The organism is uncultured Jatrophihabitans sp., from assembly GCF_964244045.1.
Lineage (GTDB): Bacteria > Actinomycetota > Actinomycetes > Mycobacteriales > Jatrophihabitantaceae > Jatrophihabitans.
In genome coordinates, this window is sequence record NZ_CAXTHK010000011.1 from 1 (window position 1) to 55,855 (window position 55,855).

Consider the following 55,855-nt stretch of genomic DNA (forward strand, 5'->3'; position numbering starts at 1 on the left):
CATTCGCGCCGCCGCCGCAGCCGGCGGCCCCCGCCCCCGCACCGCCGCCGGAGGCACGAGCTCCAGCGCCGGGCCGCGGTGCGCACGCCGCTGCCGACCACGACGCCCCGGCTCCGGTCGGCTACGGCGCACAGGCGCCCGCCCCGGCTCGAGCGCCCGCGCCGAGTCCTGCGCCGGCTCCGGCGCCGACGCCGGACCTCCCGCCGCCCCCACCACACTCGCTGCTGCCCCAACCGGCGGACGCGGGGATCGCGGCACCGCCGCCGCCGGACCTGGAGCCCGACCCGCCCGCGTTCGTGCCCGCCCCCGCGGCCGACGCGCCGCCGCCGGTCGCCGTGCCCGTCGAAGCGCCGGCCGTCGAACCGGCCCAGCAGGCCCCGCCGCCGCCGGCACCAGCAGCGCAGGCCCCCGCACCGCCGCCGGCACCGCAGCCGGACGGGTCGGCACCGACCGGGCCGCCGCAGATGGCGAGTGTGGCCGTGCCTGATGTCGCCGTCGACCGCTCGCAGCCGTTCGCGTCGATCGCGTTGTTCTCGTCCGAGGCCCTGCCACCCGACGAGACACGCACACCGTTGCCGGTGGTGACGCGGCCGACGGAACCGCCGATCGCCGACGCGCCGATCCCGACGAACCCGGTGGCCGACGACGCGGTCGAGATCGTGGGCGTCTACTGCAAGAACGGCCACTTCGACGACCCCAGCGCGCGATACTGCGCGATCTGCGGCATCTCCATGGCCCAGCAGACGTTGATCCCGCGCCGCGGACCGCGTCCGCCGCTAGGGGTGCTGGTGCTCGACGACGGCAGCATCTTCACGCTCGATTCGGACTATGTCATCGGCCGCGACCCGTCGCGTGACCCGGACGTGGTGTCCGGCACGGCGCGACCGCTGCGCATCGACGACCCGGAGGGACTGCTGTCGCGCGTGCACGCGCGCATCCACCTGGACGGCTGGGCGGTGCAGGTCATCGACCTCGGGTCGGCCAACGGCACCGGCATCTGGGGGCCGAACGACACCATCTGGCAGCGGGCGCCCGTCAACAGCCCGCAGACGATGAAGCCCGGCACCCAGGTAGGCATCGGCCGGCGCCAGATGCGCTACGAATCCCACCGAAATACGTGACCGGGGAGTTGTCATGCTGCATTTGAATATGGACCTAACGGCCACCCAGCAATTCTTCCTGGCCATCGCCGTCATCCTCATCGTCGCGCGCCTGTTCGGCCTCATCGCCCGCCTGGTGGGGCAGCCGCCGGTCGTCGGCGAGATCATCGGTGGCATCCTGCTCGGCCCGACGCTGTTCTCCGGCAAGCTGACCGCATGGCTGTTCAACGGCCATCCTGTCTGCACGATCGCGGGCAAGACCGGCCCGTGCCCCTCGCCGCTGCCTGCGGGGGTGAAACCGTCGAACGCCTTCGACGCGGTGGCGAACCCCGTCGGGATCGCGAGCAACCTAGGGCCGCTGACCGCGATCGCGAACGTCGGCCTGATCCTCTTCATGTTCATCGTCGGGTATGAGGTCGACCGGACGCTGTTCAAGGGACGCGAGCGCGTGGCGATCAGCGTGTCGCTCGGTTCGATCGCCCTGCCGATGGTCGGCGGCACGTTGCTCGGGGTGTGGCTGTACAACCAGCACCCGTTGATCCACTCGGTGTCCGGGATCGGCAAGCTGCCGACGGCGCTGTTCGTCGGTGCCGCCATGTCGGTGACGGCGTTCCCGGTCCTTGCGCGCATCCTGACCGACCGCAGGATGCACCGAACGCGGCTCGGCGGTCTCTCGATCGCCAGCGCGGCCGTCGACGACATCGCGGCCTGGACCCTGCTCGCGGTCGTCGTCGGAATCGCCGGCTCGGAGACGGCATCGACCAACAAGTCCGCGCATCCCGACGACGCGTGGCACATCTACCTCTCGCCGGTCTACCTGCTGTTCATGTTCTTCGTCATCCGTCCGCTGCTGAAGAAGGTGAACGATCGCTACCTCGAAGGCGGCCGGTTGACCCCTGATCTGATGGCGGTCGTCATGCTCGTTCTGGTGCTCTCGTCGTTCGCGACGGAGTGGCTGAACGTGCACTTCATCTTCGGCGCGTTCATCGCCGGTGCTTGCATGCCGCGGGCGGCCGGGGAGGCACTGCGCGTCACGATCCTGGAGCGCGTAGAGCAGCTGTCGGTGCTCGTGTTGCTTCCCGTGTTCTTCGTCATTTCGGGCGTACGGGTCGACCTGTCGACCTTTAGTTTCAAGGACTTCAAGGAGCTGCTGGCCATCCTGGCTGTAGCGATCGGTGGCAAGTTCATCGGGGCGTACCTGGGAGCCAGGGCCGTCGGCGTGGGCAATCGACAGGCCGGCGCGCTGGCAACGTTGATGAACACCCGCGGGCTCACCGAGTTGATCATCCTCAACGTCGGCAAGAGCCTGGGCGTGCTCGACACGGGGCTCTTCTCGCTCATGGTGGTAATGGCCATCGTCACCACGGCGATGACGGGCCCGCTGTTGGCGCTGATCTATCCCAAGCGGCTGATCGAGCGCGACATCGTCGACGCCGAGCGCGAGTCCCTGGGGTCTGCGGCGTACCGCGTGCTGGTGGTCGCGAACTCCTTGGACGACACCGATCTGATCGACACCGCCGTTGACCTCGCGGCACCGCACGCGCGGGCCGAGGTGTTGATCGCCCGGCTGGTGCCGCAGGGCGCGGTCCCACGGGTGGAGGTCGGCACCGGACTCGGGTCCGAGCTGCTGGCGATGACGACGACGTTGTCGAATCTGCATGAGCTCGCCGCGCGGGGCACCGGACGCGGCGTCGAGGTGCGGGTGCACGCCAAGTTCAGCGAGGGCGAACAGGCCGACGACCTCACAGCAATGATCATCGAGGTGCAGCCGGACGTCGTGCTCGTGGATGCCGAAACCCGGTTGACCCCGCACAACTTCATGCCCCGCATCATTCGGCAACGAAGCGGTCCGCCGGCCGTTGTGTCGGCCGTGGCGGTCCTGCCGGGTGGTCGCGCTGCGGACGAGGCGGCGGCGTTGCGTGCGGCGGCAGAGATCGCCTCGGCGCGCAGCGTCGACCTGGTGCTGGTCGGTCGGCGTGAACGCAGTCTGGGCGGCCTCACCAAGCACGGCATCAAGGCGGTGAGCGGCGAGGTAGCCACCACGTCGCTTGTCGTCGGCGCCCTGGACGAACCGGGTACGCACCTCATCGCCCAGGCCCGTCCGGACGACGAGGCAACCACCATCGACGACTGGGCAGGTTCGCTGTCCCCCCGCGCTACCGCAGTGCCTACCCCGGAGGTTGTGCAGTGAACGGCATCGCCGACTACGAGTTCATCCGCTCGCTGGGCAAGGGCAATCACGGCGAGTTCTTCGTCGCCCCCACCCCGGACCGGTTGCCCGTCGACACCGAGTACGTCGCGGTGAAGGTGCTGTCGGGCGCGACGTCGGAGGACGTCTTCCGCCGGGCCACCCGGGAACTGTCGGCCTTCGCCAAGGTGCAGTCGCCCCACCTGGTTGCGCTGTACGACGCCGGCCAGCAGGGGAGCGCCTTCTACTACGCAATGGAGTACATGGCCGACGGTTCACTGACCGGCGACGTCGACCGCACGACGGCCATCACCGCCGTGGCCGACGCGGCCCGCGCCGCGCACGCGCTGCACGAGGCGGGGATCGTGCACCGCGACATCAAACCCGAGAACGTGCTCCTCTCGGGCGGGCACGCCAAGCTCGCCGACCTCGGGCTCAGCCAGGTGCTCGCCCCCGGTGTCACCGTGACCGGCATGGGCTCGGTCGGGGCGATCGAGTACAACGATCCGGCGCTGATCCAGGGTGCTGCGCCATCGCGGGCCACCGACATCTTTTCCCTGGGCGCCACGCTGCACCGGGCACTGTCGGGCACCGGGCTCTACGGCGAGCTGCCGGCGGGAGACGCGATGCTCGCGCTGCGCAAGATCTTCTCGCAGCAGCCGACGGTGTCCAGCGACATCGACGAGGCAGCCGCCAGGGCGATCTCGTGGGCCATTGCGCCCAGCGCCTTCGACCGGCCGGCCACCGCGTTGGTCTTCGCCGAGCATCTCGACACGCTCGTTTGACCGTCGGCAACCCGTGTTGTTAATTCGGTGTTAGATTAGTTATCAACGTGGGAATGGTGAGATCGGCGGCCCACTCGGGCTGCATCTGATGAGGATGCCACCGCGGGGGGCGAACCCGAGTGGGCCGTCGCCTGCGCCACGAGGCCGGCGGCGCCGGCCGACTGCCGGCTAGGACGCGTCGATGGTCTGCCGCTCACTGTCGGTGGAGTTGACCGCAATCTTGCGCGACTTGGCCCGCTCGGCCACCGGGATGCGCAGAGTCAGCACGCCGCTGCCGTAGCCGGCCTCGATCCGCTCGGTGTCCAGGTTGTCGCCGAGGATGAGCTGCCGGCTAAACACGCCACGCGGACGCTCGGCGGCAATCAGTTCGGCGTCGCTGGCCCGGGCGGACCGCTCGGCCCTGACGGTGACCACGTTGCGCTCGACGTCGAGGTCGATCGAATCCGGGTCGACGCCGGGCAGGTCGAATTCGGCCACGAACGTGTCGCCCTCACGCCAGGCGTCCATCGGCATCACCGACGGGCGGGCCAGGGTGCCGTTGGTGCCGAACACCTGCTGGGTCAACCGGTCGAGCTCACGGAACGGGTCGGTGCGCATCAGCATCGGTACCACCTCCACTGGGTCTGAGACTGTTCTGATGCACTAGCAACGATCTATTACCGTCGCTATAGATTTTTTGTACCACTTGCGGGAGCATGGGGCAACAGGCAGTGCCGAAAATTTTTACGGAGGTGATGGCGATGCCCGAGCCGGACGTCACTCGCGGGGTGTACGGCATCTCCGTCGCCGCCGAACTGGTCGGGATGGGCGTGCAGACCCTGCGTCTCTACGAGGCCCGCGGGTTGCTCGAGCCGTCCCGAACCGACGGTGGCACCCGCCGCTACAGCAGCGACGACCTCGACCGGTTGCGCCATATCGGTGAGCTGATCGAGGCAGGACTTAACCTGGCCGGCATCGCGATGGTGCTCGACCTGGAGGCGCAGAACCACCGGTTGCGCGCCGAGGGCAAGCGCCGTAGGTAAGGATCGACCCCGGGTCGATTGACACCACTCCCGCCCCTGAAGGAGATGCCCATGACGGGCAAGATCGCGCTCGGGTTGTCGCTCGGCTACTGGGGCCGCGAGCAGCCGGCTGGTCAGGCCGCGGCCGTTGCGCTGGCCGAGGAGCTCGGCTTCGACTCCGTCTGGACGGCCGAGGCCTACGGCTCCGACGCGCTGACGCCGCTGGCCTGGCTGGGGGCGGGCACCACCTCGGTCCGGCTGGGCACCTCGATCGTGCAGATGTCCGCGCGGACTCCGGCGGCCACCGCGATGGCGGCGATGACGCTCGACCACCTGAGCGGTGGCCGGTTCGTGCTCGGCATCGGGGCGTCCGGGCCGCAGGTCGTCGAGGGCTGGTACGGCGAACCGTATCCGAAGCCGCTCGCCCGTACCCGAGAGTATGTTGCGATCCTGCGGCAGGCGTTCCGGCGGGAGAAGGTCGACATCGACGGGCAGCACTATCAGGTGCCGCTGCAGGGTGGCGCCGGCCTGGGCAAGTCGTTGCGCTCGACGCTGCACCCGGTGCGTCCCGACATCCCGATCATGCTGGCCGCCGAGGGGCCGAAGAACGTGGCGTTGGCAGCTGAGATCGCCGACGGTTGGCTGCCGCTGTTCTACTCACCGCACGACGACGCGCACTACCGCGCCGCGCTCGCCGAGGGCCGCGCCCGTCCGGAGGTGCACACGCGCGCCGAGGACTTCGAGGTCGTCTGCCCCGTCACCGTCCAGGTCGACGACGACGTCGAGGCCGCCGCGGACCGGGTCCGGCCGCAGCTCGCGCTCTACATCGGCGGCATGGGCGCTCAGGGCGCCAACTTCCACTACGAGGTCTTCGCGCGCATGGGTTACGAGGCCGAGTGCGCCCGCATCCAGGAGCTGTACCTCGCCGGACAGAAAGACGCGGCGATCGCCGCCGTACCGCTGTCGCTCGTCGAGAAGGTGGCGTTGATCGGGCCGCAGGCCAAGATCGCCGACGACCTGGCCGCGTGGCGCGAGTCGCTGGTTACCACCATGGCAATCGGCGCCGATCCGACCACGATGCGGGTGATGGCCGAGCTGGTCGGCGATTAGGCACGTCGACCCTGGCGGTCAGTGGAAGCTTCCCTACCGGAACAATAGGCAGTGCGGCTCCGTTGGCTCTGACAACAGAGCGCTGCCAGCGAAGAGGAGAGCCATGCCCGCCGAACCATTGCACCTCGGCGTCGCGCTCGACGGCGCCGGCTGGCACCCGGCCGCCTGGCGTGAGCCGGACGCCCGTCCCGCGGACCTCTTCGACGCCCGGTACTGGGTCGACCTGGTGCGCGAGGCCGAGGCCGGGCTGCTGGACCTGGTGACCATCGAGGACTCACTCGGGCTGCAGTCCGGCCACTGGTCCGGCCCCGAGCCGCGCACCGATCGCGTCCGCGGCCGCCTGGACGCCGTGCTCATCGCAGCACGGGTCGCGCCGCTGACGTCGCACATCGGCATCGTGCCGACCGCGGTCGTGACGCACACCGAGCCGTTCCACCTGTCGAAGGCCATCGCGACGCTCGACTACGTCAGCTCCGGCCGGGCCGGCGTGCGGGTGCAGGTGTCGGCCCGTGCGCACGAGGCGGCCCTGTTCGGACGTCGGACGCTGCCACGCTTCGGTTACGCCGAACGCGAGCAGCCCGAGATCCGCGCTATCACGTCCGACCTGTTCGACGAGGCACGCGACGCGGTCGAGGTCTTCCGCCGGCTCTGGGACAGCTGGGAGGACGACGCCGAGATCCGCGACGTCGACACCGGCCGCTTCGTCGACATCGACAAGCTGCACTACATCGACTTCGAGGGTCCGCACTTCAGCGTGCGCGGGCCGTCGATCACGCCTCGGCCGCCGCAGGGTCAGCCGCTTGTCAGCGCGTTGGCGCACATCGACGTCGCCTACCGGCTCGCTGCCCGCTCCGCCGACCTGGTGTACGTCACCCCGCACTCCACCGACGACGCGCTGGGCATCGTCGCCGAGGTACGCGCCGAGCAGGCGGCTGCCGGCCGCGCCGACGAACCACTGCACATCTGGGGCGATCTCGTCGTCCTGCTCGACGACACCGCCGCGGCCGCCGCGGCCCGGCTCGAACGCCTGGACGACATTGCAGGTGAGCGGTACCGCAGCGACGCGCAGATCTTCACCGGCACCGCCACCGAGCTCGCCGACCTGCTGCTGGACCGGCAGGCGAGTGGCCTGTCGGGCTTCCGGCTGCGTCCCGCGGCCGTACCGCACGACCTCGTCCGCATCACCCGCGACCTCGTGCCCGAACTGCAGCGGCGCGGCGCGTTCCGCACCCGTTACGCCGCCGACACCCTGCGCGGTTTGCTGGGACTCGGCCGTCCCGCCAATCGCTACGCCTCGACCGGAGGAGCGCCATGAGCAAGCCCCGCAAGCAGATCCACCTGGCCGCGCACTTCCCGGGCGTCAACAACACGACGGTGTGGAGCGACCCGGCCGGCGGCAGCCACATCGACTTCCGCTCGTTCGTGCACCTCGCGCAGACTGCCGAACGGGCCAAGTTCGACTTCCTGTTCCTTGCCGAGGGCCTGCGCCTGCGCGAGCAGAACGGGCGCATCTACGACCTCGACGTCGTCGGCCGGCCGGACACCTTCACGGTGCTGGCGGCGCTGGCTGCGGTCACCGACCGGCTCGGCCTGGCCGGCACGATCAACTCGACGTTCAACGAGCCGTTCGAGGTGGCCCGCCAGTTCGCCTCGCTCGACCACCTGTCCGCCGGCCGCGCGGCGTGGAACGTCGTCACCTCGTGGGACGCCTTCACCGGTGAGAACTTCCGGCGTGGGGGTTTCCTTGCGCAGGAGGACCGCTACGACCGGGCGAAGACGTTCCTGCAGACCGCGTTCGAGCTGTTCGACTCGTGGCACGGCGACGAGGTGCTGGCCGACGTCGAGAGCGGGCAGTTCCTGAGCGACCCGGACGCCGGCACCTTCGCCCACCACGACCGGCACTTCGACATCAGCGGGCAGTTCCCGGTGCCGCGCAGCCCGCAGGGCCGTCCGGTGATCCTGCAGGCCGGCGACTCCGACGAGGGCCGCGAGTTCGCCGCGTCCAGTGCCGACGCGATCTTCACTCGGCACGCAACGCTCGACGCGGGCCAGGCGTTCTACCGCGACGTCAAGGGGCGGCTGGCGAAGTACGGGCGCAGCCCCGACGAGCTGAAGATCCTGCCCGCGGCGACGTTCATCCTCGGCGACACCGAAGCTGAGGCGGCCGAGCGGGCCCACGAGGTCCGGCTGCAGCAGGTCAGCCCTGCAACGGCGATCAAGTTCCTCGAGCAGCTCTGGAACCGGGACCTGTCCGACCACGACCCCGACGGTCCGCTGCCAACGGTCGACCCGGTGCCCGGCGAGAACACCGTCGCGCGCGGGCGGGCCAGCGTGCGCATGCACCGCGACCCCATTGCCACCGCGAACGAATGGCGGGCGAAGGCCGAGGCGGAAAAGCTCACCACCCGCGAGCTGATCGTCGAGGTCACGGGGCGGCAGTCGTTCATCGGCACGGCGGCCACCGTTGCCGAGACGATCGACAGCTTCGTGCAGCAGGACGCCAGCGACGGCTTCGTCCTCGCCCCGCACATCACGCCCGGCGGTCTGGACGAGTTCGCCGACACCGTCGTCCCGCTCCTGCAGGAACGCGGATCGTTCCGCACCGAGTACGAGGGCACGACACTGCGCGACCACCTGGGCCTGACGTCACTCGCCAGCTCCCGCGAGAAGGCGCGGGCATCGTGAAGTTCCTGGCGATCACCCTCATCATCCACGGGCCGGACCCGATCACCGGTGTGCGGAAGTCGACCTACGACCGCTTCCGCGAAGTCGTCGACAACGCCGTGTTGGCGGAGGACCTCGGCTTCGACGGGTTCGGCGTCGGCGAGCGGCACGAGCGGCCGTTCATCTCCTCCGCCCCGCCCGTCGTGCTGTCGCACCTCGCCGCCCGTACGCAGCGCATCCGGCTGTTCACCGCGGTGACGACTTTGTCGCTGCTCGATCCGGTGCGCGCGGCCGAGGACTACGCGACGCTCGACAACCTGTCCGACGGCCGGCTCGAGCTGATCATCGGCAAGGGCAACGGTGCCGCGCAGCGCGAGCTGTTCTCCGTCACTCCTGAGGACCAGTGGGAGCGCAACGCCGAGAGCTTCGAGCTGTTCCGGCGCATCTGGCGCGACGGGCGGGTGACTGCCTCACCCCGGTTCCGGCCGGCGCTGCGCGACGCCGAGGTGTGGCCCCGTCCGCTGCAGCCCGATATCCGCATCTGGCACGGCAGCGCTACCAGCCGGGAGTCCGTCGAGATCGCCGCGGCCGCCGGGGATCCGCTGTTCTCGGCGAATGTCACGAACCCGATCGAGCCCTACGCCGAGCTGATCGACTACTACCGCGAACGCTGGGCCGCGCACGGGCACGATCCGGCAGCGGCCGTGGTCGGTGCGGGCTCTGCCGGGTACTACGCGACGCCCCGCTCGCAGGACGCGCTCGCCGCCTACCGGCCGATCTATGAATTCCAACGCGTCGCGGCGCAGCGGGCCGGCCTGCCGCACCCGTGGGCCGACTTCGAGGACTACGTCGAACGCTCGTCCGCGCTCATCGGCAGCCCCGAGCAGGTGATCGAGAAGGTGCACCGCTACCACGAGGCGTTCGGGCACTCCGTCATGCATCTGCACGCCGACGCCGCCGGGCTCACCGATGCGCAGCACCGCGACTCGCTCGTCCTGTTCCAGGAGTCGATCGCGCCGGTACTGAACCGGTCGATTCCCGATCCGCCCTGGCCGTTGCCCGTCCCCGAATTGACCGGAGCCCGCCGATGACCGACCTCCGCTTCGCTACGGCCGCCAAAGGCCATACCCACTCGTCCTGCTCCGACTGCGTCGTCGCATGACAACGACCCCGCTCGGCATCCTCGACCTGGTGCCGATCCCGTCGGGCTCTACGGCGGCCGACGCGCTGCGTAACAGCATCGACCTTGCCCAGCAGGGCGAGCGGCTCGGGTACGCCCGGTACTGGGTCGCCGAGCACCACCTCAATCCCGGAGTGGCAGGTACGTCGCCGGCCGTGACGCTCGCGCTGACCGCGGCGGCGACGTCCTCGATCCGCCTGGGCGCGGGCGCGGTTCAGCTCGGGCACCGCACGGCGCTGTCGACGGTCGAGGAGTTCGGCCTGATCGACGCTCTGCACCCCGGCCGGCTCGACCTCGGTCTCGGCCGCTCGGGCGGCCGGCCGGCGGCGGTGAAGCAGCCCGCCCTCGTGGGCGGCGGCACTCAAGTCGTCGACGGCTGGACCGAGAACGGGGTGCGCATCCCGAAGAAGTTCTCGCCCGCTGCGCTGCTGGCCTCGCCGCGCTTCGTCTTGCAGAAGACCCTGCTTATCCAGCCCGAGGCCCGGCCGCAGAACTACACCGAGCAGGTGGGCGACATCCTCGACCTGCTCGCCGGCAGCTACGTCAAGGACGGGCAGGAGGCGCACGTCGTTCCGGGCGAGGGCGCGCGACTGCAGGTGTGGGTCCTGGGCAGCAGCGGCGGCGAGAGTGCGACCGTCGCCGGCGAGCGAGGCCTGCGCTTCGGCGCCAACTACCACGTCGCGCCGGCGTCGGTACTCGAGGCGGTCGAGGGTTATCGCGCGGCGTTCCGGCCGTCGGCCGAACTCGACCGGCCGTACGTCATGGTCTCGGCCGACGTCGTCGTGGGGCCGGACGAGGCGACCGCTCGCGAGCTCTCGGCCGGCTACGCGCTGTGGGTGCGCAGCATCCGCAGCGGCGAGGGCGCGATCCAGTTCCCGTCGCCCGAGCAGGCGCGCCGGCACGCGTGGACCGATGCCGATCGCGACCTCGTCGAGGACCGCGTGCAGACGCAGTTCGTCGGTTCGCCCGCCCAGGTTGCCGATCAGCTCCAGCGGCTGCGCGACGCCACCGGCGCCGACGAGCTGCTCGTCACGACTATCACCCATCAGCACGCCGATCGCGTCCGCTCTTACGAGCTGCTCGCCGAGGAGTGGCGCCGACGCTGAGGTTCTGACCTGGTCCACACTCACCCGGTAAACGCGAATTCGATGTCGGGTAGGTGGTGGGCGGTGTTACGTCCATTCGGGCACGCCGTCGATCATGGCTACCGACCATTCTGCTTTCTCGAACGTGCGGTGGTGGTGCGCGCGGAGCAGACACAGATTGTCGAGGTTGGTGTCGCCGCCGCGGATCCAGGCGCGGATGTGGTGCGCCTCGGTCCACGCCGCGGCGCGGGTGCAGGTGAGGCTCCTCGCGGGGTTCGGCACCGTCGGTATCCAGCCGGGCCAACAGCAGCTCCCCGGAACGGCGCAACGCGGCCGGGTCCTCGTGTCGCGCCGCGTGCACCAGGAACGCCTCCGCCGCGCCGAACACCTCGTGCGTGATCCCGGCGGGGATCTTGCCGAGGTAGCGGGTGATCACGTCCACGTGCGCACCCGAGATCTCCCCCGCGGTCAACGCATCCGCGGTGCGGGGGTGGATCGCCTCCAGCGGTTCCCCGGCCAGGGCGCGCCGCCCAGCGAGATCCAGCGAGCGCTGCGCCCGCGCGCGGGCCTCGACCCTGCTCACCCGGGTCAGCCCGCCGATCAGATCCACCACCGACGTCGCCCCGAACTGCGCTGCACCTCCAACCCGGTGAGCACCCCGGCCAACTTCAGCGCCGGCACCGTGTCGCAATCCAGCGCGAGCACCCGGTCCACCCCAGCACGCAACGCGTTCATCGCGTCGTCGACCACCGCCCCGTCCATACCGAAAACGATATGGAGGGGGTCCGACAGGAAGGCCCCTCCGGAGCGCTGCCGACGAATGAGTTGAACAATTTCGCGGCTAGTAATCTCGATAGGGTTGGTCGAGAACACCGGGAAGCGATGGACGGAGCACCGCAGTGGGCACAGTGGTCGTGGTCGGCAACCCCAAGCCGAAGTCGCGCACGCTCGACGCCGCGGTGGCGGTCGTTGAGCAGGTCACGGGCAGCCCGCCGGACACCGTCATCGACCTTGCCGACCTCGGCGCAGGCTTGCTCGACTGGGCCGACGCCAGCGTCGCGGAGGCGGTGGCACAGGTGCGTGATGCGCGGTTCGTTGTGGTGGCCAGCCCGACGTACAAGGCGAGCTACACCGGCCTGCTCAAGCTGTTCCTGGACCGGTTCTCGGCCGGCGCGCTGGCCGGCGTCACGGTGGTGCCGCTCATGCTCGGCGGTGGCCTGCAGCACGCGCTGGCGCCCGAGGCATTCCTCAGGCCGGTGCTCTCCGAGATCGGCGCGTCGATGCCCACCCGCGCCCTGTACCTGCTCGACTCCGACGCCGAGGCCGGCTTCGCACAGTCACCGACGCTTGCCGAGTGGCTGCAGACCGCCCGGCCACAGCTCGCTGGCCGGGTGTGACGGGAAACAGCTAAGAACCCTCGGACGGGAACACGCAGAACTCGTTGCCGGCCGGGTCGGCGAGCACGTGCCAGTAGGCCGCGCCACGCGGCTCGCGCAGCACTTTCGCACCGGCCGCGAGCAGCTCCTCGATGCCGTCGGCACGCACGTCGAGATGCATGCGATTCTTGCCCGTCTTCGGCTCCGGCACCGCGCTGAAGTCGACCACCACGCGGCGAGTGGGGGTGAGTCGACGCAGTCGATCACGACCCCGTGCAGCCGCTGCTCGGGCACGGGGTCGCGCAGGAACGCGCAGAACTCGTTGCCCTCGACGTCGGCCATGACGGTCCATCGGCGGTCGGCCCCCTCGGGCAGGAGCACCCGCGCGCCGAGAGCGACGAGGTCGTCGATCGTCCGGGCGTAGATGTCGGGGTGGGCGCGGTTCTTCACCGACTTGCGCTCCGTGACCTGCTCGATGCGCAGCCCGACGCGCCCGTCGCCGGCGACGTCGCCGCCGGGGTAGCCGTCGTCGCGTCGCCACGGCAGCGCGAGCGCGCCGGCCCAGAAGCGGCCCACCGCGTCGAGATCGTTGGCGTCCAGGCAGACCTGGAAGAACCGGCCAATCACGACAAGCTGTTCGACGTCAGGCGCAGGACGAGATCGGCGCGGGACCGGGTCGACTCGACGAGCAAGGCATTCGCGCCGTCGCTGCCAACAGTCGCCCGCTCCCGAGCTGAGTCGGCACGCATCCCGAAGCTGACGTGCCGCGCAGCGAGGCGCTCGACGCGTTCCACAGCCGGCAGATCCAGGTACCAGACGACGTCGATCGCGCGTCGTGCCACCGACCAGCCGTCGCCGTAAAGCAACAGGTAGTTGCCCTCGGTGATGACGAGCGGCACGGCCGCGTCGACAGCCACCGCACTGCCGATCGGTTCTTCGAGCCGACGGTCGAACAGCGGCGCGTAGACGACCGGGTCCGCGCGGGACCGCAACCGGTTCAACAGCGCGGCGTAGCCGTAGGAGTCGAAGGTGTCCGGCGCGCCCTTGCGCGCCCGTCGACCGAGCCGGACGAGCTCGGCGTCGGCCAGGTGGAAGCCGTCCATACCGACGACGACCGCGTCGGGACCGAGAGCACAAGCCAGTGCGGCGGCGAGGGTCGACTTGCCGGCGCCGGGCGCGCCGGTGATGCCGAGCACCGTGCGCCGCCCGTGACGTATCAGCGCACGAGCCCGTTCCACGACGACGCCGAGCGGCTCGTCCACCACCTGCAGCACCGGGCGAGCGTATGCCCGGCATATGGGCGGCCCGGAGGCTGGGCAGCTCGCGCAGGACGCTCGTGCTCAGGCGACTCGCTTCTTGCTTGCCCTGCTCGCCCGAGCGCAGGAGTCACCGGTACTGAAGTGCGGCCAGGGACGGAACGATCTCGGCTTCGATACCGAGCTGCGCACCGTGAACGGCTACGGCGTCCGAAACCAGCTGTCGGATGTTCTGCGATTGATGTGCGACACGAAGTTGGCCGGCGGCCTGGACGCTCGACGCGACGCCCACGGCCAGCAGCGGCACAGCAAGCAGGATCATCAACCGGTTGGGCAGGCTGGCACCGGCGGCGTCGCGGTGCCGTCGAAAGTCCACATTCTGAACATCGGCTGGAAACCCCCGGAACTGAGGTCTGGCGAGCGACCGCGGCGAACGCGACAGCTGCGCCCGGCGTCGGTGCTAACCGGTTCCGCTCGCCGAGGTGATCGCGTTTTTGATCGCTAGGCTCAGCTTGTCCTCGAAGGACGGGTCGCCGTTGCCGTACAGCGCAATGACGTGCCGCAGGATCGGGAACGACGTGCTGCCCGTCGACTGCGTGTACACCGGCTCGACGTACAGCATCCGGCCGGCCACCGGGATGGCCTCGAGGGCGCCGAGCACCACCTTCGAGTTGCCGCCGCGTTGCAGGGTCAGCTTCTCGGTGATCGTGGTGTTCGACTCGATGTCGTTCTGCACCTGCGCCGGCGACTCCCCGGACGAGCCACCCGGCAGGTTCAGTACGGTGAACTTCCCGTAGTCCGGCCCGGGTTCGGAGTTGACGTAGACGAACGCGGCCAGTTGCTGACCGTTGAGCGTCACCATCGGGCTGGATAGTGAGAAGTGTGTGTCACCGAAACCGTCGGCCGCCATGGTCATGTAGGTCGAGGGCAGCGGCGTGCTCGACGCTGCCGACGTCGCCCCCGCGTTGATCGATTGCGCTGCCGCGGTGGTCGGGTCGGCCGGCACCTTCCAGAAGGCGTTGCCGCTGTAGAAGTTGGCCGCCCCGGTCACGTGGTACTTGGCCAGCAGCGTGCGCTGGACGTTAAACAGGTCGGCGGGGTAGCGCAGCTGCGGCAGCAGGGCCGACGGGATGCTCGACTGCGGTTGCACCAGGCCCGGGAACACCCCTTCCCACGCCTTCAGCAGCGCGTCCGGGTGTTGCTTCTGGTTCCAGGAGTAGAGCGTCACCTTGCCGGTGTAGGCGTCGACCACGGCCTTGACCGAGTTCTGCAGGTAGTTGATCTGCTGGCTGGGCTGCGCCACGGAGGCGCCGTGCGCGGTCAGGGTGGTCTTGCTCGCCGCGTGGAAGTTGACCAGCTGCGAGTCGGGATAGCTGGATGACGTGGTGTAGCCGTCCACGATCCAGACGATCTTGCCGTCGACCACGGCCGGGTACTCGTCGCCGTCCAGGTTCAGCCACGGGGCCACCTTGGCCACGCGGGCCCGCGGGTCACGGACGGTCAGCAGCTGCGAAGCGCTGTTCAGCTCGGAGCTGAAGAAGATGTTCGGGTCGCTGTTGCGGTAGGCGAACAGGAAGCGGCGCAGCGTCGAGCCGATGGGGATGCCGCCGTCGCCGGTGTAGGTCGTGTGCGCCGACGTCGTCGAGCCGCTACCGGCCGGGTGGTCGAACTCGAGGTTCGTCGTGCTCCCCGCGGGCTGACCGACGATCGCGTAGGAGGACGAGCCGAACGCCGGGCCGAAGTACACCTGGGGACGGCTGACCGGGATCTGCTGGGCCGGCGGCAGCCCGCCGTTGAGGTAGATCGGCCCCTGGGTCTTGGAGTCGACCTCGGTGGTCGGCGCTGCGACGACGCCGTACCCGTGGGTGTAAACGAGGTGCTTCTTGACCCACGTCGGCTGCGGGATCGAGCCAGACTGCAGTTCACGCGCGGCAATGGCCACGTCCTGGGTCTTGCCGTTCAGGTCGTAGCGGGAGATGTCGAGCGTCGACTTGAAGCCGTAGTAGGCCTGCAGCTGCTGCTGGTTGACGAACGTCGGGGACAGCTTGTTCGGGTCGATCAGCGACGTCTGGGCGGTGGTGCCGGCGAGCGACACCAGGTCGTCGCCTGTCGCCGTCGTCGCCGGCGGGTAGGAGATCGTCGTGACGTCGCCGTCGAGGCCGAACGCGGCACGGGTGGCCTTCTGGTTGTGCGCGATCTCGCTGAGGTCCAGCGACGCCGCGCTCGGCGCCTCGCGGAAGCGGTACACCAGGGCCGGCCACCCGGTGCCGATCAGCGTCGAGGCGACGACGAGCACGACCACGACTCCGGTCAGCGTGCGGACCCGACCGAACAGCCGGTGCTGATTCCGGGTGCGGTTCGCGAACACGGCGTTGGCGATCAGCGCGGCGGCACCCAGCAGGGCGACAACGACGAGAACGTACTTGCTCGGCAGGCCGGCGTGCCGGTCGGTGTAGCCGGCCCCGGTGACCGGTCCGCCCGTCGAGGTCGTCAGCGCGTAGCGCGACAGCCAGTAATTCGCGGCCTTGACCACCAGAAAGCCGGCGGCGAGCAGCGACAGCAGTGAGGTGTAGCCGCGGGTGATCTTGCGGCGCCCGCGCCGCAGCCGCCAGCCGCCGTACCAATACCCGCCTATGATCGCGATCCACAGGCCGTAGGTGATGGCCTGCGACAACAGGTTCACGACCAGCTGGTGGAAGGGGTAGACCATGACGAAGAACGAGGCGTCCTTGTGGAACAGCGGGTCGCTGGTGTGGAACGGCGTGGCATGCCGCCACAGTTCGTAGGTCTGCCAGCCCGCTGCGGCCCGCTGTCCGACCGCGACGGCCGGCACGGCAATGACGAGGGCCACGATCAACCGACCGACCCGAGGTTCGTACTTGCGGAACAGCCACCGAAAGGTGTCGTCCTCGGCCGAGACGTCGAGCGGCAGGGTCAGGCGGCGCAGCGCCACGATGATCAAGCCGCAGGTCAACCCGGTGACAGCGGCGAAGACGACGAACAGCAGGACCTGGGCGCCGAGCATCGTCCGGTAGACCGCGCCGTGCTGCACGGAGTCGAACCACATGTCCGTTGTCGCGATCCGCACCGCCACGCCCAGCAGCAGGTACAGCACGACCAGGGCCACGACTACGGCGGCGAGGCGGATGCCCCACCGGCGCAGCGCGCGCCGGCCGCCCGCCTCGTGCAGCGAGGCTCCTGCGGTCGTCAGCCTGGTGAGGGGACCCGAGTTCGCCGGTCGGGCGGACGGGCGGGTGGGGGTGAACACGCGCGTCAACTCCGGACTTTCGCGGGTCGGGGTGCCGCGGGGTCGTGGCGGGCTTCGTAGGCGTTGACGACAGTGTCGGCGTCGCCGTCAAGCACGATCCGGCCCTGCTCGAGCCAGATCGCGCGGGTACAGGTCTCGCGGATGATGCCGAGCCCGTGGCTGACCAGGAACACGGTGCCGGCCTCCTGGCGTAGCTGCAGGATGCGGGCCTCGCTGCGTCGGCGGAACTGGGCGTCACCGGTGGCCAGCGCCTCGTCGATCAGCAGGATGTCCGGCGTCCGGGCCGCGGCGATGGCGAAGCGCAGCCGGGCGCCCATGCCGGAGGAGTAGGTGTTCATCGGCATTTGTACGAACTCGCCGATGCCCGCGAACTCGCAGATCGAGTCGTACTCCTCGGCGATCTCGGCCGGCGTCATGCCGATGGCCAGACAACCCAGCACGATGTTCTGCTCGCCGGACATCGAACCCATCATGGCCGCCGAGACGCCGAGCAGGGCCGCCTGGCCGCGCGTCCAGACCACGCCCTGCGACGGGGCCATCAACCCGGCCACCGCGCGCAGCAGCGTCGACTTGCCGGATCCGTTGGGCCCGATCAATCCGATCGCCTCGCCGCGGTAGGCGGTGAAGCTGACCCCTCGGACGGCGTGCACGGAGCGTTGTGCCGCGGCCTGCTCGCGCAGCAGCGTCCGACGCAAGGCCGCCGCCCCGCCGCCGCGCCCGCCCTTGCCGACAATGCGGTAGTTGAGGTGCACGTCGTCGACGACGACGGTCTGCTCGCGCATGGCGGGGGTCTCAGACATTGCCGTACTCCTCCTCGCCGCGCCAGAAGTGCAGATAGCTGACCGCAAGCACGCCGACGGCCCACGCGATGCCGGCCACCCAGGTCCCCAGCGGCGCCGCGTTGCCGACGAGCAGCGCATTGCGGGCGAGCGAGAGGTAGACGGTGCCCGGGTTGTAGGTCAGCACGGCGTGCACCCAGGCGCCGTGGCCCATGGCGAACACCTGCACGCTGTACATCACCCCGGACATGTACATCCAGATGCGGGAGACGAACGGCAGGACCTGCGTCGTGTCGGGGATGCGGGCGCCGATGCGGGCGACGTAGAACGCGAGTCCGAGGCAGAACATGGCCTGCAGGACGATCGCCGGCACGAGCTCCAGCCAGCGCCAGGTGATCGGTTCACCGCTGATCAGCACGATCGGGATGAGCACCATCAGGGAGTAGATCAGCTGCAGCAGCGCGACGAGCGTGGTCGACACCGGCAGCACCGCTCGCGGGAACTGCAGGGCCCGGACCAGTCCGAGGTTGCCGGTGATCGCCTTGGAACCGTTGACCAGGGAGACCTGGCAGAAGGTGAAGAAGAAGACGCCGACGGACAGGAAGGCGATGAAGTTCGGGACGCCGCGATTCGTGTGCAGCAGCACCCCGAAGATGAGGTAGTAGACGGCGATGTTGAGCAGCGGCGTTAATAGTTGCCAGGCCTGGCCGAGGAAGCTGCCCTGGTAGCCGGCCGCGTTCGAGGCCGACGAGTACGCAGCGACGAAGTGGCGACGTTGCCACAGCCGCTGCGTGTACTCGGCGATCGGCAACCGGGCTCCGGCGCGCTGCAGGCCCTTCGCGGGCGCACCGGGGCTCGTCATCGTGTGGGCGCCCGCAGTCGTCGTCCCGGCACTGTTTGCACGTGCGCCGGATGGCTCGGTTGCGGGCTTCGGCACCTTGGGTTTGATGGGGGAGACCGGCGCGATGGTGGGGGCAGCCGTCGTTGCGGGGACGGTTCGAGGGCTCGGGACTATCCCGGTCTCGGCGCCGCGGGCAACGTCGGCGCGCACCTCACGGCTCACGCGGCTCACTATTCACAGAGGGGCAACGGCACGGTAAGCGTCGCACAGGTTGCCGCAAGGAACGTAGCTGGCGTGCTCAGTCGTTGTCGGCGCGGGCCTCGTGCACCCGGTGCGGGACGCGCAGCAGCCGGATGCCGGTGACCAGCAGCAGGCCGCCCGTCACGTTGCCGAACGCCGACCAGCCCAGGGCGGACAGCCAGTCGACATAGCCGTACGGGGCGTCGCCGGTCAGGAGTCCGGCGAACATCAGGATCGAGTCGAGCACCGAGTGGAACAGCTGTGCAGCCACCAGGACGAAGGACATCATCACCGCAGCGACGATCTTGATGCCCATCTCCTCGGTGGCGTGCTGCATCCGGGTCAGCAGGGTGATGACGGCCCCGGCCAGGACGGCGAGGCAGAACGAGCGCCAGCTGAGGCCCAGGTCTGCGTAGTGCGACCCGGCCTGCACCGCGGCCTTGTGTACGTCGGGCAGGGCCACGACGGTCAGGGTCGCCATCACGAAACCGGAGACGAGGTTCATGGCGAGGGTGAGCACCCACAGGCGGGCGAGTGCGGGCAACGACCCGGTCTTGGCGACGACGGCCGTGACCGGAACGAGGAAGTTCTCGGTGAACAGCTCCGAGCGGGCCAGCAGCAGCGCGACGAACCCGACGGTGAACGCCAGGCTGGCCAGCAGCGGCTCGTCGGTCTTGGCCTCGACGACGAGGTAGATCAGCACGCCGACCCCGACGTCGACACCGCCGAGCAGGCCCGTAGAGATCAGCGGGAGCAGCGGGCGCGCCAGCCGGTCGCCACCCTCGGACACGATTCGGTCGAACGCGTCCTCGACCTCGGGTTCCTCCCGCGAGCCGGTGGGCGAGGTGACGTCGCGGGGGCCGCCCGAGGCCCTGGTCACGTAGACATCGTCTCTGCCAGTACTGGACTTACGGAAGCTGAGGGCATGGCAAGGGCCTACCCAGGCGGCCGCCGAACCCGTTCTGGTGGCTGGCCGTCGGTGACCACCGACGGGGCTAGCACGACCAGGCGACATCGTCCTGGGCTCGATCCACAGGCCTGGTGGCCGTCCACAGGCCGCGATTCGACAGTCCCCGCGGTCGGCATTCTCAGGAGGCTTTCGGCATGAACCTTCTTCAGCGTTTAATGCGGCGGGTCCGAGCCACCGTCGATGCCGGGATGTCCACGGCGGAGTACGCAGTGGGCACGGTGGCTGCGGTCGCCTTCGCCGTCGTGCTGTTCAAAGTAGTGCGCAGCCCGGCGGTGTCGGCGGCGCTGACCGGCATCATCAACTCTGCGCTGCACTCGGTGTGAACCCGTGGCACGCCGGCGTGGGGACGAGCGGGGCATGGTCACCGCCGAGTTGGCCGCGTGCCTGCCGGTGCTGATGTTCGTGCTTGCCGTCGCGCTCAGCGCGGTGGCGGTGGTCGCGGCCCGCGTCCGGGTGCAGGATGCCGCGCGTGAGGCGGCGCGCGCCGCCGCTCGCGGCGACCCGGCCACCGGGCGGCGGTTGGCTGCATACGCCGCGCCCGGCGGGGCGGTCAGCATCGACACCGGCGCTGACGAGGTGAGCGCAGTGGTCAGCCTGCGGGTGCACCCGCTCGGCGACTGGCTGCCCGCGCTGACCGTCACCGAACGAGCCGTCGCGGCCCGGGAACCGACCGGCGCCGGCGGGACGGTCCCATGACGACGGAACGGCAGCGGGGGTCGGCCACGCTGTGGGTGGTGGGCTGCATCGCGCTGCTGCTCGTGGTCGCCGAGGTCGCGACGGTGCGGGCGGCAGCGGTCGTGGCCCGGCACCGGGCCGAGTCGGCGGCCGACCTGGCCGCGCTCGCCGCCGCGGGGCGCATCGGCGTCGACGACCAGTCGTGCACCGCGGCGGGCCACGTGGCGACCGCGAACGGGGCCCGGTTGCGCACCTGCACGGTCCACCTCGCCGGCGACGGGCGCAGCGGGACGGTGTTGGCCCGGGTGGTCCTGCACGTGCACCTGCCGATCGCCGGGTCCCGGGACGTCGTAGCCAGCGCCCGCGCCGGCCGGCTGCCTGGCTGAGGGGTCGAGCGGTGGAGCGGGATGAGGTGAGTCAGCCGGGCAGCTCGGCCAGCACCAGGTCAAGGACGATCAACGCGCCGGCCTTGTCGAGCGGCTCGTTGCCGTTGCCGCACTTCGGCGACTGCACGCACGACGGGCAGCCACTCGGGCACTCGCACGCCGCAATCGCCTCACGCGTGGCCGTCAGCCACGATGCGAGTGCGGCGTGACCGCGTTCGGCGAACCCGGCGCCCCCGGGGTGGCCGTCGTAGACGAACACGGTCGGGCGACCGGTGTCGGGATGCAGCGCGGTCGACACCCCGCCGATGTCCCAGCGGTCGCAGGTAGCGAACAACGGCAGCAACCCGATGGCGGCGTGCTCGGCCGCGTGCACCGCGCCCGGCACGCTCATCATGTCGAGCCCGGCACCGTCGAGCAGGTCCTGCGGCAGCGTGTACCAAACGGCGCTGGTCCGCAGCTCGCGCGGCGGCAGGTCCAGCGGCGTCTCGTCGATCAGCTCGCCCGTCCCCAACCGGCGACGCAGGTAACCCACCACCTGATGGGTGACGTCGACGGTGCCGAACGCGACCTCGAGCGGCCCGTGCCGGCGGCTCGTCAACGTCTGCACGATCGCAATGTCGGTGACGTCGCGGGCGGTCGTCGTCCACGGCGGATCGTCGCGGCGCACGAGCGCCACTCGCTCGTCGAGATCGAGCGCGTCGACCACGAACGGTGTCCCGCGGTGCAGGTAGACCGCACCCTCGTGCACGGTCGAGTCGGCCGCGCCTGCGTCGACGGTGCCGATCAGGTTGCCGGTGTTCGACTCGACCACGCTGACCGGGCGCCCGCCGGTGCCTCGTATGTCGACGTCGGGCCGCTCGTGCTGCGTCCAGAACCAGCCGGCTGGCCGGCGTCGCAGGACCCCGCGTGCCACCAGGTCGTCGAGCACGGCGCGCACCGCGGTCACACCGTCGCCGTTATCGGAACCGTTGTCGCCGGTCGAACTGAACGCAGCCAGTTCGTCGGGTCGGATGGGCGCCTCCACCGCGGCACAGCACAGCTGCGGCGCCAGGACGTAGGGGTTCTGCGGGTCAAAGACGGTGGCCTCGACGGGCCGGCCGAAGACCGCGGCCGGATGATGGACGAGGTAGGTGTCGAGCGGGTCGTCGCGGGCGACGAAGACGACGAGTGCGCCGGCGCCCGACCGTCCGGCCCGACCGGCCTGCTGCCAGAGCGAGGCCAGCGTGCCGGGGTAGCCGGCCAGGACCACCGCGTCGAGGCCCGAGATGTCGACGCCCAGCTCGAGCGCGTTGGTGGCCGCGACGCCCAGCAACTCGCCCGAGCCCAGCGCGGCCTCGACCGCCCGCCGTTCCTCGGGCAGGTAGCCGGCGCGGTACGCCGCCACCCGCGGCACGAGTGCCGTCGCGCCGGCGTCCCCCAGATGCCGAGCCGCGCCCAGCGCCGTGAGCTCCGCGCCGCGCCGCGACCGGACGAAGGCCAGGGTCCGGGCGCCTTCGACCACCAGGTCGGCGAGGATGCGCGCGGTCTCGACGCCGGCGGATCGGCGCACGGGCGCATCGTGCTCGCCGCGCAGGGCGGTGAGCGGCGGCTCCCACAGCACAAACGAACGTGCACCGTGCGGTGACGCATCGGCCGTCACCTCCGCCACCGGCGCCCCGATCAACCGCGACGCCGAGCGGGCCGGCGCCGACACCGTGGCCGAGGCCAGCACGAACGTCGGTGTCGAGCCGTAGGCAGCACACACCCGCCGCAGCCGGCGCAGCACCTGGGCCACGTGTGAGCCGAACAGCCCGCGATAGGTGTGGCACTCGTCGATCACCACGAACGCGAGCCGACGCAGGAACGAGCTCCACCGCCCGTGCGCCGGCAGGATGCCGCGGTGCAGCATGTCCGGGTTCGTCAGCACCCAGTTGGCGTGCGCCCGCACCCAGTCGCGCTCGCTCATCGGGGTGTCGCCGTCGAAGGTGGCAGCCCGCAGGAAGGGCAGCTCGAGCCCGGTCAGCGCGCCGCGCTGGTCCTGGGCCAGCGCCTTGGTCGGCGACAGGTACAGCACCCGGGCGCGGTCGTCGCCGGCAAGCATCGTGAGCGCGGGAAGTTGGTAGGCCAGCGACTTGCCCGACGCGGTTCCGGTGGCCACCACCACCGACGTCCCCGCGTGCGCGGCGTTCGCGGCCTCGACCTGGTGGGCCCACGGCTCGCTCACACCGCGAACGACGAACCGGGCGCGGACGGGCTCGGGCACCCAGTCCGGCCACGGCGCCGGGACAGCCGCCCGCGCCGGCAGCGACTCGACGTGCGTCACCGGCGATTCGTCCGGCGGCACGCCCAGCAGGACCCGCTGCAGCAGCGCGTCCGGGTCGTGGGCGCCCGCACCCCGTTCGGTCGGCACAGCAACCACGCCTTGGTTCGCACCGTGAGCGTCGGTCACTGCGATCTCCTCCGCTGCACAGCTGTGGACCGCCCTGTGGCATGCTTTGACGGTTCTGTCCGCCTAGCCGCCAGGCTGTCGACGCCGCGCTCGTTGTGACGGCACCCGATCATGCAGGTACGACGAAAAGAAGGTGACTCGCGTGGAGTTGTCGGTCTCGCGCCAATCCGTCGGCGATGTGTCCGTCGTCGCGGTCAGCGGTGAAGTCGACGTCTACTCCGCGCCAGCGCTCAAGGAGAGTCTGTCCGAGCTGCTGCAGGCCGGCGTCACGACCGTCGTCGTCGACCTCTCCGGCGTCGGATTCCTCGACTCCACCGGGTTGGGCGCTCTGGTCGAGGCCCGCTCGGCCACCACCGAGGCCGGCGGCTCGCTCCCGCTGGTCTGCGCGCAGGAACGCATTCTGAAGCTCTTCACGATCACCGGGCTGGACGGCGTCTTCGCCATCCACCCCACGGTCGAGGCGGCCGTGGAGTCGGTCGGCGCCTGACCCAGCGAGCTGGGCGAGCCGCCCCCGTCAGCGGGGTGAGCTGGACCACCCGCTGCGACGCCCGTCACGTGATCGGCGCTACACTCCGCCGGTCAGTCCCCCCAGTGCCGATCGCCCAAAAACGCAACCAGCGGGGCGACCCTCGGCGTACATGGCTGCCGATACCGCATGCGTGCCGGTGCGGTATCGCGGCGTAGAGCGTAGGGAGTTGCATGGCAGCGCAGCTGTTGGCCGAGCCAGGTATCAGCACGAACGAGAAGTACGCGGTGGTCGTCATCCTGATCATCGCCCTGGCGGCGCTGGCCTTCGCGGCCAGCCTGGTCCGCGAGGTGCTGAAGGCCGATCAAGGCACCGAGAAGATGCAGGAGATCGCCCTCGCCGTGCAGGAGGGGGCCAAGGCCTATCTCAACCGACAATTCAAGACGCTGTCGGTCTTCTCGATCATCGTCTTCGTCCTGCTGCTGATTCTGCCGGTGAACCACGGCGGGTTCTCGGTTCAGTTCGGCCGCGCCCTGTTCTTCATCGTCGGAGCGGTCTTCTCCGCCGCCGTCGGCTACATCGGCATGTCGCTTGCCACCCAAGCCAACGTTCGGGTGGCTGCGGCGGCCCGCGGCGGCGTCCGTGAACGTGGCTTCCATGTCGCGTTCCGTACCGGCGGCATCGTCGGCATGCTCACCGTCGGCCTGGGCCTGCTCGGCGCCAGCGTCGTGCTGCTCGCCTACAACTCCAACGCCCCGACGGTGCTCGAGGGCTTCGGCTTCGGGGGCGCGCTGCTCGCCATGTTCATGCGCGTCGGCGGCGGCATCTTCACCAAGGCCGCCGACGTCGGCGCCGACCTGGTCGGCAAGGTCGAGGCCGGCATCCCCGAGGACGACCCGCGCAACGCCGCCACCATCGCCGACAACGTCGGTGACAACGTGGGCGATTGCGCCGGCATGGCCGCCGACCTGTTCGAGTCCTACGCCGTCACCCTGGTCGCGGCGCTCATCCTCGGCCAGACCGCATTCGGCGCCAAGGGCCTGCTGCTGCCGCTGATCATCGGTGCGATCGGCATCGTCAGCTCCGTGGTCGGAGTGCTCACCACCAAGCTGCGCGAGAGCGACCGCAACGGCCTGGTGCCCATCAACCGCGGCTTCTTCATCACTGCCGGGGTCTCGCTCGTCCTGGTCGCAATCGCGTCGTTCACGTTCCTGCCGTCGAAGTTCAGCGACCTCGACGACAGCATCGCCGGCGCCACCGGCAACCCGGCCGTCATCGCGTTCGTCGCCGTCCTCATCGGCATCGTGCTCGCGGTGCTGATCCAGCAGCTGACCGGCTACTTCACCGACACCGCCCGCCGCCCGGTTCAGGACGTCGCCGACACCTCACTCACCGGCGCGGCCACCGTCATCCTGTCGGGTATCTCGCTCGGCCTCGAGTCGGCCGTCTACTCCGCCGTGCTGATCGGCGCCGCGCTCTACGGTGCGTTCCTGCTCGGCGGCGGCACAACCTTCGTCGCGCTGTACGCCGTCGCGCTCGCCGGCAGCGGCCTGCTCACCACGGCCGGCGTCATCGTCGCCATGGACACTTTCGGCCCGGTCAGCGACAACGCCCAGGGCATCGCCGAGATGAGCGGCGACATCGACGAGGCGGGCGCACGTGTGCTCACCGACCTCGACGCCGTCGGCAACACGACCAAGGCGATCACGAAGGGCATCGCGATCGCGACGGCCGTGCTCGCCGCGACGGCGCTGTTCGGCTCCTTCGGCAAGGCGTTCACCGACGCGCTGCAGAGCACCAAGGGTGCGCTCAAGGGCGGCGACATCAGCGGGCAGATCACCGGCTTCTCGAACCTCTTCAACGTCGTCGACGCCGGCAAGCTGACCCAGCTGTCGTTCAGCCTCGACCTCACCCAGCCGAACAACCTGTTCGGCGTGATCATCGGCGCCGCGGTCGTCTTCCTGTTCAGCGGCCTGGCCATCAGCGCCGTCGGCCGGGCCGCCGGCCGGGTCGTCTACGAGGTCCGCGCGCAGTTCCGCGACCACCCCGGGATCATGGACTACTCCGAGAAGCCCGACTACGCCCGCGTCGTCGACATCTGCACGAAGGACTCGCTGCGCGAGCTGGCCACTCCAGGCCTGCTGGCGATCTTCGCCCCGATCTCCATCGGCTTCCTGCTCGGTATCGGCCCGCTGGCCGGTTACCTCGCCGGCGCCATCGGGGCCGGCGTGCTGATGGCGATCTTCCTGGCCAACTCCGGTGGCGCGTGGGACAACGCCAAGAAGATGGTCGAGGACGGTGTGCACGGCGGGAAGGGCACCGAGGCTCACGCGGCCACGGTCATCGGCGACACCGTCGGCGACCCGTTCAAGGACACCGCCGGACCGTCGATCAACCCGTTGATCAAGGTGATGAATCTGGTCGCCGTGCTCGTCGCCCCGGCGGTTGTGAAGCTGACGGTCGGTGAGCACGCGTCGGTGCCGTTGCGCGTCGCCATCGGTCTCGTGGCGCTGGCCATCATTGCGGCCGCGGTCATCGTGTCCAAGCGCCGGCGCGTCTCGATGGGCGACGACCAGCCGGTGACCGAGGCGCAGGCCCCGATCAACGTCGCCTGACCGGCGCGCGCTGTCCCGTTTACGTAAGGGCTTCTGTCGTCGGCGCATGACACCATCGGGTGAATCGTTGCCCGAGCAGTGGCGCTGCAGTGAAACGGAGTCGAAGCGATGACTGATTACCCCGGCGGCGGGTACGGCGGCCAGCCGAACTACGGCGATCAGCCACCCAACTACGGCCAGCAACCGGGTTATGGGCAGCAACCCGGTTACGGGCAGCAACCCGGTTACGGGCAGCAGCCCGGTTACGGCCAGCAACCCGGTTACGGGCAGCAGCCCGGTTATGGCCAGCAGCCGGGGTACGGCCAGCAGCCCGGCTACGGGCCGCAGTCGGGGTATGGCCAGCAGCCTGGCTACGGCCAGCAGCCTGGCTACGGCCAAGAGGGCTACGGCCAGGAGGGCTACGGCCAACCGGCCTACGGAAATCCGGTTCCGCCGCCGGGATACGGGCCGCCGAAGCGGAAGAACACCAACGCCATCATCGCGGGCATCGTGGCGGTGGTCGTCGTGGCCGGCGGCATCATTGCAGCGGTCCTGCTTACTGGCGGCGGCGACGACAAGAAAAGCGCCAGCCCCAGCAACTCGATCGCCGACAGCGCGACGCCGTCGGGCTTTCCGAGCGCGACCGTGAGCTCGACCGGCGGCGGGGAGAGCTCGAGCGACAACCTGCCGACGGACGACAACGGCATCAGCTCGGCGAGCAGCGCACCGTCCACGCCGTCCGGCGGCAGCGCCACCGGCGTCTACTACACGATCAGCTTCCTGGCCGACGACTACTTCGACGACCTCGACGACCAGTACTACGAGGGCATCACCGGACTCACCTGCCAGGGGTACTCCACGCGACTCACGTCGGGCGATGTGGACGAGGTCACCAGCGCCACGGTGACGACGCCCGGCAAGGACACGGGCACCAACACCAAGGCGACGGCCGCAGGCAAGGTCGTGCTCGACGACGGAACCTCGCGCACCCTCACCATCACCATGTCCAAGCAGAGCGACGAGAAATGGTGCATCTCGGGCGAGACCGCGATGCGCTGAGCTTGACCCAGTACTCGCTGTTCGGGGCCGAGGCCGCCGAACCGGCGTTGCCCGACCTGGACGGGTTGATGCTGGCCGGCGGCCAGTGGGTGCGCTCGGCTGCCGGGGCTCGCCTGTCCGTCGTGGTCGCCGACCGCTGGCGTGCCGACGCGCTCGCCGCGGTCTTCGCTGGTTTAGGGGTCGACGGCGCCGGCGCAGTGGTCGCATCCGCGACCCAGCTGGCGGTGCGGACTGCGTTCACGCCCGACCTGGTGACGCACGCAGCCCGCTGGACCCGCGGCGCCAACCAGGGTCTGCCGGCCGGGTTCGCGCTCGGCGCCGGCGGGCTACGGCTGTGGGCCGTCGCCGCCGGGCGCCGCGACGAGGCGGGTTACCTGTTGGCCACCGCCGGTCTGACTCCCGCGGGTGCCGACGACCCGATCCACCGCGCTGCCGGCGCGCAGCTTGCCCGGCTGGGCGTGGCCGCGGTGTCGCTGTCGCACCGCCCGGGTCCGGGCTGGCGGGTCACGTCGGCCCGGCGGCTGCGGCGGCTCGTCGAGCTGGTCGGAGAAGCGCCCGACGGCGGACGCGATGCCTGGCCGGTCCCGATGGTGTCCTGACCGGCTGAGGGGCCCGCACCGGCGGTCGCCGGGATGTTGCACGGTTCCTGTACCGTCCGCGACTGCGGGGTCCCCGAGCTTCGACCCATCCCGCGGACTGGAGAAGTAGTGGCGAGCAAGGGCGGCAAGGCGGGCACCAAGCTGGTGGTCGTCGAGTCGTCCACCAAGGCGAAGATGATCGGCGGTTTCCTCGGTTCCGGCTACGTCGTCGAGGCTTCGGTCGGGCACATCCGCGAGCTGCCACCCAACGCCGCCGCCGTCCCGGCTGCCTACAAGGGCCAGCCGTGGGCCCGTCTCGGGGTGGACGTCGACAACGACTTCGAGCCGCTCTACGTCGTCAGCGCCGACCGCAAGCAGGTCGTCAGCCGGCTCAAGGCGCTGCTCAAGGATGCCGACGAGCTCTACCTCGCCACTGATGAGGACCGCGAGGGCGAGGCCATCGCCTGGCACCTGGTGCAGGAGCTGAAGCCCAAGGTGCCGGTGCGCCGGATGGTCTTTCACGAGATCACGCCCAGTGCGATTGCCGCCTCCGTCGCGAACCCGCGCGAGATCGACGGCCACCTCGTCGAGGCGCAGCGCACCCGCCAGATCCTCGATCGGCTCTACGGCTACGAGGTCAGCCCGGTGCTGTGGAAGAAGGTACTGCCGCGGCTGTCGGCCGGGCGTGTGCAGTCAGTGGCCACACGGATGGTCGTCGAGAAGGAACGCGAGCGGATGGCGTTCCACGCCGCGTCCTACTGGGATGTGCTGGGCACCTTTGCGCCGGCAGCCCCCAAGCCCAACGACCCCGCGACCTTCACGGCGACCCTGGTGTCCGTCGACGACACCCGCCTCGCCACCGGCCGCGACTTCGACCCGGCCACGGGGCGCGCCCCTGCAAACGTCATGCACCTCGACGAGTCCGGCGCGCGCGGTCTCGCCGCCCGGCTGGACGGTCGCCCCTTCACCGTGCAGGGCGTCGAGGAGAAGCCCTATCGCCGGCGCCCGTACCCGCCGTTCATGACCTCGACGCTGCAGCAGGAGGCCGGTCGCAAGTTCCGCTGGTCGGCGCAGCAGGTCATGCGGACTGCGCAGCGGTTGTATGAGAACGGCTACATCACCTACATGCGCACCGACTCGACGAACCTGTCCGAGACGGCGCTGACCGCGGCCCGCAACCAGGCCCGCGAGCTGTACGGCGACGCGTACGTCCCGGCCGAGCCGCGCGTCTACACGCGCAAGTCCAAGAACGCGCAGGAGGCCCACGAGGCGATCCGCCCGTCGGGGGACTCGTTCCGCACGCCCGGCCAGGTCGCCAACCAGCTGTCGTCGGAGGAATTCCGCCTCTATGAGCTCGTCTGGCAGCGCACGCTCGCCTCGCAGATGTCCGACGCGGTGGGCACCACGGTGTCGATCCGGCTCGGCGCGACCTCGGCATCCGACGAGGCCGTCGTGTTCACGACGTCGGGTCGCACCATCACCTTTCCAGGCTTCCTGCGCGCGTACGTCGAGGACACCGACGAGACAGCAGCCGAGAAGGACGACGCCGAGAAGCGCTTGCCCTTGCTTGCCCGTGGTGACGCGCTCGACTCCCGTGCCTTCGAGCCGACCGGCCACACCACGTCGCCGCCGTCGCGCTACACCGAGCCGTCGCTGGTCAAGGCGATGGAGGAGCTCGGCATCGGTCGACCGTCGACGTACGCCTCGATCATGCAGACGATCCAGGACCGCGGTTACGTCTGGAAGAAGGGCCCGGCGCTCGTCCCGACGTGGACCGCGTTCGCGGTCGTCGGGCTACTTGAGAGCTACTTCGCGCGGCTCGTCGACTACGGCTTCACCGCGTCCGTCGAGAACGACCTGGATGACATCGCGGCGGGTGAGCGCTCGCGCGTCGGCTGGCTGCAGGGTTTCTACTTCGGCGACGAGAACCACGCCGGCGACTCGGAGCGCATCTCGGCGCAGGGCGGGTTGAAGAAGCTGATCGCCGCCCGGCTCGAGGAGATCGACGCCCGGGGTATCAACTCGATCCCACTGTTCGATGACATCGTCGTGCGCGTCGGACGGTACGGGCCGTACCTGCAGCAGGGCACGCCCGAGGACGGCCGCCGCGCGTCGCTGCCCGAGGACGTCGCGCCAGACGAGCTGACGCCGGAGAAGGTCGAGGAGCTGCTCTCGGCGCCGTCGGGCGACCGTGATCTGGGCGAGCTGCCCGACGGCCGTTCGGTCACGGCCAAAGCCGGTCGTTACGGGCCGTACGTCACCGACGGCGAGCGCACGGCGTCGCTGTTCAAGTCGATGTCGCTCGACACCGTGACGCTTGACGATGCTTCGCAGCTGCTCACCCTGCCCCGTTCCCTCGGGGCGCTCGACGGCGAGGACGTTACGGCGCAGAACGGTCGCTACGGGCCGTACATCAAACGCGGGACGGATTCGCGCTCGATCGAGTCCGAGGAACAGCTGTTCACGATCACGTTGGACGAGGCCAAGGCGATCCTGGCCCAGCCCAAGCAGCGTGGTCGACGCGCGGCCGCGGCGCCGCCGTTGCGTGAACTAGGCGAGGATCCGGTGTCCGGCGGCAAGATGGTGATCAAGGACGGCCGCTTCGGCCCCTACGTCACCGACGGCGAGACCAACGCCTCCCTGCGCAAGGGCGACGAGATCGAGTCCCTGACCGACGACCGCGCCGCCGAGCTGCTCGCCGACCGCCGCGCCCGCGGCCCTGCCAAGAAGACCGCCCGGAAGGCCGCCAAGAAGTCGCCGGCCAAGAAGGCCGCGGCGAAGAAGACGGCCAAGAAGACCGCCGCCAAGAAAACGCCCGCCAAATCCACGTCCTGACGGGTGCCGTGCAGGAAGGTCGGTGACCGCCGGTCAGTCCGCAGCGTTCTGCAGTTGTGGATCTTCCTGCGATGGCAGCGTCATGACGCGTGTGGTGCAGGAAGATCCGCTGGCGCGGGTCGGCGGGGTTGGCCGCCGCTAGGTTGCGAGCGCCCGCCCGAGCTGATCCACGACGAGATTCTCCTCGCCGCGAACGACGGCGGTCGGAAAGCGCAGTACGACGTCGCCGCTGATCGCCAGCTCGTTCTGACGCAACTGGTCTTCCCACCACCGTCCGACGATCAGGTGCAGCGCCCCGTCGATCTCGGCCACGATGCGCTTCCCCGAGCTGCTCCGCCATTCCGCGTCCAGGTAGCGCCGCCGCCCGGACGGTTCGCGGCGAACCGCCTGTCGGCGTGGTTCCGGTAACCCGTAGCGCCGGCACAGCCGGGCCAGGTCGATCTCACTCAGCGCCTGAGCCCCCTGCGTGATGTCGTGAGCGGCCGCGAGCAGGGCGTGGCGGTGACGGGTGCGCGAGGCGGATTCCACGGCTCGCACCAACTCGTGCGGGCGGATGAGCCGCTGCTGGACGTTCGCGGCGAGCAATCCGCAGGCGGGGCGTGTGGCGGTGAAGCTGCTTGCGGCCAGGACCGCCGCGTGACCCACTCGATCGCGTCTCGCGCCGTCCGACCATTCCGGCCATTGATCGGTGTAGTGGACGCGGAGTGGGATGCCGGCCGGGCGCCGGACGCGGGCACCGCGTGGCACGAGCACGTGGACCGGCTCGCGCTCCCACCCCTGCAACCCGGCCTCGTGCAACCCGGTGAACGAGGTCAGGAGCGCGCGCGGGCCGAGGTTGATGAGAGCGGCACTGCGGAGTTCGGCGTCCGACAGCCGGCCGTTGTGCCGGACGATCGACCTGCCGACGCGCTGCCAGCGATGCGCGTCGAGGTTGGCTCGGACCTCGGACGCCGAACGCCCGCACATGATCAGCTCAGGGAGGCTGCTAACGGCGTCGTCGTAGGCGGACCAGGAGTCAACGGATCGGGCTGCGGCGGCTGTGGGCACGGGCGTCATCGTGGGGGATCCCGCGTCGCGCCGCACCGGCGACGAGCACATTGTGGACGACCCTCGCAGCCTGTGGATACGTCATCGCCGGCCGCGGCGTGGATCTTCCTGTGGTGGGTGCGTCATAACGCTTGTGGTGCAGGAAGATCGTGCGGACGGGGCACGGGCGCCGGCCGCGGCGTGGATCTTCCTGCGGTGGGTGCGGCATAACGCGCGTGGTGCAGGAAGATCGGGCGGCGGGCGGCGGGCGGCGGGCGGCGGGCGGCGGGCGGCGGCGACGCGTTAGGCCTGCTGGAACTCGAGGCGGTTGCCGAACGGGTCGGGGCAGTGGAACCGCCGGACGCCCGGAATCTCGTCGGACGAGTCGACGCACGGGTACCCGGCGGCGCCGAGGCGGGCGCGCAGGGCGTCCAGGTCGGTGGACAGGAATGCCGGATGCGCTTTGCGGGCCGGCGCGAACGGCGTCTCGACGCCCAGGTGCAGCACCGCGTTGCCGGCGACGAACCAGCAACCGCCCCGCCCGGCGAGTGCGGCCGGCTTCGGGCGCTCAGTCATAGTGAGCAGAGCAGCGTAGAAGCCGCGAGCCGCGTCCTCGCCGCCCGCGGGGATTGCCACCTGGACGTGGTCGTAACCGGTGATCACGGTTTGTGGCCGACGACAAACAGCCGGCGGAACGGGAACAGCGTGCCGTGCGGTGTCGGGGGATAGGCGAGACTGAGCCGCGAAGCCAGCGCCGCGGTGAACTCGTCAGCCTCCGCCGCCGGCAGCGCGGCGAGCACCGGGCGTAGGCCGGTACCCCGCAGCCACTCGAGCACCGGGTCGACACCGGGCAGCACGTGCAGGTACGTCGTCTCCCAGGCCTGTACGGCGAGCCCGGCGTCCATCAGCAATCGCGCGTAGTCATCCAGCGCGAGCACCGTCTCCTCGCCGCGCAGGACGCCCGCCAGCGAACCGGCCCACCGCGCCGAGGCCGCCAGCGACCGCATCTCGACGTGCGACGGCGCGCCGAAATTGCCGGGCACCTGGAAAGCCAGCCAACCGCCCGCCGGCAGCTCGGCCGCCCACCGCCGCAGCAGCTCGACGTGCGACGGCACCCACTGCAGCAGCGCGTTGCTGATCACGACGTCGGCGTCGGCGGGCACCAGCCACGACTCGACGGCTGCCACGGAGAACGTCAGCCGATCCGTGGCCAGGCCCGCCGCTCGCGAGATCATGTCGGGCGAGGAGTCGAGGCCCTCGACGACCGCGCCGGGCCAGCGCGAAGACAGCAGTGCGGTCAACGAGCCCGGCCCGCATCCGAGATCGACGACCCGCCGTGGCGCGACGGCCTCGACACGCGCGAGCAGATCGACGAACGGTCGCCCCCGTTCGTCGGCATAACGGGCGTACTGCGTCGGATCCCAGTGCATGTCGTCGTCCAAATATCTTGACGTCAAGATAACTGTCTTGACGTCAAGATACCTAGCGGGTGCCCGCGTCGACAAGTGGTCGTTCCCTAGACTTCGTGCGTGAGCGAAGCTGGCGGAGCGGGGATGCGCCAGTGACGGCCGCACCCAAGCGCGAGCGTCGCGAGAACGCGGTGCTGGTGCTGGCCCGCATCCCGGTCGTGCGCCGGCTGTGGGCGGCCATCACCTTCTCGAGCCTCGGGGACTGGCTCGGCCTGCTGGCTAATAGCGCGCTCGCCCAGCAGCTGACGCACACCAACTCGTACTCGACGCAGGGTGCCGCTATCTCGGGCGTCTTTCTCGTGCGGCTGGCGCCGGACCTGTTCTTCGGAGCGATCGCCGCGGCCATGGCCGACAAAATGGACCGCCGCAAGACAGTGATCATCGCCGACGTCACGGCCGGAGTTCTCTACGCGAGCATCGCGGTCGGCTATAACCTGGTCTGGCTCTACATCGCGCAGTTCACGATCGAGGCGGTGGGGCTATTCAGCCAGCCGGCCAAGCAGGTCATCCAGGTCTCGATCGTGCCCAAGAAGCTGCTGGCCACGGCCAACCAGATCTCGCTCTTCTCGGTCTACGGCAGCGGGCCGGTGGCAGCCGGGCTGTTCGCACTGCTCTCGGTCGGGAATCGTCTCATCTCGGGCGACGACATCACCGGTAGCAGCGACGTCAACTACGCCATCGTCATCGCGCTGATCATCAACGCGATCAGCTTCTTTGTCAGCTCGGGGACGGTGTTCGTCAGTCGGCACGACATCCCGGTCGTGCCCGCCGACCGGGAGCAGCAGCAGGGCATCCTGAGCCTGCTGCGTGAGGGCATCGCCTACATGCGTGGCGATGCGCTGATCCGCGGGCTGTACATCGGCATCATCGGCGCTTTCGCCGCAGGCGGCCTGACTGCCGGCGTGGCACTGCTGTGGGTGAAGACGCTCGACGCGGGCACGGCCGGCTACGCGACCATGTTCGGCACGCTGTTCACCGGCCTGGCCGCCGGCATGCTGCTCGGTCCGCGAGTGCTGCCGAGCTACCCGCGCAGTCGGGTGTTTGGGATGGCCATCGGCGCCGCGGGTGTCACGCTGCTGATCATGTCGCTGATCCGCGACTTCATCCTGGCCGACGTGCTGGCCGGGCTCGTGGGGCTGTTCGCGGGCATCGCCTGGATCATCGGTTACACGCTGATCGGGCTCGAGGTCGAGGACCGCCTGCGCGGTCGGATCTTCGCCTTCGTGCTCTCGTCGGTGCGCCTCATGCTGTTCTTGACCATTGCTGTCGGCCCGCTCATCGCTGGCTTCGTCGGCTCGCACTCGATTCGGGTCGGCGACGACGCCCGGCTGACCTTCTCCGGGCCAGGCCTGACGCTGCTCATCGGCGGTGTCGTCGCCATCGGGGTCAGCGTCTACGCGACGTCCAGGGCCGGCGGACGCCCCGGCGGCTTCCGAGAGCTGATTCGCCGCCGCATCGTCGGCAGCGGCATGCGCCATCCCGACCACTCCGGCATGTTCGTCACCGTCGACGGCATGGACGCCGACGCCACCGCGGGCTATGCCGACCTGCTCGCCCACGCCTTCCGTACCGAAGGGTATGCCGTCGTCGAGACCACCGAGCCGACAGATTCGCCGACCGGTCGGCGGGTCGAGGAGCTGCTGCTGTCCGCGGCGTCCGCCGACGGTCACGGCGTCGAACCCGAGACCGCCGCGCTGCTGTCCGCGGCCGACCGCGCCGAGCATGTGGCCGCGGTCATCCGGCCCGCTCTGGTGCGCGGCGAGATCGTCATCTGCGACCGGTTCACGCTCACCAGCCTGGCGCTGCACGGCGGCGGCCGCGGAGCCGACGTCGACCGCATCCGGGCCGTCAACGCCTGGAGCACCGGCGACCTGCGTCCCGACCTCGTGCTCGTGGTCGACGGTGGCGAGCAGGCGGGAGACGACCACGGCTCGGCTCTCACCGGCGCCGCCGACGACCTCGACGCCCAGGCGGCTCGTCGCACCCTGCTCGACGAGGCCGCGGCCGAACCGGCGCGCTATCTCGTCTGCTCGGCCGAGCGGTCCGACGCACTGCCCGACGCGGTGCGCACCCGTCTGGACCGCCTGTTGGGTACCCGTGGGTCGCTTCTCGCGCGCGTGGATACGTCCGTGGATGCTCAATGAGCGGGGTGTTCGTTGCGTTCGAGGGCGGCGAGGGGACGGGCAAGTCGACGCAGATCGCGCTGGCCGCGGCGTGGGCCCGCGAGCTCGGACGGACGGTCGTCGAGACGCGTGAACCGGGCGGCACCGCGCTCGGTGTCGAGCTGCGCGGCCTGGTGCTCGACCCCGACGGGCAGGTGACCCCGCGCGCCGAGGCGCTGATCTACGCCGCGGACCGGGCCCACCACGTGGACACCGTCATCGTCCCGGCCCTCGAGCGGGGCGACGTCGTGCTCACCGACCGCTACGTCGATTCCACGCTCGCCTACCAGGGCGCAGGCCGCGGTATCAGCGACGCGAGCACGCTGACGTCCTGGGCCACGGGCGGGTTGCTGCCGCACCTGACCGTCCTGCTCGACCTGCCCCCGGCGCTCGGCCTCGCCCGGGCGGGGCAGCGGGCGCGGCTCGACCGCCTCGAGTCGGCGTCGCTGGCCTTCCACGAGACCGTGCGCGAACGGTTCCGCGAGCTCGCTGCCGCGGAGCCGGAGCGTTATCTGGTCCTCGACGCAGCCCGACTGGTCGACGACCTCGCCCGCGACGTGCAGGACGCGCTTACCGCGTTGCTCTGACCGTCGACGAGAAGTCTCGGCGTCAAGAGATGTGGCAACATGGCGGCATGGCTACTCGCCGGACGACGGGGTCGGCCGACGACGCGAGTGGCGTCGACGAGGTCGACGACATCGTCGCGGCGTGGCAGCGGGAACGTCCGGACCTCGACGTCGAACCGCTGCAGGTGCTTTCCCGCCTGGACCGGCTCGCCGACGCGTTGGGCGAGCGCCGCGCTGCGGTCTTCGCTGGATACGGACTGCGCCGGCACGAGTTCGATGTGCTGGCCGCGCTGCGCCGTTCGGGTGGCGACTTCCAGTTGACGGCCGGGGAGCTGGCCCTGCGCACCTACGTCACGTCGGGCACCATGACCAGCCGGCTGGACGGGCTGACCGCGCGGGGGCTCGTCACCCGCACGCCCGATTCGCTCGACGGCCGCCTTGTGCGGGTGGCGCTGACGTCGGCCGGCCGCGAGATCGTCGACGCCGCGTTCGAGGCGCTGCTCGCCACGGAACGCGAACTGCTCACCCCGTTGCCGCCCCACACCATCGGTCCCCTGGCAGAAGCGTTGCGCACGCTGCTCGCCCGGGCCGCCGACCACTGAACCGTCGTACCCGTCCGGCACACTGAGAACGTGAGCGTCTGGGACGAGCTGATCGGGCAGGAAGAGGCCGTCGCCACGTTGCGGTTGGCGAGCGAGGCGGCGCGCGACATCGCTCAGGACCGGCCCACGGCGCCCGGCCGAATGACCCACGCCTGGTTGTTCGTCGGGCCGCCCGGCTCGGGTCGCTCGGTCGCGGCTCGCGCGTTCGCCGCGGCGCTGCAGTGCGAGCGCGACGAGGTGGGCTGCGGCGAATGCGCGCAGTGCCGCACGGTGGCCCATCGCACGCATCCCGACGTCCACCTGGTGGTGCCCGAGGGTTTGTCCATCGGGGTGTCCGAGATGCGCCTCACCGTCGGACGGGCGGCCCGTCGCCCCTCGCTCGGCCGCTGGCAGATCGTGCTCATCGAGGACGCCGACCGGCTCACCGAGCAGGCGTCCAATGCGCTGCTCAAGGCCATCGAGGAGCCGCCCGCCCGCACCGTCATCCTGCTGTGTGCGCCGTCGTTGCACCCCGACGACGTCCTGGTCACCGTCCGCTCGCGGTGCCGCCTGGTGTCACTGCGCACGCCGCCGGCCGAGGCCGTCGCCGGGGTGCTGCGCGCCGACGGGTTCGACGCCGACGTCGCGGCGTGGGCCGCGGCGGCCGGGCAGGGCCACGTGGGCCGCTCGCGCCGGCTGGCCCGCGACGGCGACGCCCGCGACCGGCGTGCCGAGGTGCTCGCCATCCCCGCGTCGCTGACGTCCCTGCGGGCGTGCCTCGAGGCCGCCGACCACCTCGTAGGCTCGGCCGAGGGTGAGGCGGCTGCGCTGTCGGCCGACCTCGACGCGGGCGAGACCGAGTCCCTGCAGGTCGCAATGGGGGCCGGCGCGACGGGTCGGGGCACCGCCACCGCCGTCCGCGGTTCGGCCGGCGTGCTCAAGGAACTCGAGAAGCGGCAGAAGTCCCGGCACACCCGCACCCAGCGCGACGCGTTGGACCGGGCAATCGTCGACCTCGCCGCCTTCTATCGCGACGTCCTGCTGCACCACGCGTGCGCACCCATCGCGCCCGCGCACCCCGACTACGCCGACGACGTCGTGGCCGTCGCCCTACGCCTCGACCCGACGGGCGCGCTGCGCTGCCTCGACGCGATCCTGGCCTGCCGGGAGGCGCTGGACCTCAACGTCAAACCGCGGATCGCCGTCGAAGCCATGACCGCCGAGCTACGCCTGCCCTGATCGTTTCGGGCCATGCGCTCAGAGCGCGTACGGGGCCTTGCCGACCGGCGTCGCGCCCCGTCTGCCGAACGACGTGGTCGACCCGCCCCGCACATACCAGGTGTGATTCGACGGTCGGTAGACGGCGAGGTCGGCCCGACCGTCGCCGGTGAAGTCACCGGTCACCGGGACGTCGCCCTTGCTCCCCCACCGGACCGCCGCCCGTCCCCGCACGTAGAACGTGTGGTTCGACGGGCGGTAGACGGCGATGTCGGTCCGGCCGTCGCCGGTGTAGTCGGCGGGGACGGGGATGTCGCCCTTACGGCCGAAGCGGACGGTCCTACCGCCGCGGATGTGCCAGGTGTGATTCGACGGGCGGTAGAACGCGATGGAGTCTGCGCCGGAACTGATCCAACGACCGGGCACCGGGACGTCGCCGCGCCGGCCGTACTGGACGGCCGCGGCGGTGCCGCCGGTCGCGCCGGCGAAGTACCACGTGCCGTCGGACGGCCGCCACACCGCGACCTGGGTGGCCGCGCCGAGCCCGCGGTACTGCGCAGCCACCGGGACGTCGCCGCCGCGACCGAAGCGGATCGTGGTCAGCGTGCGGCCGGTCGGGCTGCCGAAGTACCACGTGTGGTTGGAGCGGCGATACACACCGACCCGGGCGAACCCGTCGCCGACGGTGTTCACCACCGGGACGTCGCCCCGAAGGCCGAAGCGGATCGTGGTCGGGTAGCCGTCGTTGAGCACCCACGTGCCGCTGGCGAACGTGGCCTCAGTGCTGCGGCGCAGGAACTGGAAGTCGTGCTGCGCGCGCAGCTGGGCGGTGGTGGCCAGCTGGAGGTCCGCGCCGTAGTAGGTCTGCAGGATGACGTTGTACTTGTTCGCCGTGTTGCCGCCCGCCCTGAGGTCCGGGTCGTTGCAGTTCTGACTGCCGTATTGGCTGAGCATCGTGCCGTTCGCGCCGGTGCCGCACGGCTCCTTGGACGAGCCGGTCAAGGTCGAGCGGTGCTGGGTCTGGAACACCTGCCCGGCCTTGCGGGCGAAGACCGGCCACGTCTGGGTGATTGAGGAGTTGGTCGCCGCCTGCGCCGAACCCGGACGATAGACCTGGAAATCCTGGTCGTCGGTGACGTCGAAGCACTGCGCCGAGTCGCCGTTGACGTAGCCGCCGAAGTGCGACATCCAGTACCACGCGTAGGTCTTGACGGCGACCGCGCCGGCCCTGCGCGCGTCACCGTCGAACGTGGCCGGCCATTCGTTGGGCAGCACGTCCTGGACGTACGTCAAGAACGGCACCGAGGAGATGCTCACCGTGTCGGTGCCCGGCGTGCGCACCAGCACCTTGACCAGCGAGCTGGCGCTGGGTGGGGTCGTGGTGGTGATTCGGTTGCTGCACGAACCGGTCAGCGCGGGCCGGCAGGTCACCGTGCCGAGCTCGCAGTCACCAGCCGCGGCGCGCAGCGCGTGGGCCGCCAATCCGCCCGCGCGGGTGGCCGGCGTCGGGTTCGGGGACGGAGTGTGCGCGTACGCGGTCGTAGTGCCCAGCAAGCAGGTCGCCGAGACGAGGGTCAGCGCCGCACCCAGGATCCGCTTCGTCATGTTCGTCCTCTCCGGGGCGAAACGTCGCCGCTGCCTCTGACAAGACGCGCCAGCGGGCCCGTGCGTTGCCTGTTCGGCGGATATCGTGTGCCCGTGGTGATGATGTGCGCGGTGACGTTCCAGCCGCAGGGCCGGCTGTACTACGCGGACCCCGGTGAGCTGCGCCCGGCAGTCGGCGAGCACGTCCTCTACCCGACGGCCGACGGCGACGAGGTCGCCCAGGTGACGTGGGCTCCAGAGTGGGTCGACGACGACATCGGCGGGCTGCCCGTACTGTCCGGTATGGCGGCCGATGACGACATCGCGGCGGCCACGGCGTCCCGCAAGCACCGCGCGGCGGTCCGGGTCGCGGCCCGCACGCTGATCCGTGAGCACGACCTGCCGATGAAGATCGCCGGCATCGACCACGTCCCGGCCGGCCATGACGCGTCCTCCGGGCATACGACGTTGTACTTCACCGCGCCGCAGCGGGTCGACTTCCGCGGCCTGGTTCGTGATCTCGCGGCCACGTTGAAAGGTCGCATCGAGCTGCGGCAGCTCAGTGCCCGCGATGAGGCGCGGCTCACCGGCGGCCTCGGTTCGTGTGGTCGTGAACTGTGTTGTGCGACGTTTCTCAACGACTTCGAACCGGTCAGCGTACGGATGGCGCGCGATCAGGACCTGCCCGTCAACCCGCTGCGCATCTCCGGCGCGTGCGGCAAGCTGATGTGCTGCCTGAAGTACGAGCACCCGCTGTACCAGGACTTCGCCGAGCAGGCGCCGGCCTTGGGCAGCGAGGTCGACACCGACGACGGCCGGGGGACGGTCGTGGGTCACAACGTGCCGGGGGAACAGGTCGTGGTGCGGATGTCCGACACCGGCCGGCGCACCACCTGCGCGCTCGCATCCGTGTGCGGGAGCCGCAAGGCCTACGAGTCGCGGGAGACGTGATCAGGCGGTCGGCAGCGCAGCGTGCGTCTCGGGCGTGTGCCACTGACCGCGGCTGATCAACACCTCGCGCAGCAGGTCCGGCCGGTCGGTGATGATGCCGTCCACGCCGCAGTCCAGCAGCCGGTGCATCGTCGAGGTGTCGTTGACCGTCCAGACCACGACGCGCAGGTCGGCGTCGTGCGCGCGGGCCAGCAGATCGTCGCGGAACACCGGCAGCCGACCCAGGCGCAACGGGACGTGCGCGAACCCGCCCGCCGTGAACCGTCCGCCGCGGGAGGCGAGCTGCGCGAGGTCCCGCCAGCTCAGTGCGCTGCACAGTTCTGGGCCGGCGAGCTCGGCCAGGCGGCGCAGCCACGCCCCGCGCGCCCCGGCCACGCAGATCCGCGGGGCCGCGCCGGTGGCCGTGATCAGTTCGGCGAGCGGCTCGATGACGGCCGGGTCCTTGACGTCGATCGTGAAGCAGGAATCCGGAAAGGCGGTCAGCAGGGCGGCCAGCGACAGCACCGGCCCGCCGCCCAGGACCGGCGTCGACGTCAGCTCGGCCAGCGTGCGCGCCCGGACCCGGCCGGTCAGCGGGGTGACGCGGTTGAGCAGCCCGTCGTGGAAGGCGACCAGGTGGCCGTCGCGGGTGAGGCGGACGTCGGTCTCGAGGAACCGCACCCCCAACGCGTACGAACGTCGGAACGCCTCGAGCGTGTTCTCGGCTGCCAGCCCGGCACCACCGCGGTGGGCGACGGCCAGCGGCCCGGGTGCGTCGCGATACCTCACGTGCCCACCATGCGTGCTCACCGCCACGAACGACGAACCGAATGGATTATGTTCATCATCATTTCGCTCCGGAGACACCGGGCAGTGCCCGCTGCTGGTCCGGCGGCCGTGCGAGAAGCGCGGTGCCCGACCCGTTAGACTCCCTCGGGTTGCGGCGCTGCCGTAACGCGCCGCCTTAGCTCAGTCGGTAGAGCACCTCACTCGTAATGAGGTTGTCCGGGGTTCGATTCCCCGAGGCGGCTCCATCAGCGCGCGGCCAGCACCAACGCCTTTGTGGTCACCTGCGCCATCAGCTCGGCTGACCACGACTCGAGCGGTCGCCCCGCGGGCAGCACGTCGCGCAACGCTTCAGACACCGAGTCGAGTGCGCGAACGATCGGCACCCGTCCACCGCTGAGCATGGCGACTGTCGAAGCCAGGGTGAACAGGGTGGACTGGTGATTGGGGTCCGTGACGACGGGCTGCCCGCTGAGCAACGTCATCTCGTGGGCGCTGAGCTTGCCGCAGGTCACCTGAGCTGGGTCGAGGATGATCCGGTCGTAACGCGGCAGCTGGCTCAACGTCCGGCCGCAACACGGCGAGGCCGCGGTGCCCGGCTCCGGTTCGGCGTGCAAGGTCTCGGCAGCAGTCATGGCATCCCCCGATGCTTCCGAGGGTCTTGACGTCCGGCCCCGCAGGCGTGCCGGTGCCTTCGCCAGGCGCCGGTCCCCCGATCAACGCCTGACAACGATCTTTATACCGGTCTGCGGGGCCACCTGCCCACCTGAGCGGCCAAACTGCGTCAGTGTTCGGGCAGTTCGCCGTAGGCGATGATCGACAGGAACTTGATCGGCAACTCGACCAGCTCCTCCGGTCCGTGCGGCGCCTCACCGTCGAACTGCAACGCATCGCCGACCCGCATGGTGAACGAGTTGTTGCCATGCCCGTAGACGATGATGCCCTCGAGCAGGTAGATGAACTCGGTGCCGGCGTGCTGGAAGAGCGGGAACACCTCGCTGGCCTCGGTCAGTGTCACGAACGAGGCTTCCATCCGCTTGTGGGCGCCGCGCAGGGCGCCCAGCAGGGTGTACTCGTGATGCACCCGGGTGCCCCGACCGACGATCCGCGCGCCGTGCCCGGCCGGGGTGAAAACGGCTTCGAGATCGGCGTCGAGGCCGCGGAACAGCGCCGACACCGGAACGCCCAGCCCGGCGGCCAACCGGCCGATGGTCGTCAGGCTGCAGGACGTCTGGGCGTTCTCGATCTTGGAGAACATCGCCTTGGAGATGCCGACGACCTGCGCCATCTCGGCCACGGACAGGCCCGCCGCCTGCCGGTAGGCGCGTACCTGGCGACCGATGACCTGCTCGAGGCCCTGGGGCTTGGCGTGGGCACCGGTGTCATCGCCGCCGGTTGCGTCCGCCGTAGTCACGATCGGTGATGCTACGACGGTTTGCCTTCACCGCAGCTGACCCGCGCCCGCGTACGGATGGGCGGTCACGGTGAGCCGGCCCTCGGCGAAGCGGCTCAGCCGAAAGTCCGACTCGAGCACGGCCGGCGCCCGGCTCTCGCCGTACAGCACGAGGTCGGCCATCAGCTCGCCGACCGCTGCGGAGATCTTGAAGCCGTGGCCGCTGAAACCGGTGGCCACGAACAGCCCGTCGACCGGGGTGGCGGAGATGATCGGGTTGAAGTCCGGCGTGACGTCGTAGCAGCCGGCGTAGGACGACGTCAGGGTGGCGTCGAGTTCGGGAAAGCGGTGGATGAACTTGGCGATCGCCGCCTCGATGTGCACGTCGTCCGCCGCGTTGCGGTAGCTGTCGGGATCGGCCGGATGCAGCTCGGCGAGGTCGCTGTTGCCCAGCAGCAGTTCGCCGGAGATCTCCGGCCGCACGTACTGCAGCCGGACGAGGTCGGACAGCACCGGGACGGCGCCGAGCGGGCGGCCCGGGTCGACCAGCAGGATCGGCTCGCGGTGCACGGTGACCGGGACGTCGACGCCGTGCTCGCGCACCAGCGCAGGCGTCCACGGGCCGGCGGCCACCACAGCGGTGCTGCAGCCGATGAAGGCGCCGTCTGCCGTGCGCACCCCCTGCACGCGGCCGCCGGTGACGACCACCTCGGCGACCGGGGTGCCCGGGCGGATCCGCGCGCCGTCGCGGCGGGCCTGCCCGGCGTAGGCCATGGCCGTCGAGTAGGCGTCGCCGTAGCCGCCACGCGGTTCGTGGGCGAACGCCGCGAAGTCGTCGAGCTGGACGCCGGGCCACAGCCCGCGCACGTCCTCGGCGCTGACGAGCCGCGTGTCGACGCCGAGTCGCTGCTGCGCGGCCACGCTGGCGCGGAACGGCTCGACGTTCTCCGGACCGACGGCCGCGACGTAGCCCACCTGCGCGAAGCCGACCTCCGCGTCGAGCAGATCGCCTGCCTGCTCGAGCACCTCGGTGCCGCGCAGCGCCATAGCGGCCAGCGACGGCACGCCGTAGTGACAGCGCACGATCCCGCTGGACTTGCCGGTGCCGGCCGACGCGAGCGAGCCGCGCTCGAGGACGAGGACGCTGCCCGCGCTGCGGCTGGTCAGCGCCCAGGCCGTGGCCAGACCTTCGATGCCGCCGCCGACCACGACGACGTCGGCCTTATCCGCGACGGTCACCGGCCCGGCACCCAGGACGTCCCGGCGAGGGGCACCCGCGCCATGGCTGCGGCCTCGACGGTCAGTGCCACCAGGTCCTCGGGTTCGAGGTGCAGCAGGTGCGCCTTGCCGCAGGCCCGGGCCAGGGTCTGCGCCTCGAGGGTCATCACGCGTAGGAAGTTCGCGATCCGCCGACCACCGAGGACCGGGTCGAGACGCGCCGTTAGCGTCTCGTCCTGGGTCGTGATGCCGGCCGGGTCCTGCCCGCCGTGGTAGGCGTCGAAGGCCCCGGCGGTTGAGCCCAGCCGCTGGTAGTCGGCCTCGAACTGGGGGTCGTTGTCGCCGAGCGCGACGAGCGCGGCAGTGCCGATGGACACCGCGTCGGCGCCGAGCGCCAAGGCCTTCGCCATGTCCGCGCCGCCGCGGATCCCGCCGGACACGACGAGCTGGACCTTGCGGTGCATCCCCTGCTCCTGCAGCGCCTCGACCGCCTGCGGCAGCGCGGCGAGGGTGGGGATCCCGACGTGCTCGATGAACACGCTCTGCGTGGCGGCGGTGCCGCCCTGCATACCGTCGAGTACGACGACGTCGGCACCGGCCTTGACGGCCAGGCTGACGTCGAAATACGTCCGCGACGCACCGACCTTGACGAAGATCGGCTTCTCCCAGTCGGTGATCTCCCGCAGCTCGAGGATCTTGATCGCGAGGTCGTCCGGACCGGTCCAGTCCGGGTGCCGGCACGCGCTGCGCTGGTCGATGCCCACGGGCAGGGTGCGCATGTCGGCGACCCGCTCGGTGACCTTCTGGCCGAGCAGCATCCCGCCGCCGCCCGGCTTCGCGCCCTGGCCCAGCACGATCTCGATGGCGTCGGCACGCCGCAGGTCGTCGGGATTCATGCCGTAGCGCGACGGCAGGTACTGGTAGACGAGCGTCTTGGAGTGCTCGCGCTCCTCCGGCGTCATGCCGCCGTCGCCGGTGGTGGTCGACGTCCCCATCTCGCTGGCACCCCGCCCGAGCGCCTCCTTGGCGTTGGCCGACAGCGCGCCGAAGCTCATCCCGGCGATCGTGACCGGAGTCGCGAGGCGCAGCGGGTAGGTGGCGTACCGGTCACCCAGGACGACCTCGGTGCCGCAGTGCTCGCGGTACCCCTCGAGGGGGTAGCGCGACATGCTGGCGCCGAGCAGCAGCAGGTCGTCGAAATGGGGCAGGGACCGCTTCGCACCCCAACCACGGATGTCGTAGACGCCGGTCGTCGCGGCCCGCTGGATCTCGGCGATGGTGGCCGGGTCGAAGCTCGCGGACAGCCGCGCGCTGCGCGGGTCGCTCATGATCGGGTCTCCTGACGCGCGTCGTCGACGTGGTAGTTGTACAGCTCGCGCGCCGAGCCGTACCGGGTGAACTCGGCCGGCTCGGCGTCGAGGCCCGCGGCCAGCAGAAGCTCAGCGAGTTCGGTGCGGTGCTCGTCGCGCATGGGCTTCGCTACGCAGTCGGCGCCGAGGGATTTGACGTGCCCACGGACGTAGATCCGGGTCTCGTAGACCGAGTCGCCCAGTGCGTCGCCGGCGTCACCGCACACGACGAGTCGACCGGCTTGCGCCATGAACGCGCTGACGTGTCCGACGTCGCCCCCGACGACGATGTCGGCGCCCTTGAGGGAGATGCCGCAGCGCGCGCCGGCGTTGCCCTCGATGACGAGCAGGCCGCCGTGCGCCGTTGCACCGGCCGACTGGGAGGCGTTGCCCCGCACCCGGACCGAGCCGGACATCATGTTCTCGGCCAGGCCGGTTCCAGCGTTGCCCTCGACCAGCACGGTGGCGCGCTGGTTCATGCCCGCGCAGTAGTAGCCGACGTGCCCGTCGATGCGGACGTCCAGCTCGGCGGTCAGCCCGACGGCGAGGTTGTGCCGGCCGTCCGGGTTCGTGACCCGCCACCGGCTGCCCTCGGGGGCGCGGTGCAGGGCCCGGTTCAGCTCGGTCGTCGCGTCGGATCGCAGGTCGACGAGCGTTTCGACGTCGGTGCCGTCGGTCATCGCTTCCACGTGTAGACCTCCTCGGGTTCGGGCTCGAAGATCAGCGCGTTCTCGATGCCCGGCAACCCGGTCAACGCGCGGTATTCCGACGCCATCGCCACCCACTCGGTGGTCTCGGCGACGATGGCCGGCTTGCACGCGATCGCGTCGCGCACCACCGCGAAGGAGTCCTGGGTCGCAACGAGCAGTGTGTAGAAGCCGTCGAAGCGTTCGCACAGCGACCGCAGCGCCTTGTCGAGGTCTGCGCCGGCCGCGAGCTCGTGCGCGATGAACCGGGCGCCGACCTCGGAGTCGTTCTCGCTGTCGAACTGCACCCCGTCGGCCTGCAGTTCGCGGCGGATGGTCGCGTGGTTGCTGAACGAGCCGTTGTGCACGAGGCAGATGTCCGCGCCGGCCGAGAACGGGTGCGAGCCGGCCGCGGTGACTGCCGACTCGGTCGCCATCCGGGTGTGGCCGACTGCCTGCCACCCGGTGGCGGCGTCGAGGCCGAAGCTGTCGAGGAGGGCGGCCGGATGGCCGGCTCCCTTGAGCACGACGCTGTCGCATCCCCAGCTGGTGACGGTCGCGTCCGGCTGCGCGTCGTGCAGCGCACCGAGCAGGTCCTGGTAGCCCAGCGCCGAGCGCAGAACGGTGGTCGGGCCGGCCGGGACGAGCTCGGCCACCGCGTTCAGCTCGGCGAGCTGCTCCGGTGTGGCCAGCACGCCGACGGTGGACCCGCCAGGCGGCGCGGCATAGCGGGGGTCGCCGTACACGGCAACGCCTGCCGAGTCGGTGCCTCGGTCGGCGAGCTGGCGCAGCATGCCGGCGGTGAGGGCACCGAGGCGCGGGCGCAGCACGTCGCTACGCAGGTGGAGACCGGCGATGCCGCACATCGGCGCACCGTCCTTTCTGTGGTCCGTCGGTTACGGGATCAGACAGCGGTCAGGTAGTGCTCGAGCTCCCAGGGCGTGACCTGGCTGTGCCAGGTGTAGAACTCCTCGCGCTTGAGGTTGGCGTAGTAGGCGGCGACTCCGGCCGACGGGTCGAGCGCGTCGAGGGCGCCGGTGAGCACGGTGTCGTTCTCGAAGGCGTGCACGGCATCGAGCAGCGTGCGCGGCAGTGCCGGACCGTCCGACGATCCCGGCGCGCCCGGGTCGAGCCCACGCTCCAGGCCGTCGAGACCGGCGGCGATCACGGCGGCGGCGGCGAGGTACGGATCGGCCGAGCCGTCGGCCCCGCGCAGTTCGAAGCGGTTGCCGTCCGGGACGCGCAGGAAGTGCGTGCGGTCGTTGCCGCCGTAACTGGCGACCCGCGGGGGTGCCCACGTCGCTCCGGACGACGTTGTGGACGCCCCGGTGCGCTTGTAGGAGTTCACGGTCGGCGCGATCAGCGCGTGCAGGCCGGGGGCGTGCTCAAGGATGCCGGCCAGGAAGGAGTACGCCTCCGCGGACAGGCCGAGCCCGTGCCGGTCGCTGCTGTCGGGGCACACCGGCTCGCCGTCGCGCCAGAGCGACAGGTGCAGGTGCAGCCCGGTGCCCGTGCGGTTGGTGAACGGCTTGGGCATGAAGGTGGCGAGCATGCCGCGCTGCTCGGCGAGCATGTGGATGACGTAGCGCAGCGTCGTCACCCGGTCGGCGGTCGTCAGCACGTCGCTGTAGGTGAAGTTCTGCTCGAACTGGCCGTTGCCGTCCTCGTGGTCGCTGGCGTAGGGCTCCCACCCCATGGCGTCCATGGCGTCGGTGACGGCAGACAGGTGATCGAACATCCGCGTCACGCCGCGCACGTCGTAACAGGGCTGCGCCGCGTCGTCGCGGTCGTCGGCCACGACGAGGGTGCCGTCGGCCTCGCGACGCAGCAGGAAGTACTCGGTCTCGGCGCCGGCCCGCACCTGCAGGCCGTACCCGGCCGCGCGGTTGATCATGGCCCGCAGGATGTTGCGCGGCGCGAACGGATGGATCGCGCCGTCGACCTGGGCGTCGCAGTGCACCAGCGCCAGCCCGGGCCGCACGAAGGGCAGCGGCGTGTAGGTGGACAGGTCCGGGATCGCCATGACGTCCGGGTCGCGCGGTGCCTGTCCCAGCGCGCCGGCGGCGAAGCCGGCGAACCCGACGCCCTCGAACTGCAGCATGTCGGCCGCGCGCACGGGCACCAGCTTGGCGCACGGTTTGCCGGTCAGGGTGGTGAAGATGGCCAGCAGGTGCTTCGTGCCGTCCGCCTCGGCCAGCTCCTGCAGCGTCTGGCTCGCGGCGGGTGCGACTGCGGCCGGGCGGATCTCGTCGAGCACGGACCGCGAATCCGTCATGGCGGGCTCCTCTAGCTGGGTTTCTTTACAGTGAACGAAATATACTGACGGTAGACTAGCGGACGATCTGGTGGCGGTGTGACCCGGTTCGGTGACTCGTCCGGTATGTCGCACCGCGTTGACCGGCACGTGACATGTGTGAAACACCGCGCTTGTTTCCTACCAGTGGTTCAAGTTTCCCAGCAGGCGACGCCGCCGCGGGCACCGTGCCACCCACCCGGCCTTCAGGAGGCAGCAGTGAGCGCTAGCGCGTTGACCGAACCCAAAACGCAGGATGCCGACGAGAAGCGGCTCAACGACCTGGGTTACCAGCAAGAACTCAAGCGGGGCATGGGCGGGTTCTCGAACTTCGCTGTGTCGTTCACCATCATCTCGATCATCACCGGCGTGCTGCAGACGTTCTGGCTGGGGATGATCGCCGGCGGCCCGCGCATCATGATCATCGACTGGGTCGTGGCCAGCGTGTTCATCATGATGGTCGGTCTGTCGCTGGCCGAGATCTGCTCCGCCTACCCGACAGCTGGTGGCCTCTACTACTGGTCGGCCCGACTCGCGCGTAAGCGCGCCCCGGTCTGGGCCTGGTACACCGGCTGGTTCAACATGCTCGGGCAGGTGGCGGTCACCGCGAGCATCGACTTCGGTCTGGCCAACTTCATCGGCTTCTTCATCAAGCTGGCGATCGACCCGTCGTTCGCCGCGCGGCCGTGGCAGATCCTGATGATCTACGGCATCGTACTGGCCCTGCACGGGCTGATGAACACGTTCGGGGTCCGGCTGGTCGCGATCTTCAACGACGTCAGCGTGTGGTGGCACCTCATCGGCACCGGCATCATCGTCGTCGTCCTGTTCGCGCTGCCCGACAAGCACCAGGCCATCTCGTCGGTGTTCACCTCCTACGTCAACGACACGGGCCTCACCTGGTTCCACGGGTCCGGGCTGTGGATCTCGATCGTCGGTCTGGGCGTATGCGCCTACACGATTACCGGCTTCGACGCATCGGCCCACCTCTCGGAGGAGACGCGCAACGCCCACGAGGCAGGCCCGCGCGGCATCGTCACGTCCATCGGGGTGTCGGCGGTCGCCGGCTTCGTCCTGCTCTTCGCGCTCTGCTATGCGCTGCCGGGCAGCGTCACGAGCACCGCGTACGGCAACATCGCGGCGACCGGATCGTCGGCCTCGGCCAACCTGTTCCTCGATGTGCTGTCCCGGCACGTCGCCGAGTTCCTCGTGGTGATCGGCATCGTTGCGCAGTTCTTCTGCGGCCTCGCCTCGGTGACCGCGAATTCGCGGATGATCTACGCGTTCTCCCGCGACGGAGCCGTTCCAGGGCACAAGTTCTGGCACCGGATCAACTCCCGCACCAAAACGCCGACCAACTCGATCTGGTTCGCCGTCGTGTTCTCCTTCATCCTCGGCGTTCCGTCGCTGAAGACCAACGCCTCCGGCGTCCCCGTCGCGTTCAACGCGGTGGTCTCGGTGGCCGTTGTGGCCTTCACCGTGTCGTTCGCGCTGCCCACGCTGCTCAGGCTCATGCGCGGTGACGACTTCGTGGTCGGCTCCTGGAACCTCGGCAAGTGGTCGAAGCTGGTCAACGTGCTGGCGCTGGGCTGGACCGTTGTGATCTGCGCGGCGTTCCTGTTCCCGCAGGGCACCCTGCACGTCGACGGCAAGTTCCAGTGGTCGCTGTTCAACTACGCGCCGATCGCCGTCGGCATCGTGCTCGGTTACGCCACGCTGAGCTGGTTCCTTTCGGCCCGGCACTGGTTCACCGGGCCCAAGTGGAGCGTCGACGGTGCGCCGCTCGACGTCGAGACCGAGGTCCCGCCGCTCAGGGCCAAGCACGACGACCCGATCGGAGTACAGGCATGACGACAATTGAGTCCTACCCCGCCCCCGACGCCACGGCCGAGACGCGCGAGCACGAGCTACGCATTGCGCAACAGCACGCCCAGCAGCTGTTCGAACGGATCTCCGCCGACGGGCTCGTGCATCCCGGCGTGGACGAGAAGCAGCTGTCGGACGAGATCAAGGCGCTGGCGGCCGACCACTTGGGCGTGAGCCGCTACTGGCACAAGCGGGTGGTGCGGGCCGGGCGCAACACGCTGCACCCCTACGACGACAACCCGCCGCTGCGCACGATCGAGCCGGACGACATCGTCTTCATCGACCTCGGCCCGATCTTCGCCGAATGGGAGTCGGACTTCGGTCGGACGTTCGTCCTCGGCGACGACCCGGCCAAGCTGAAGCTGCAGGCGGACATCGAGGCCGGGTGGTACGCGTGCAAGGCGTTCTTCGACGCGACCCCCGACTGCACCGGGGCCCAGCTGCACGCCTTCGCCGTCGAGCAGGCGACGTCGCGCGGGTGGGAGTTCGGCGGGCCGATCGCGGGGCACCTGCTCGGTGAGTTCCCACACGAGAAGCTCGACGACGACGAGATCGAGTCGTACGTGATCCCGGCCAACGACACCGAGATGCGCTCGATCGACCCCTACGGTCGACCGCGGCACTGGATCTGCGAGATCCACTTCGTCGACCGGCAACGCGAGATCGGCGGCTTCTTCGAGCAGCTGCTGACGATCGACTGACGCGACGGTGACGGAGACGAAGGTGACTGCAGTCGAACGAACCGGGGTGCCGCCGTTCCGGGTGACCAGCGGGGCATGGCGCGACCTGCCGAGCATGGCGTCCGACTATCCCGGCACGCTCGGGTTCATCGGCGACGTCTACGCCAACCCGGAGGGCAGCCCGATGGCGTCCGGGTACTTCGAGCTGCAGCACACCGACGAGCCCCTCGACTACTACTACGACTACGACGAGATGAAGGTCGTGCTCGAGGGGGAGTTCCGGTTGGAGAACCAGGAGACCGGGCAGGTGCTGATCGCGCGGAAACACGACGCGATCTTCTTCCCACGCGGCTCACGCATCCTGTTCTCCACGTCAAGTCGCGGTCTCGCGTTCTACGTCGGTCACCGCTCCTTCGCTCCGTGATCACCGAGCACGCCGCGGTGCCGAGGTGGAGTGCCGACCCGCCGGACGTGGACGGTTCGGGGCGGACGTTCGGCATCGTCGGCGCTGACGACGCGGTCACGCGGCGGTGGGCGCAGCAGATCGCCGACCTCGACCGGCCGTGCTGGCAGGTCGATGCAGCCGGGCTGGCGGCCGCCCTCGCCGACGCGGCGGTCGGACTGCGCGTGCTGATCACGGGTCCAGAGGACGAGGTGCTCGCTGTCGCGGCGCGCTGCCGGGCGGCCGGCCTGTGCGACGACGAGCTGACGCTGCACGCGTCGTCGGCCGGGCAGCGACGGGTCTACTGCGCGCATTGCACGACGACGTCGCTCGTCGAGGCGCAGGTCGACGAGGTGGCCCCGTGCGACGGGTGCGGGCGCGGCCTGCTGGTCTTCGCCCACGCGTCGGCGCACACCGGTTCCTACCTGGGCTTCCAGGCCGACGCCGAGGAGGTTGCGTGACAGCAGGGGCCGGGCTGGACCTCGTTGTCGTCGGGATCGTCGACGCGGGACCGGTGCGCACCCTGACCCTGGTCGCCGAGCACGGCGCACTGCCGGCGTATGTCCCGGGCAGCCATCTGGTGATCGACTGCGCCGGCCGGTTGACCGCCTACTCGCTGCTCGACGACGGGGTCCTGCCGGACGCCTACCGGATCAGCGTGCTGCATCGCCCGGACGGCGCCGGCGGGTCGCGCTGGCTGCATCAGCTCAGATTTGGCGACCCGGTGTACACCGCGCGGCCCAGGAGCGCGTTCGCGCCGATCGCGGCGGCGGCGCACCACCTGCTGATCGCCGGCGGCATCGGCGTCACGCCGCTGCTGTCGCACGCCCACGCCGCGGTTCGGTGGGGCCGCCCGTTCACGTTCCTCTACCGGCACCGGGCCGGGGCGCACGTCGACGAGCTGCGTTCGCTCTGCGGCGAACGGCTGCGGCAGTTCACCGACCGGGCCGCCTTCGCCGAACACTTGGACCGCGCGCTTTTCAGCCAACCGCTGGGCACCCACCTGTACGTCTGTGGGCCGGCAGCGTTCGACGACGTCGTCACCGGAGCGGCGCTGGACGCGGGTTGGCCGCCGGTCCGGTTGCACCGCGAGCGGTTCACCGGTGACGTGCTCGACGCCGGGCGGCCGTTCCGCGTCCGGGTCGGCGCCGCCAGCTACGACGTGCCGGCCGGTGTCAGCCTGCTGGAAACCCTGGAGCGCAACGGATTCGACGTGCCGTCCCGGTGCCGGCAGGGCGTCTGCGGCGAGTGCCTGCTGCCGGTGCGGGCCGGCCGCGTCGAGCACCGCGACCTGTTCCTGTCCGACGCCGAACGGCTCAGCGGTGAACACCTCCTCCCGTGCGTGTCCCGCGCGGTCGACGACGTACTGGAGGTAGTCGCGTGACGACGGTCCCGGACACGCTCCCCGCGCGGGTGCGCCGGTTCCCCTTCCCGTTCGACGATGACCGGTACCGCTACCACGCCAACGTGGAGCCAGCCGGCACGGCAGTGCGCACCGCCGCCGGCTCGTGGGGCGAGGTAAGCGTGGACGTCGACGCGAACTACGTCGACGAGCTCGGGCAGCGTCGCGACATCCTGGCCGCGGATGCGACCCGGGTCGGCGAGCTGCCGCACATGCGCGCCGCCTGCTGGGACACCCTGATGTGGGGCATGGGCCAGCTCGCCGCCGAACATCCGCAGGCGATGTCGCTCACCCGGCGCGGGCGCGGCTGGCACTGGCACAACGACCTGCTGGGCGTCGACCAGACCTTCGAGTATGGCGAGGACGGCTCGCTGCCGACCGATCCGCTGCGCTACATCGGTTCGCAACTGCAGGAGGACCTCGTCCTGCTCGATCAGCGCGACGGCGCATTGTTCGCCGACGCCGGCCTGGTCACCTTCGCCGCGGACTGGTCGCTGAGGTTCGACCTCGGGATGGCCTTCGTCGACATCCACCGCCCGGTGCCGCGGCTCGTGCCCGAGAACATCATTCCGCGCGCGCAGCAGTTCCTGCTGCGTCTGCAACCCGGCGCCGATTACCGACGGGTCAACTGGACGTTGTCAGCCACGCCGCGACTGGATGTGTCCACGGAGACCTACCACCGCTGGGGACGTACCCGACGTCTCGCGGTCGAGCATCCGGACGAGGCGGGCGAGCGCCTGCACCTGCGCGTCGAGGTGCAGCACTTCGTGCGGCTCGCGCCGTCGAACGCGGTGCTGTTCCCGATCCGGACCTACCTGCTGCCGTTCTCCGACGTCGCCCGGGTGCCCGAGTGGACGCGACGACTCGCTGCAGTGCTGGCGGAGTTGCCCCAGGACATGGCCGAGTACAAGGGATTGGCTCGCTACCGCGACGTCGCGGTGCACTGGTTACGCGAGGCTGCCGCCGCTGCGGGATAGCCTGCGTGCGATGACCCGCCAACGCCGTGCCGCTGCGTGGAGCGTCGTCGCCCTGGCGGTGACGATCACGGCCGGGTGCAGCTCCAGCGGCACCGTGCGGCACAGCGACGCGCCAAGGTCGACCACGGCCCCGACGAGTGCCCCGGCGCCGGTCTCGGCCGGTCCGGCCACGAGTGCTTCAGGGTCGCGAACGCCGACTGCGCCCGGCACCCCCACAACGACCGCGGCACCGACAGCGGCACCGACCGCGGCACCGACAGCGGCACCGACGCTGCAGAGCTCTGCGCGGGCCGCCGTGCGCTACGCAACGGCGCACGGCATGTACTCGGGCGTCGCGGTACTGGACACGAAGTCGGGTGCCGTGACCACCGCAGGCCTGGCCACACAGGGCTTCGCCAGCGCGTCAGTGGCGAAAGTGCTGATCGCGGCCCGGCTGCTGGTCCAGGGGCAGATGAACGGGCGCACCGCCACGCTGGCCACCGCGATGATCACCCGTTCAGACAATGCCGCAGCGTGGTCGCTGTACCCGCAGGTGGGCAAGGACGGCCTCGAGCCGTGGATCGAGGCGCACTACGGCGTGGCTGGGCTCGGCGGGCCACCAAGCATGCCTGGTATTTGGGGCAGCACCCAGCTGACCGCCGCCGGATTGGTGCAGCTCTACGCCAAGCTCAAGGCCGACCCGAAGGTCTGGCCGTGGCTCTCGACGCGCCTGCACGACTATGAGCAGCGCACCTCGACCGGCGAACCGAACGCCTTCGGATTCGCCACCGCCCAGCCGTCGGCCGCGATCAAGAACGGTTGGGACACCAACCGCGATCCGGCGCACCCCACCAACGCGATCATCAACAGCACCGGCTTCGTCGACGCCGATCGGTACGCCGTCGCGGTGCTGGCCGAGGGCGGCAACTCGCTGTACTACACGCGGGGCGAGGCCGTGGTGACGCACCAGGCGGAGTTGATCACGGCGGCGCTCGCGGCGGCGCCGGCGGTCAGCAGTGCGGCGCCGCTGGTCGTTCTCGACCCCGGGCACAACGGCGGTAACGAGTCGCACCTGACCCAGATCGACAAGTTGGTGAACGCCGGTTACGGCAAGCGCAAGGCGTGCAACACCACCGGCACCGAGACGAACGCCGGCTATCCCGAGCACGCCTTCACCTGGGACGTCAGCTTGCGGGTTCGCAGGATTCTGACGGCGCACGGGGTGCGGGTTCGGATGACCCGCAGCAGCGACTCCGGCGTCGGCCCGTGTGTGAACGAACGCGCCCGCCTCGAGAGCGCGCCGGGCGTCACGTTGTCGGTCGCGATCCACGCCGACGGCGCGCGGTCGTCCGGGCACGGCTTCCACGTCAACGAGGACAGCCGGCGACCGGTCGGCGCGTCCGAGGCCACCGTGTCGCGCACCGCGGTCTTGGCGCAAGACCTGCATCGGGCGCTTTCCGCGTCGTCCGGTCTCGTCCCGTCGACGTACATCGGCACCGACGGCTACTACTACCGCACTGACCTCGCCGGGCTGAACCTGACGACCACCCCGACGTCGTTCCTCGAGCTGGGCAACATGCGCAACGCTCACGACGCCGCGCTGCAGAGTTCGGCATCGGGGCGGCAACGCATCGCGGCTGCGGTGGCCGCCGGGATCCTGGCCTACCTCGAGAAGTAGGCCCGAATCTTCGGGTGTTAGGGCATCCCCGGCAGCAATTCGACGAACAGGGCCTGCGCCTCGACCAGCAGGTTGCCGTCGGCGTCGGTGAGCCTTCCGGTGGTGAACCGCTTGCGGCCGTCAGTGCGTTCGAGCGTCACGTCCCAGAACAGCTCGACGTCCAGCAGCGTGACGCGGTGGTAGTCGACCTTCAGGGAGGCGGTCCGGGCTACGAACGGCTTGCCCTGGTTCGCCACCCGACCCAGGACGTCGTCGAAGAGCAACGGGTGGACGCCGCCATGCACGGCCGCGCCGCCGCCGAGGTAAAAGCGGCCGAACGTGACCCGCCCGCGCAGGGTGCCCGTCCCGTGCTCGCCGATCGTCTCGCCGTCAATCACGAACGGTGGCAGCAACGGGTGCCCGCGGCCGGGCAGGTCCGGGCGCATCCCGTCGACGCGGTCGTGTTCGCGCGGGGCCTGATGGCTGCGGAGCAGTTCGTTCAGCTCGTCGAGCCGAGCGGCCACGTCCCGTTCGACGTCGGCCGGCATGGCCGCGCCGGCGAGACGGTCGTTGAGCAGCCGGTGTGCCGCGTGCAGCGCGTCGTACTCGGTGCCGCCGCGGCGGGTGTCGGACAGCGGGTCGAACGGCCGTTCGGTCATGAGGCGATTCCATCGTCGAACGCGACGTCATCGAACAGGCTGAAGTCGGCGAAGTCGAAACCGGGGGA

The 55,855-nt window shown here is 70.3% G+C and carries 55 protein-coding genes, 1 tRNA gene and 2 pseudogenes (1 of these 58 cut by a window edge); 32 read left to right on the plus strand and 26 right to left on the minus strand.

The genetic code is table 11. The annotated features are described in order from the left end of the window. The 3 genes from ACFFC4_RS10255 to ACFFC4_RS10265 all read left to right on the plus strand — a co-directional run. The coding region (locus ACFFC4_RS10255) for an FHA domain-containing protein (protein ID WP_375500440.1) at window positions 1–1,121 on the plus strand (1,121 nt) is incomplete at its 5' end. Between the two features lie 13 nt (window positions 1,122–1,134). Next, complete coding sequence (locus ACFFC4_RS10260) at window positions 1,135–3,291, plus strand: cation:proton antiporter (RefSeq protein ID WP_375500442.1); 2,157 nt, start codon at window positions 1,135–1,137, stop codon at window positions 3,289–3,291. Then, window positions 3,288–4,073 (plus strand): protein kinase, encoded by a 786-nt coding sequence (locus ACFFC4_RS10265; protein WP_375500444.1) that lies wholly within the window; start codon window positions 3,288–3,290, stop codon window positions 4,071–4,073. The genes ACFFC4_RS10260 and ACFFC4_RS10265 overlap by 4 nt, the downstream gene beginning before the upstream one ends. Window positions 4,074–4,241: 168 nt before the next feature. Here the strand turns inward: ACFFC4_RS10265 and ACFFC4_RS10270 are convergent, their stop codons facing one another. Beyond that, a complete protein-coding gene (locus ACFFC4_RS10270) occupies window positions 4,242–4,676 on the minus strand; it encodes an Hsp20/alpha crystallin family protein (protein WP_375500446.1) in 435 nt (144 codons plus the stop codon). Window positions 4,677–4,807: 131 nt separating this feature from the next. Between ACFFC4_RS10270 and ACFFC4_RS10275 the strand changes: the two genes are divergently transcribed. From ACFFC4_RS10275 to ACFFC4_RS10300, 6 genes are all read left to right on the plus strand, one after another. Continuing rightward, entirely contained in the window at window positions 4,808–5,095 is a 288-nt protein-coding gene (locus ACFFC4_RS10275; protein ID WP_375500448.1) for a MerR family transcriptional regulator, read from the plus strand. Window positions 5,096–5,158: 63 nt separating this feature from the next. Further along, entirely contained in the window at window positions 5,159–6,184 is a 1,026-nt protein-coding gene (locus tag ACFFC4_RS10280; protein ID WP_375500630.1) for an LLM class F420-dependent oxidoreductase, read from the plus strand. Between the two features lie 103 nt (window positions 6,185–6,287). Then, a complete protein-coding gene (locus ACFFC4_RS10285) occupies window positions 6,288–7,499 on the plus strand; it encodes an LLM class flavin-dependent oxidoreductase (RefSeq protein ID WP_375500450.1) in 1,212 nt (403 codons plus the stop codon). Then, a complete protein-coding gene (locus ACFFC4_RS10290; RefSeq protein WP_375500452.1) occupies window positions 7,496–8,869 on the plus strand; it encodes an NtaA/DmoA family FMN-dependent monooxygenase in 1,374 nt (457 codons plus the stop codon). Before ACFFC4_RS10285 ends, ACFFC4_RS10290 begins: the two co-directional genes overlap by 4 nt. Further along, the gene (locus ACFFC4_RS10295; RefSeq protein WP_375500454.1) at window positions 8,866–9,939 is read left to right on the plus strand and encodes an LLM class flavin-dependent oxidoreductase; all 1,074 of its coding nucleotides are present in this window, start codon (window positions 8,866–8,868) and stop codon (window positions 9,937–9,939) included. The genes ACFFC4_RS10290 and ACFFC4_RS10295 overlap by 4 nt, the downstream gene beginning before the upstream one ends. A 67-nt stretch (window positions 9,940–10,006) precedes the next feature. Further along, complete coding sequence (locus tag ACFFC4_RS10300; protein WP_375500456.1) at window positions 10,007–11,134, plus strand: LLM class flavin-dependent oxidoreductase; 1,128 nt, start codon at window positions 10,007–10,009, stop codon at window positions 11,132–11,134. A 66-nt stretch (window positions 11,135–11,200) separates the two neighbouring features. Here the strand turns inward: ACFFC4_RS10300 and ACFFC4_RS10305 are convergent, their stop codons facing one another. From ACFFC4_RS10305 to ACFFC4_RS10315, 3 genes and pseudogenes are all read right to left on the minus strand, one after another. Continuing rightward, on the minus strand, window positions 11,201–11,395 hold the full coding sequence (locus ACFFC4_RS10305) for an HNH endonuclease (RefSeq protein WP_375500458.1): 195 nt from the start codon (window positions 11,393–11,395) through the stop codon (window positions 11,201–11,203). A 1-nt stretch (window position 11,396) separates the two neighbouring features. Beyond that, a pseudogene (locus ACFFC4_RS10310) lies at window positions 11,397–11,726 on the minus strand (DUF222 domain-containing protein); the annotation flags it as partial. After that, the gene (locus ACFFC4_RS10315) at window positions 11,714–11,875 is read right to left on the minus strand and encodes a hypothetical protein (protein ID WP_375500460.1); all 162 of its coding nucleotides are present in this window, start codon (window positions 11,873–11,875) and stop codon (window positions 11,714–11,716) included. The gene ACFFC4_RS10315 and the pseudogene ACFFC4_RS10310, both read right to left, overlap by 13 nt. A gap of 137 nt (window positions 11,876–12,012) precedes the next feature. On the opposite strand from ACFFC4_RS10315, the gene ACFFC4_RS10320 reads away from it, so the two are divergent. Next, a complete protein-coding gene (locus ACFFC4_RS10320) occupies window positions 12,013–12,510 on the plus strand; it encodes an NADPH-dependent FMN reductase (protein ID WP_375500462.1) in 498 nt (165 codons plus the stop codon). Window positions 12,511–12,520: 10 nt separating this feature from the next. Here ACFFC4_RS10320 and ACFFC4_RS10325 read toward each other — a convergent pair whose 3' ends face one another. The 3 genes and pseudogenes from ACFFC4_RS10325 to ACFFC4_RS10335 all read right to left on the minus strand — a co-directional run bounded on the left by ACFFC4_RS10325 (window position 12,521) and on the right by ACFFC4_RS10335 (window position 13,763). Next, complete coding sequence (locus ACFFC4_RS10325) at window positions 12,521–12,841, minus strand: VOC family protein (RefSeq protein WP_375500632.1); 321 nt, start codon at window positions 12,839–12,841, stop codon at window positions 12,521–12,523. Further along, a pseudogene (locus ACFFC4_RS10330) lies at window positions 12,811–13,116 on the minus strand (VOC family protein); the annotation flags it as partial. The gene ACFFC4_RS10325 and the pseudogene ACFFC4_RS10330, both read right to left, overlap by 31 nt. Then, window positions 13,113–13,763, minus strand: coding sequence for a nucleoside/nucleotide kinase family protein (locus ACFFC4_RS10335; RefSeq protein WP_375500464.1), 651 nt, complete (start codon window positions 13,761–13,763; stop codon window positions 13,113–13,115). The pseudogene ACFFC4_RS10330 and the gene ACFFC4_RS10335, both read right to left, overlap by 4 nt. A 22-nt stretch (window positions 13,764–13,785) precedes the next feature. On the opposite strand from ACFFC4_RS10335, the gene ACFFC4_RS10340 reads away from it, so the two are divergent. Continuing rightward, entirely contained in the window at window positions 13,786–14,250 is a 465-nt protein-coding gene (locus ACFFC4_RS10340; RefSeq protein WP_375500466.1) for a hypothetical protein, read from the plus strand. Here the strand turns inward: ACFFC4_RS10340 and ACFFC4_RS10345 are convergent. The 4 genes from ACFFC4_RS10345 to ACFFC4_RS10360 all read right to left on the minus strand — a co-directional run bounded on the left by ACFFC4_RS10345 (window position 14,206) and on the right by ACFFC4_RS10360 (window position 19,753). Beyond that, window positions 14,206–17,013 (minus strand): UPF0182 family protein, encoded by a 2,808-nt coding sequence (locus tag ACFFC4_RS10345; protein WP_375500634.1) that lies wholly within the window; start codon window positions 17,011–17,013, stop codon window positions 14,206–14,208. The two genes, ACFFC4_RS10340 and ACFFC4_RS10345, sit on opposite strands and share 45 nt — an antisense overlap. A gap of 5 nt (window positions 17,014–17,018) precedes the next feature. Further along, window positions 17,019–17,813, minus strand: coding sequence for an ABC transporter ATP-binding protein (locus ACFFC4_RS10350; RefSeq protein WP_375500468.1), 795 nt, complete (start codon window positions 17,811–17,813; stop codon window positions 17,019–17,021). Further along, on the minus strand, window positions 17,806–18,855 hold the full coding sequence (locus tag ACFFC4_RS10355) for an ABC transporter permease (protein ID WP_375500470.1): 1,050 nt from the start codon (window positions 18,853–18,855) through the stop codon (window positions 17,806–17,808). Before ACFFC4_RS10355 ends, ACFFC4_RS10350 begins: the two co-directional genes overlap by 8 nt. Before the next feature lie 76 nt (window positions 18,856–18,931). Beyond that, window positions 18,932–19,753: a formate/nitrite transporter family protein gene (locus tag ACFFC4_RS10360; protein WP_375500472.1), complete on the minus strand. Its 822-nt coding sequence runs from the start codon at window positions 19,751–19,753 to the stop codon at window positions 18,932–18,934. 245 nt (window positions 19,754–19,998) lie between these two features. On the opposite strand from ACFFC4_RS10360, the gene ACFFC4_RS10365 reads away from it, so the two are divergent. From ACFFC4_RS10365 to ACFFC4_RS10375, 3 genes are read left to right on the plus strand one after another with little or no spacing between them, the layout of a single operon-like run. After that, window positions 19,999–20,166, plus strand: coding sequence for a DUF4244 domain-containing protein (locus ACFFC4_RS10365; protein ID WP_375500636.1), 168 nt, complete (start codon window positions 19,999–20,001; stop codon window positions 20,164–20,166). A gap of 4 nt (window positions 20,167–20,170) precedes the next feature. After that, a complete protein-coding gene (locus ACFFC4_RS10370) occupies window positions 20,171–20,539 on the plus strand; it encodes a TadE family type IV pilus minor pilin (protein WP_375500474.1) in 369 nt (122 codons plus the stop codon). Beyond that, window positions 20,536–20,904, plus strand: coding sequence for an Rv3654c family TadE-like protein (locus ACFFC4_RS10375; protein WP_375500476.1), 369 nt, complete (start codon window positions 20,536–20,538; stop codon window positions 20,902–20,904). Before ACFFC4_RS10370 ends, ACFFC4_RS10375 begins: the two co-directional genes overlap by 4 nt. A gap of 31 nt (window positions 20,905–20,935) precedes the next feature. Here the strand turns inward: ACFFC4_RS10375 and ACFFC4_RS10380 are convergent, their stop codons facing one another. Next, on the minus strand, window positions 20,936–23,293 hold the full coding sequence (locus tag ACFFC4_RS10380) for a DEAD/DEAH box helicase (protein WP_375500638.1): 2,358 nt from the start codon (window positions 23,291–23,293) through the stop codon (window positions 20,936–20,938). Between the two features lie 181 nt (window positions 23,294–23,474). On the opposite strand from ACFFC4_RS10380, the gene ACFFC4_RS10385 reads away from it, so the two are divergent. The 5 genes from ACFFC4_RS10385 to topA all read left to right on the plus strand — a co-directional run bounded on the left by ACFFC4_RS10385 (window position 23,475) and on the right by topA (window position 30,864). Then, complete coding sequence (locus tag ACFFC4_RS10385) at window positions 23,475–23,819, plus strand: STAS domain-containing protein (protein WP_375500478.1); 345 nt, start codon at window positions 23,475–23,477, stop codon at window positions 23,817–23,819. 212 nt (window positions 23,820–24,031) lie between these two features. Beyond that, window positions 24,032–26,413 carry a sodium-translocating pyrophosphatase gene (locus ACFFC4_RS10390; protein ID WP_375500480.1) on the plus strand — a complete coding sequence of 794 codons (2,382 nt, stop codon included), beginning with the start codon at window positions 24,032–24,034 and terminating at the stop codon, window positions 26,411–26,413. A 108-nt stretch (window positions 26,414–26,521) separates the two neighbouring features. After that, entirely contained in the window at window positions 26,522–27,451 is a 930-nt protein-coding gene (locus tag ACFFC4_RS10395) for a hypothetical protein (protein WP_375500482.1), read from the plus strand. Then, complete coding sequence (locus ACFFC4_RS10400) at window positions 27,418–28,050, plus strand: hypothetical protein (protein WP_375500484.1); 633 nt, start codon at window positions 27,418–27,420, stop codon at window positions 28,048–28,050. The genes ACFFC4_RS10395 and ACFFC4_RS10400 overlap by 34 nt, the downstream gene beginning before the upstream one ends. Before the next feature lie 33 nt (window positions 28,051–28,083). After that, complete coding sequence (gene topA, locus ACFFC4_RS10405; protein WP_375500486.1) at window positions 28,084–30,864, plus strand: type I DNA topoisomerase; 2,781 nt, start codon at window positions 28,084–28,086, stop codon at window positions 30,862–30,864. 138 nt (window positions 30,865–31,002) lie between these two features. Here the strand turns inward: topA and ACFFC4_RS10410 are convergent, their stop codons facing one another. The 3 genes from ACFFC4_RS10410 to ACFFC4_RS10420 form a co-directional block, all read right to left on the minus strand. Next, window positions 31,003–31,911: a hypothetical protein gene (locus tag ACFFC4_RS10410; RefSeq protein ID WP_375500488.1), complete on the minus strand. Its 909-nt coding sequence runs from the start codon at window positions 31,909–31,911 to the stop codon at window positions 31,003–31,005. A gap of 282 nt (window positions 31,912–32,193) precedes the next feature. Continuing rightward, a complete protein-coding gene (locus ACFFC4_RS10415; RefSeq protein WP_375500490.1) occupies window positions 32,194–32,553 on the minus strand; it encodes a VOC family protein in 360 nt (119 codons plus the stop codon). Continuing rightward, entirely contained in the window at window positions 32,550–33,320 is a 771-nt protein-coding gene (locus ACFFC4_RS10420) for a trans-aconitate 2-methyltransferase (protein WP_375500492.1), read from the minus strand. The genes ACFFC4_RS10415 and ACFFC4_RS10420 overlap by 4 nt, the downstream gene beginning before the upstream one ends. A gap of 131 nt (window positions 33,321–33,451) precedes the next feature. On the opposite strand from ACFFC4_RS10420, the gene ACFFC4_RS10425 reads away from it, so the two are divergent. Genes ACFFC4_RS10425 through ACFFC4_RS10440 form a run of 4 tightly spaced genes read left to right on the plus strand, consistent with a single transcriptional unit; the run spans window position 33,452 to window position 37,907 of the window. Continuing rightward, window positions 33,452–35,503, plus strand: a complete 2,052-nt coding sequence (locus tag ACFFC4_RS10425; RefSeq protein WP_375500494.1) for a bifunctional MFS transporter/dTMP kinase — start codon at window positions 33,452–33,454, stop codon at window positions 35,501–35,503. Next, window positions 35,500–36,108, plus strand: coding sequence for a dTMP kinase (gene tmk, locus ACFFC4_RS10430; protein ID WP_375500496.1), 609 nt, complete (start codon window positions 35,500–35,502; stop codon window positions 36,106–36,108). Before ACFFC4_RS10425 ends, tmk begins: the two co-directional genes overlap by 4 nt. 47 nt (window positions 36,109–36,155) lie before the next feature. Further along, complete coding sequence (locus ACFFC4_RS10435) at window positions 36,156–36,689, plus strand: MarR family winged helix-turn-helix transcriptional regulator (protein WP_375500498.1); 534 nt, start codon at window positions 36,156–36,158, stop codon at window positions 36,687–36,689. Between the two features lie 30 nt (window positions 36,690–36,719). Further along, complete coding sequence (locus tag ACFFC4_RS10440) at window positions 36,720–37,907, plus strand: DNA polymerase III subunit delta' (protein ID WP_375500500.1); 1,188 nt, start codon at window positions 36,720–36,722, stop codon at window positions 37,905–37,907. Between the two features lie 18 nt (window positions 37,908–37,925). On the opposite strand, the gene ACFFC4_RS10445 is transcribed toward ACFFC4_RS10440, so the two are convergent. After that, entirely contained in the window at window positions 37,926–39,491 is a 1,566-nt protein-coding gene (locus ACFFC4_RS10445) for a SpoIID/LytB domain-containing protein (RefSeq protein ID WP_375500502.1), read from the minus strand. A gap of 93 nt (window positions 39,492–39,584) precedes the next feature. On the opposite strand from ACFFC4_RS10445, the gene ACFFC4_RS10450 reads away from it, so the two are divergent. Continuing rightward, entirely contained in the window at window positions 39,585–40,421 is an 837-nt protein-coding gene (locus tag ACFFC4_RS10450) for a stage 0 sporulation family protein (protein ID WP_375500504.1), read from the plus strand. On the opposite strand, the gene ACFFC4_RS10455 is transcribed toward ACFFC4_RS10450, so the two are convergent. After that, entirely contained in the window at window positions 40,422–41,189 is a 768-nt protein-coding gene (locus ACFFC4_RS10455) for a glycerophosphodiester phosphodiesterase family protein (RefSeq protein ID WP_375500506.1), read from the minus strand. Between the two features lie 169 nt (window positions 41,190–41,358). On the opposite strand from ACFFC4_RS10455, the gene ACFFC4_RS10460 reads away from it, so the two are divergent. Continuing rightward, window positions 41,359–41,434: transfer RNA gene (locus ACFFC4_RS10460), tRNA-Thr, on the plus strand. Here ACFFC4_RS10460 and ACFFC4_RS10465 read toward each other — a convergent pair. The 7 genes from ACFFC4_RS10465 to glnT all read right to left on the minus strand — a co-directional run bounded on the left by ACFFC4_RS10465 (window position 41,435) and on the right by glnT (window position 48,107). Further along, entirely contained in the window at window positions 41,435–41,821 is a 387-nt protein-coding gene (locus ACFFC4_RS10465; RefSeq protein ID WP_375500508.1) for a hypothetical protein, read from the minus strand. A 149-nt stretch (window positions 41,822–41,970) separates the two neighbouring features. Continuing rightward, entirely contained in the window at window positions 41,971–42,600 is a 630-nt protein-coding gene (locus ACFFC4_RS10470) for a helix-turn-helix domain-containing protein (RefSeq protein ID WP_375500510.1), read from the minus strand. Between the two features lie 27 nt (window positions 42,601–42,627). Further along, window positions 42,628–43,818 carry an NAD(P)/FAD-dependent oxidoreductase gene (locus ACFFC4_RS10475; protein ID WP_375500512.1) on the minus strand — a complete coding sequence of 397 codons (1,191 nt, stop codon included), beginning with the start codon at window positions 43,816–43,818 and terminating at the stop codon, window positions 42,628–42,630. Continuing rightward, window positions 43,815–45,125 carry an FMN-binding glutamate synthase family protein gene (locus tag ACFFC4_RS10480; RefSeq protein WP_375500514.1) on the minus strand — a complete coding sequence of 437 codons (1,311 nt, stop codon included), beginning with the start codon at window positions 45,123–45,125 and terminating at the stop codon, window positions 43,815–43,817. The genes ACFFC4_RS10475 and ACFFC4_RS10480 overlap by 4 nt, the downstream gene beginning before the upstream one ends. After that, the gene (locus ACFFC4_RS10485) at window positions 45,122–45,826 is read right to left on the minus strand and encodes a hypothetical protein (RefSeq protein ID WP_375500640.1); all 705 of its coding nucleotides are present in this window, start codon (window positions 45,824–45,826) and stop codon (window positions 45,122–45,124) included. Before ACFFC4_RS10485 ends, ACFFC4_RS10480 begins: the two co-directional genes overlap by 4 nt. Continuing rightward, entirely contained in the window at window positions 45,823–46,698 is an 876-nt protein-coding gene (locus tag ACFFC4_RS10490) for a glutamine amidotransferase (protein WP_375500516.1), read from the minus strand. Before ACFFC4_RS10490 ends, ACFFC4_RS10485 begins: the two co-directional genes overlap by 4 nt. A 38-nt stretch (window positions 46,699–46,736) precedes the next feature. After that, window positions 46,737–48,107, minus strand: a complete 1,371-nt coding sequence (glnT, locus tag ACFFC4_RS10495; RefSeq protein ID WP_375500518.1) for a type III glutamate--ammonia ligase — start codon at window positions 48,105–48,107, stop codon at window positions 46,737–46,739. A gap of 237 nt (window positions 48,108–48,344) precedes the next feature. Here glnT and ACFFC4_RS10500 point away from each other — a divergent pair, with 237 nt between their 5' ends. Genes ACFFC4_RS10500 through ACFFC4_RS10530 form a run of 7 tightly spaced genes read left to right on the plus strand, consistent with a single transcriptional unit; the run spans window position 48,345 to window position 55,149 of the window. After that, on the plus strand, window positions 48,345–49,976 hold the full coding sequence (locus ACFFC4_RS10500; RefSeq protein WP_375500520.1) for an amino acid permease: 1,632 nt from the start codon (window positions 48,345–48,347) through the stop codon (window positions 49,974–49,976). Continuing rightward, entirely contained in the window at window positions 49,973–50,692 is a 720-nt protein-coding gene (locus ACFFC4_RS10505; protein ID WP_375500522.1) for a M24 family metallopeptidase, read from the plus strand. Before ACFFC4_RS10500 ends, ACFFC4_RS10505 begins: the two co-directional genes overlap by 4 nt. A 7-nt stretch (window positions 50,693–50,699) precedes the next feature. Further along, a complete protein-coding gene (locus ACFFC4_RS10510; RefSeq protein ID WP_375500524.1) occupies window positions 50,700–51,095 on the plus strand; it encodes an ethanolamine utilization protein in 396 nt (131 codons plus the stop codon). Beyond that, entirely contained in the window at window positions 51,092–51,574 is a 483-nt protein-coding gene (locus ACFFC4_RS10515; RefSeq protein ID WP_375500526.1) for a dimethylamine monooxygenase subunit DmmA family protein, read from the plus strand. Before ACFFC4_RS10510 ends, ACFFC4_RS10515 begins: the two co-directional genes overlap by 4 nt. Continuing rightward, the gene (locus ACFFC4_RS10520; protein ID WP_375500528.1) at window positions 51,571–52,497 is read left to right on the plus strand and encodes a PDR/VanB family oxidoreductase; all 927 of its coding nucleotides are present in this window, start codon (window positions 51,571–51,573) and stop codon (window positions 52,495–52,497) included. Before ACFFC4_RS10515 ends, ACFFC4_RS10520 begins: the two co-directional genes overlap by 4 nt. Then, complete coding sequence (locus ACFFC4_RS10525) at window positions 52,494–53,492, plus strand: DUF3445 domain-containing protein (protein ID WP_375500530.1); 999 nt, start codon at window positions 52,494–52,496, stop codon at window positions 53,490–53,492. Before ACFFC4_RS10520 ends, ACFFC4_RS10525 begins: the two co-directional genes overlap by 4 nt. Window positions 53,493–53,502: 10 nt before the next feature. After that, window positions 53,503–55,149, plus strand: a complete 1,647-nt coding sequence (locus ACFFC4_RS10530; protein WP_375500532.1) for an N-acetylmuramoyl-L-alanine amidase — start codon at window positions 53,503–53,505, stop codon at window positions 55,147–55,149. A 17-nt stretch (window positions 55,150–55,166) separates the two neighbouring features. On the opposite strand, the gene ACFFC4_RS10535 is transcribed toward ACFFC4_RS10530, so the two are convergent. Then, window positions 55,167–55,787, minus strand: a complete 621-nt coding sequence (locus tag ACFFC4_RS10535; RefSeq protein ID WP_375500534.1) for a PaaI family thioesterase — start codon at window positions 55,785–55,787, stop codon at window positions 55,167–55,169. After that, window positions 55,784–55,855, minus strand: the 3' portion of a protein-coding gene (locus ACFFC4_RS10540; RefSeq protein ID WP_375500642.1) for a cupin domain-containing protein. 333 nt of this gene lie beyond the right edge of the window; only the last 72 of its 405 coding nucleotides appear in the window; its start codon lies beyond the right edge, outside the window; the stop codon is at window positions 55,784–55,786. Before ACFFC4_RS10540 ends, ACFFC4_RS10535 begins: the two co-directional genes overlap by 4 nt.

Excerpts from the sequence above, each read along its gene's own strand:
- ACFFC4_RS10260 (WP_375500442.1), top strand. The coding sequence starts at position 1,135 with ATGCTGCATTTGAATATGGACCTAACGGCCACCCAGCAATTCTTCCTG.
- ACFFC4_RS10270 (WP_375500446.1), bottom strand. The coding sequence starts at position 4,676 with ATGCTGATGCGCACCGACCCGTTCCGTGAGCTCGACCGGTTGACCCAG.
- ACFFC4_RS10275 (WP_375500448.1), top strand. The coding sequence starts at position 4,808 with ATGGCGATGCCCGAGCCGGACGTCACTCGCGGGGTGTACGGCATCTCC.
- ACFFC4_RS10285 (WP_375500450.1), top strand. The coding sequence starts at position 6,288 with ATGCCCGCCGAACCATTGCACCTCGGCGTCGCGCTCGACGGCGCCGGC.
- ACFFC4_RS10290 (WP_375500452.1), top strand. The coding sequence starts at position 7,496 with ATGAGCAAGCCCCGCAAGCAGATCCACCTGGCCGCGCACTTCCCGGGC.
- ACFFC4_RS10300 (WP_375500456.1), top strand. The coding sequence starts at position 10,007 with ATGACAACGACCCCGCTCGGCATCCTCGACCTGGTGCCGATCCCGTCG.
- ACFFC4_RS10315 (WP_375500460.1), bottom strand. The coding sequence starts at position 11,875 with ATGGACGGGGCGGTGGTCGACGACGCGATGAACGCGTTGCGTGCTGGG.
- ACFFC4_RS10325 (WP_375500632.1), bottom strand. The coding sequence starts at position 12,841 with ATGGACCGTCATGGCCGACGTCGAGGGCAACGAGTTCTGCGCGTTCCT.
- ACFFC4_RS10340 (WP_375500466.1), top strand. The coding sequence starts at position 13,786 with ATGGGCGGCCCGGAGGCTGGGCAGCTCGCGCAGGACGCTCGTGCTCAG.
- ACFFC4_RS10350 (WP_375500468.1), bottom strand. The coding sequence starts at position 17,813 with ATGTCTGAGACCCCCGCCATGCGCGAGCAGACCGTCGTCGTCGACGAC.
- ACFFC4_RS10365 (WP_375500636.1), top strand. The coding sequence starts at position 19,999 with ATGCGGCGGGTCCGAGCCACCGTCGATGCCGGGATGTCCACGGCGGAG.
- ACFFC4_RS10375 (WP_375500476.1), top strand. The coding sequence starts at position 20,536 with ATGACGACGGAACGGCAGCGGGGGTCGGCCACGCTGTGGGTGGTGGGC.
- ACFFC4_RS10390 (WP_375500480.1), top strand. The coding sequence starts at position 24,032 with ATGGCAGCGCAGCTGTTGGCCGAGCCAGGTATCAGCACGAACGAGAAG.
- ACFFC4_RS10395 (WP_375500482.1), top strand. The coding sequence starts at position 26,522 with ATGACTGATTACCCCGGCGGCGGGTACGGCGGCCAGCCGAACTACGGC.
- ACFFC4_RS10400 (WP_375500484.1), top strand. The coding sequence starts at position 27,418 with ATGGTGCATCTCGGGCGAGACCGCGATGCGCTGAGCTTGACCCAGTAC.
- topA (WP_375500486.1), top strand. The coding sequence starts at position 28,084 with ATGTTGCACGGTTCCTGTACCGTCCGCGACTGCGGGGTCCCCGAGCTT.
- ACFFC4_RS10420 (WP_375500492.1), bottom strand. The coding sequence starts at position 33,320 with ATGCACTGGGATCCGACGCAGTACGCCCGTTATGCCGACGAACGGGGG.
- tmk (WP_375500496.1), top strand. The coding sequence starts at position 35,500 with ATGAGCGGGGTGTTCGTTGCGTTCGAGGGCGGCGAGGGGACGGGCAAG.
- ACFFC4_RS10435 (WP_375500498.1), top strand. The coding sequence starts at position 36,156 with ATGGCTACTCGCCGGACGACGGGGTCGGCCGACGACGCGAGTGGCGTC.
- ACFFC4_RS10445 (WP_375500502.1), bottom strand. The coding sequence starts at position 39,491 with ATGACGAAGCGGATCCTGGGTGCGGCGCTGACCCTCGTCTCGGCGACC.
- ACFFC4_RS10465 (WP_375500508.1), bottom strand. The coding sequence starts at position 41,821 with ATGACTGCTGCCGAGACCTTGCACGCCGAACCGGAGCCGGGCACCGCG.
- ACFFC4_RS10480 (WP_375500514.1), bottom strand. The coding sequence starts at position 45,125 with ATGAGCGACCCGCGCAGCGCGCGGCTGTCCGCGAGCTTCGACCCGGCC.
- ACFFC4_RS10485 (WP_375500640.1), bottom strand. The coding sequence starts at position 45,826 with ATGACCGACGGCACCGACGTCGAAACGCTCGTCGACCTGCGATCCGAC.
- ACFFC4_RS10490 (WP_375500516.1), bottom strand. The coding sequence starts at position 46,698 with ATGTGCGGCATCGCCGGTCTCCACCTGCGTAGCGACGTGCTGCGCCCG.
- glnT (WP_375500518.1), bottom strand. The coding sequence starts at position 48,107 with ATGACGGATTCGCGGTCCGTGCTCGACGAGATCCGCCCGGCCGCAGTC.
- ACFFC4_RS10505 (WP_375500522.1), top strand. The coding sequence starts at position 49,973 with ATGACGACAATTGAGTCCTACCCCGCCCCCGACGCCACGGCCGAGACG.
- ACFFC4_RS10530 (WP_375500532.1), top strand. The coding sequence starts at position 53,503 with ATGACCCGCCAACGCCGTGCCGCTGCGTGGAGCGTCGTCGCCCTGGCG.
- ACFFC4_RS10535 (WP_375500534.1), bottom strand. The coding sequence starts at position 55,787 with ATGACCGAACGGCCGTTCGACCCGCTGTCCGACACCCGCCGCGGCGGC.